The 57,671-nt window shown below is 49.7% G+C and carries 43 protein-coding genes (2 of these 43 running past the window's edge); 27 read left to right on the forward strand and 16 right to left on the reverse strand.

Features of this window, described 5'->3' with window-relative positions; all coding sequences use genetic code 11:
* The 5 genes from HHL17_RS06610 to pheT all read right to left on the reverse strand — a co-directional run.
* Window positions 1-378, reverse strand: partial view of a 3-keto-disaccharide hydrolase gene (locus tag HHL17_RS06610; RefSeq protein ID WP_169223965.1) — the 5' portion only. Its footprint begins 237 nt before the window's first position; 378 of the gene's 615 nt are visible here — the first part of the coding sequence; it begins with the start codon at window positions 376-378; its stop codon lies off the left edge, out of view.
* Window positions 379-507: 129 nt separating this feature from the next.
* Window positions 508-2,073 carry a ribonuclease Y gene (gene rny, locus HHL17_RS06615; RefSeq protein WP_169223966.1) on the reverse strand — a complete coding sequence of 522 codons (1,566 nt, stop codon included), beginning with the start codon at window positions 2,071-2,073 and terminating at the stop codon, window positions 508-510.
* Between the two features lie 170 nt (window positions 2,074-2,243).
* Window positions 2,244-2,537 carry a cell division protein ZapA gene (locus tag HHL17_RS06620; protein ID WP_169223967.1) on the reverse strand — a complete coding sequence of 98 codons (294 nt, stop codon included), beginning with the start codon at window positions 2,535-2,537 and terminating at the stop codon, window positions 2,244-2,246.
* A gap of 19 nt (window positions 2,538-2,556) precedes the next feature.
* Window positions 2,557-2,862, reverse strand: a complete 306-nt coding sequence (locus tag HHL17_RS06625) for a hypothetical protein (RefSeq protein WP_169223968.1) — start codon at window positions 2,860-2,862, stop codon at window positions 2,557-2,559.
* A gap of 107 nt (window positions 2,863-2,969) precedes the next feature.
* A complete protein-coding gene (gene pheT, locus HHL17_RS06630; protein WP_169223969.1) occupies window positions 2,970-5,420 on the reverse strand; it encodes a phenylalanine--tRNA ligase subunit beta in 2,451 nt (816 codons plus the stop codon).
* A 519-nt stretch (window positions 5,421-5,939) separates the two neighbouring features.
* Between pheT and dnaB the strand changes: the two genes are divergently transcribed.
* The 3 genes from dnaB to HHL17_RS06645 all read left to right on the forward strand — a co-directional run bounded on the left by dnaB (window position 5,940) and on the right by HHL17_RS06645 (window position 9,805).
* Window positions 5,940-7,502: a replicative DNA helicase gene (gene dnaB / locus HHL17_RS06635; RefSeq protein ID WP_169223970.1), complete on the forward strand. Its 1,563-nt coding sequence runs from the start codon at window positions 5,940-5,942 to the stop codon at window positions 7,500-7,502.
* A 127-nt stretch (window positions 7,503-7,629) separates the two neighbouring features.
* A complete protein-coding gene (locus tag HHL17_RS06640) occupies window positions 7,630-8,985 on the forward strand; it encodes an MATE family efflux transporter (protein ID WP_169223971.1) in 1,356 nt (451 codons plus the stop codon).
* Window positions 8,986-9,082: 97 nt separating this feature from the next.
* Entirely contained in the window at window positions 9,083-9,805 is a 723-nt protein-coding gene (locus HHL17_RS06645) for an RsmE family RNA methyltransferase (protein WP_169223972.1), read from the forward strand.
* 128 nt (window positions 9,806-9,933) lie between these two features.
* On the opposite strand, the gene HHL17_RS06650 is transcribed toward HHL17_RS06645, so the two are convergent.
* Window positions 9,934-10,701 carry a TerC family protein gene (locus HHL17_RS06650; protein WP_169223973.1) on the reverse strand — a complete coding sequence of 256 codons (768 nt, stop codon included), beginning with the start codon at window positions 10,699-10,701 and terminating at the stop codon, window positions 9,934-9,936.
* A gap of 24 nt (window positions 10,702-10,725) precedes the next feature.
* Window positions 10,726-11,751, reverse strand: coding sequence for a quinone-dependent dihydroorotate dehydrogenase (locus HHL17_RS06655; protein ID WP_169223974.1), 1,026 nt, complete (start codon window positions 11,749-11,751; stop codon window positions 10,726-10,728).
* 179 nt (window positions 11,752-11,930) lie between these two features.
* Here HHL17_RS06655 and HHL17_RS06660 point away from each other — a divergent pair, with 179 nt between their 5' ends.
* From HHL17_RS06660 to HHL17_RS06705, 10 genes are all read left to right on the forward strand, one after another.
* Entirely contained in the window at window positions 11,931-12,449 is a 519-nt protein-coding gene (locus HHL17_RS06660) for an RNA polymerase sigma-70 factor (RefSeq protein WP_169223975.1), read from the forward strand.
* 99 nt (window positions 12,450-12,548) lie between these two features.
* The gene (locus HHL17_RS06665) at window positions 12,549-13,544 is read left to right on the forward strand and encodes a FecR domain-containing protein (RefSeq protein ID WP_169223976.1); all 996 of its coding nucleotides are present in this window, start codon (window positions 12,549-12,551) and stop codon (window positions 13,542-13,544) included.
* 223 nt (window positions 13,545-13,767) lie between these two features.
* A complete protein-coding gene (locus HHL17_RS06670; RefSeq protein WP_169223977.1) occupies window positions 13,768-16,320 on the forward strand; it encodes a TonB-dependent receptor in 2,553 nt (850 codons plus the stop codon).
* Window positions 16,321-16,330: 10 nt separating this feature from the next.
* Window positions 16,331-17,182, forward strand: coding sequence for a DUF4249 domain-containing protein (locus HHL17_RS06675; RefSeq protein WP_169223978.1), 852 nt, complete (start codon window positions 16,331-16,333; stop codon window positions 17,180-17,182).
* Window positions 17,183-17,637: 455 nt separating this feature from the next.
* Window positions 17,638-17,973, forward strand: coding sequence for a DUF6686 family protein (locus tag HHL17_RS06680; RefSeq protein ID WP_317166525.1), 336 nt, complete (start codon window positions 17,638-17,640; stop codon window positions 17,971-17,973).
* A 207-nt stretch (window positions 17,974-18,180) separates the two neighbouring features.
* A complete protein-coding gene (gene glsA / locus HHL17_RS06685) occupies window positions 18,181-19,224 on the forward strand; it encodes a glutaminase A (RefSeq protein WP_206155923.1) in 1,044 nt (347 codons plus the stop codon).
* A gap of 177 nt (window positions 19,225-19,401) precedes the next feature.
* The gene (locus HHL17_RS06690) at window positions 19,402-20,343 is read left to right on the forward strand and encodes a DnaJ C-terminal domain-containing protein (protein ID WP_169223980.1); all 942 of its coding nucleotides are present in this window, start codon (window positions 19,402-19,404) and stop codon (window positions 20,341-20,343) included.
* Window positions 20,336-20,686 carry a damage-inducible protein D gene (locus HHL17_RS06695; RefSeq protein ID WP_169223981.1) on the forward strand — a complete coding sequence of 117 codons (351 nt, stop codon included), beginning with the start codon at window positions 20,336-20,338 and terminating at the stop codon, window positions 20,684-20,686. The genes HHL17_RS06690 and HHL17_RS06695 overlap by 8 nt, the downstream gene beginning before the upstream one ends.
* Window positions 20,683-22,104 (forward strand): DHA2 family efflux MFS transporter permease subunit, encoded by a 1,422-nt coding sequence (locus HHL17_RS06700; RefSeq protein WP_169223982.1) that lies wholly within the window; start codon window positions 20,683-20,685, stop codon window positions 22,102-22,104. Before HHL17_RS06695 ends, HHL17_RS06700 begins: the two co-directional genes overlap by 4 nt.
* Window positions 22,105-22,185: 81 nt before the next feature.
* A complete protein-coding gene (locus HHL17_RS06705) occupies window positions 22,186-23,625 on the forward strand; it encodes an ATP-binding response regulator (protein WP_240975643.1) in 1,440 nt (479 codons plus the stop codon).
* Here HHL17_RS06705 and HHL17_RS06710 read toward each other — a convergent pair.
* A complete protein-coding gene (locus HHL17_RS06710) occupies window positions 23,600-24,436 on the reverse strand; it encodes a CvfB family protein (protein WP_169223984.1) in 837 nt (278 codons plus the stop codon). The two genes, HHL17_RS06705 and HHL17_RS06710, sit on opposite strands and share 26 nt — an antisense overlap.
* A gap of 143 nt (window positions 24,437-24,579) precedes the next feature.
* Here HHL17_RS06710 and HHL17_RS06715 point away from each other — a divergent pair, with 143 nt between their 5' ends.
* A complete protein-coding gene (locus tag HHL17_RS06715; RefSeq protein ID WP_169223985.1) occupies window positions 24,580-25,416 on the forward strand; it encodes a sulfite exporter TauE/SafE family protein in 837 nt (278 codons plus the stop codon).
* A 3-nt stretch (window positions 25,417-25,419) separates the two neighbouring features.
* Entirely contained in the window at window positions 25,420-25,821 is a 402-nt protein-coding gene (locus HHL17_RS06720) for a DUF1634 domain-containing protein (protein ID WP_169223986.1), read from the forward strand.
* A 78-nt stretch (window positions 25,822-25,899) separates the two neighbouring features.
* On the opposite strand, the gene HHL17_RS06725 is transcribed toward HHL17_RS06720, so the two are convergent.
* The 6 genes from HHL17_RS06725 to HHL17_RS06750 form a co-directional block, all read right to left on the reverse strand.
* On the reverse strand, window positions 25,900-27,609 hold the full coding sequence (locus HHL17_RS06725) for a RagB/SusD family nutrient uptake outer membrane protein (RefSeq protein WP_169223987.1): 1,710 nt from the start codon (window positions 27,607-27,609) through the stop codon (window positions 25,900-25,902).
* A gap of 19 nt (window positions 27,610-27,628) precedes the next feature.
* Window positions 27,629-30,733 carry a SusC/RagA family TonB-linked outer membrane protein gene (locus tag HHL17_RS06730; RefSeq protein ID WP_169223988.1) on the reverse strand — a complete coding sequence of 1,035 codons (3,105 nt, stop codon included), beginning with the start codon at window positions 30,731-30,733 and terminating at the stop codon, window positions 27,629-27,631.
* 35 nt (window positions 30,734-30,768) lie between these two features.
* Window positions 30,769-33,729 carry a DUF4955 domain-containing protein gene (locus HHL17_RS06735; protein WP_169223989.1) on the reverse strand — a complete coding sequence of 987 codons (2,961 nt, stop codon included), beginning with the start codon at window positions 33,727-33,729 and terminating at the stop codon, window positions 30,769-30,771.
* Between the two features lie 59 nt (window positions 33,730-33,788).
* Window positions 33,789-35,159, reverse strand: a complete 1,371-nt coding sequence (locus HHL17_RS06740) for an alpha-L-fucosidase (protein ID WP_169223990.1) — start codon at window positions 35,157-35,159, stop codon at window positions 33,789-33,791.
* A 303-nt stretch (window positions 35,160-35,462) separates the two neighbouring features.
* Window positions 35,463-36,482, reverse strand: coding sequence for a nucleotidyl transferase AbiEii/AbiGii toxin family protein (locus HHL17_RS06745; protein WP_169223991.1), 1,020 nt, complete (start codon window positions 36,480-36,482; stop codon window positions 35,463-35,465).
* The gene (locus HHL17_RS06750) at window positions 36,479-37,096 is read right to left on the reverse strand and encodes a DUF6088 family protein (protein WP_169223992.1); all 618 of its coding nucleotides are present in this window, start codon (window positions 37,094-37,096) and stop codon (window positions 36,479-36,481) included. The genes HHL17_RS06745 and HHL17_RS06750 overlap by 4 nt, the downstream gene beginning before the upstream one ends.
* 599 nt (window positions 37,097-37,695) lie before the next feature.
* Here HHL17_RS06750 and HHL17_RS06755 point away from each other — a divergent pair.
* A complete protein-coding gene (locus HHL17_RS06755; RefSeq protein WP_169223993.1) occupies window positions 37,696-40,839 on the forward strand; it encodes a PQQ-dependent sugar dehydrogenase in 3,144 nt (1,047 codons plus the stop codon).
* A gap of 75 nt (window positions 40,840-40,914) precedes the next feature.
* On the opposite strand, the gene HHL17_RS06760 is transcribed toward HHL17_RS06755, so the two are convergent.
* Entirely contained in the window at window positions 40,915-42,438 is a 1,524-nt protein-coding gene (locus HHL17_RS06760) for a malate:quinone oxidoreductase (protein WP_169223994.1), read from the reverse strand.
* A 487-nt stretch (window positions 42,439-42,925) separates the two neighbouring features.
* Here HHL17_RS06760 and HHL17_RS06765 point away from each other — a divergent pair, with 487 nt between their 5' ends.
* Both HHL17_RS06765 and HHL17_RS06770 read left to right on the forward strand, forming a co-directional pair.
* Window positions 42,926-43,762 (forward strand): metallophosphoesterase family protein, encoded by an 837-nt coding sequence (locus tag HHL17_RS06765; RefSeq protein WP_169223995.1) that lies wholly within the window; start codon window positions 42,926-42,928, stop codon window positions 43,760-43,762.
* 34 nt (window positions 43,763-43,796) lie between these two features.
* On the forward strand, window positions 43,797-44,441 hold the full coding sequence (locus HHL17_RS06770) for an SMI1/KNR4 family protein (RefSeq protein WP_169223996.1): 645 nt from the start codon (window positions 43,797-43,799) through the stop codon (window positions 44,439-44,441).
* 42 nt (window positions 44,442-44,483) lie between these two features.
* On the opposite strand, the gene HHL17_RS06775 is transcribed toward HHL17_RS06770, so the two are convergent.
* Window positions 44,484-44,867 carry an SRPBCC domain-containing protein gene (locus tag HHL17_RS06775; protein WP_169223997.1) on the reverse strand — a complete coding sequence of 128 codons (384 nt, stop codon included), beginning with the start codon at window positions 44,865-44,867 and terminating at the stop codon, window positions 44,484-44,486.
* Between the two features lie 287 nt (window positions 44,868-45,154).
* Here HHL17_RS06775 and HHL17_RS06780 point away from each other — a divergent pair, with 287 nt between their 5' ends.
* The 9 genes from HHL17_RS06780 to HHL17_RS06820 all read left to right on the forward strand — a co-directional run.
* Window positions 45,155-45,742 (forward strand): YdeI/OmpD-associated family protein, encoded by a 588-nt coding sequence (locus HHL17_RS06780; RefSeq protein WP_169223998.1) that lies wholly within the window; start codon window positions 45,155-45,157, stop codon window positions 45,740-45,742.
* A 14-nt stretch (window positions 45,743-45,756) separates the two neighbouring features.
* Entirely contained in the window at window positions 45,757-46,707 is a 951-nt protein-coding gene (locus HHL17_RS06785) for a nitrilase family protein (protein WP_169223999.1), read from the forward strand.
* A 54-nt stretch (window positions 46,708-46,761) separates the two neighbouring features.
* Window positions 46,762-47,358 (forward strand): RNA polymerase sigma factor, encoded by a 597-nt coding sequence (locus HHL17_RS06790; RefSeq protein ID WP_169224000.1) that lies wholly within the window; start codon window positions 46,762-46,764, stop codon window positions 47,356-47,358.
* 72 nt (window positions 47,359-47,430) lie between these two features.
* A complete protein-coding gene (locus tag HHL17_RS06795; protein WP_169224001.1) occupies window positions 47,431-48,600 on the forward strand; it encodes a FecR family protein in 1,170 nt (389 codons plus the stop codon).
* Between the two features lie 240 nt (window positions 48,601-48,840).
* Window positions 48,841-52,107: a TonB-dependent receptor gene (locus HHL17_RS06800; RefSeq protein ID WP_169224002.1), complete on the forward strand. Its 3,267-nt coding sequence runs from the start codon at window positions 48,841-48,843 to the stop codon at window positions 52,105-52,107.
* A 23-nt stretch (window positions 52,108-52,130) separates the two neighbouring features.
* Window positions 52,131-53,579 carry a RagB/SusD family nutrient uptake outer membrane protein gene (locus HHL17_RS06805; RefSeq protein ID WP_169224003.1) on the forward strand — a complete coding sequence of 483 codons (1,449 nt, stop codon included), beginning with the start codon at window positions 52,131-52,133 and terminating at the stop codon, window positions 53,577-53,579.
* Window positions 53,580-53,589: 10 nt separating this feature from the next.
* Window positions 53,590-55,575: an FAD-dependent oxidoreductase gene (locus tag HHL17_RS06810; protein ID WP_169224004.1), complete on the forward strand. Its 1,986-nt coding sequence runs from the start codon at window positions 53,590-53,592 to the stop codon at window positions 55,573-55,575.
* Window positions 55,576-55,822: 247 nt separating this feature from the next.
* On the forward strand, window positions 55,823-56,569 hold the full coding sequence (locus HHL17_RS06815) for a DeoR/GlpR family DNA-binding transcription regulator (RefSeq protein ID WP_169224005.1): 747 nt from the start codon (window positions 55,823-55,825) through the stop codon (window positions 56,567-56,569).
* 255 nt (window positions 56,570-56,824) lie between these two features.
* Window positions 56,825-57,671, forward strand: partial view of a SusC/RagA family TonB-linked outer membrane protein gene (locus HHL17_RS06820; protein ID WP_206155926.1) — the 5' end (the start) only. The gene runs 2,270 nt beyond the window's last position; the window shows 847 of its 3,117 coding nt (coding positions 1-847); its start codon is at window positions 56,825-56,827; its stop codon lies off the right edge, out of view.

The raw sequence follows: 57,671 nt of genomic DNA on the forward strand, positions 1-57,671 counted from the left end.
TCCGCGGCCGTAAGACTCATAGATACCGCCGGTATGCATGTTAGGTGGTGCTACTTCAGCCTGCCAGCCGGCGATTTTAGTGCCCTCCAGGGAAGAGTGGAAGAACACGCCGCTGTTGCCATTGGCTTCCTGTTTGAACTGAACCGTCAGCTCAAAGTTTTGATATTTTTTGTCGGTGGCAAGATAACCGTATTCTTTATCCGGGCCGCTTTCGCAGACTAATTCGCCTTTATCCACATACCATTTTTCAGTACCGTGTATTTTCCAGCCATCCAGGTTTTTACCATTGAACAGGGACTGGGCTTTCTGTGCAAAAGCGCTGCTGGTGCCCAGTACAAGGGCGGCACCCAATACAAATTTTAAAAAAGACCGCTTCATATAGATTATTGGATTTTTGAGATGAGTTTTAAACGTGGTTTCGTTGTTCACCGGATAAAAAAAGTCCCCCGGTGTTGGCCGGAGGACTCCAATATAATATCAAAATTCCAGATATCTAAATCAGAATGATTAACGGGCGATGTTTACTGCACGTTTTTCACGGATAACAGTAACCTTGATCTGACCCGGATACTGCATTTCGGTTTGGATTTTATTAGCAATTTCGAAGGACAGGCGGTCAGCATCGTTGTCGGATACTTTATCACTTTCAACGATGATACGCAATTCCCTGCCGGCCTGGATGGCGTAGGCTTTTTCCACACCTTCGTGAGAGAGGGCCAGGTTTTCCAGGTCTTTGATACGTTGCAGGTAGCTCTGCATGATTTCGCGGCGGGCGCCGGGACGGGCGCCACTGATGGCGTCGCAGGCCTGAACGATCGGGGAAATCACATATTGCATTTCCATTTCATCGTGGTGAGCACCGATAGCGTTTACCACAGCGGCATGTTCACCATACTTTTCAGCCAGTTTGGCGCCGAGGAGGGCGTGGCTCAGTTCAGTTTCTTCGTCCGGTACTTTACCGATATCGTGCAGCAGGCCGGCGCGTTTGGCGAGTTTGGGGTTGAGGCCCAGTTCCGCAGCCATGACCGCACACAGGTTAGCTGTTTCTTTAGAGTGCATCAGCAGGTTCTGACCATAGGAAGAGCGGAAACGCATTTTACCTACCAGTCGCACCAGTTCTTTATGCAGGCCATGGATACCCAGTTCTATCACGGTTCTTTCACCGATGTCCATTACCTGTTCTTCCAGTTGTTTCTTGGTTTTTTCTACCACTTCTTCGATACGGGCAGGGTGGATACGGCCATCCTGTACCAGGCGTTGGAGGGACAGGCGGGCGATTTCACGGCGCAGTGGGTCGAAGGAAGACAGTACGATAGCCTCAGGGGTGTCGTCCACGATGAGGTCAACGCCTGTAGCCGCTTCAATAGCGCGGATATTACGTCCTTCACGGCCGATGATCTGGCCTTTGATTTCGTCGCTTTCCAGGGTGAACACGGTGATGGTGTTCTCGATGGTCTGCTCGGCAGCAGTACGCTGGATGGACTGAATGATGATTTTCTTCGCTTCCTTGTTGGCTTTCAGCTTGGCGTCTTCGATGATTTCCTGAATATGGGACAGCGCCTGGGAACGGGCTTCCTCTTTCAGGCTTTCCACCAGCTGATGTTTGGCTTCTTCAGCAGTGAGGCCGGCTACTTTTTCAAGGCGGCGGATATGCTCTTCCTGGTGTTTTTCGAGCTCGGTACGCTTAATGGTGACCAGTTCCATCTGGCGGTTCAGCGTTTCTTTGATCGCTTCGTTCTCATTAATGTGTTTCTGGAGCTGTTCGTTTTTCTGATTAACGGACTGCTCTTTCTGTTTGATGCGGTTTTCTGATTCCGCTATTTTCTGGTTGCGCTGCATGACCTCTTTCTCATGCTCACTTTTCAATTGCAGGAATTTCTCTTTTGCTTCGAGTAACCTGTCTTTTTTCAGATTTTCAGCGCTAACCTGTGCATCGGCGACGATTTTTTTAGCCTGTTGTTCAGCTTCATCAATTTTTTGCTGTGTGTTTTTGGCAAATATCACCTTACCTAGCACTATTCCTAAGACCAATGCCACTACTGCAGCTATTGTCGTATAAAGTGTAACATCCATATGAATTATTTATACTTGATTTATGTAGTATCCTCATACCCAAGTCACTGCTAAAACGCGACAGGGGCGAGAACTGACCCGCGAAAATACAAAAAAATAGCAGTAAAGCGTGTTTAATACGTGATAATTAACGAATTAGCTAAGTCGTTGTTTAGCAACGGGTAAAGTGATCAACCCAATGCCTGGTTGATGATTTCTTCCAGCTTTTCCAGTTTTTCCTGCAGAAAGGGGGCAGTAACGGCCTGTGCCTTGCCGCCGCTGGTGCCCGGGTGGGTAGCGTACATAATGAGGGCCATAGCAATATAGTCCTGCTGGTCTTTACCAGCATAGGAAGTCTTAAAATCAACGATTTTCTCATTCACTTCTTTCATAATACGGCGTACCTCTTCCTCCTCTTCCGGCCGTATTTTGATCCGGTAAGAGCGGTCAGATACCACAATATTGATGGGAATGAGTTGTTCCATATGTTGAAATTATTTTATATCAGCCGTTTAATAAGGCGATACACCGGTCAATCTCTTTGATATACTCATTGATTTTGTTCCGGATCTCTTTTTTAAAGGCTGCGTCTTCTGTTGCTGTGGCGCCTCCCTGGGCGGTGGCTGCAATCTTCGACAGATGCAGTTTGTCTTCCATTGCCTGTATGGTCAGCTGTTGTTGTTGCAGTGCCTGTTGTTGTTGGTTGACCTCTTCTTTTAGCGATGCATTCTCCGACTGCACCTGGTGAAGTCTTTTCACCAGCAGTTGTAGCTTTTCTTCTACCCGTTGAATGTATTGCTCTAATACCATTTTAAACAATTGATACTATTTTCGATTTTTTGATTTACGGATTTTGGAATTTAAACGAATGTGATCAATCCCTCAAATTCGTAAATCAAAAAATCGAAAATCGAAAATTATCTCCGTATTTCAGCTTGTAACTGTGTTTCGAAAGTCTTTACCAGCTTGTCCATTACCCCGTCGATTTCCTTGTCAGTCAGGGTTTTTTGGGTGTCCAGGAAGGTAAAGCTTACTGCGTACGATTTTTTATTGGCTCCCAGCTTCTCGCTTTCAAATACGTCGAAAAGGTTGATGTCCTGCAGCAGTGGTGATTTCACTGCACGGGCAGCAGCCTCTACGGCCGCAAATCGCACCTGTTTATCAAGCACCAGCGCCAGGTCCCTTCTCACGGCAGGGAAGCGGGGGATTTCTCTGTAAAAGTTATCACTTTTTTGCAACAGTCCGAGTATTTTATCCCAATTAAAAGTGGCAAACCATACCGGCTGTTTGATATCGAACTGCTTCAGTTTCTGTGTAGTAACGCCTCCGAGGGTCACTACCACCTGATTTTTGACCTTTATTTCCCAGGCAGGCAGCAGACCAGCTTCGGTGCTTTCAACCCATTGGAACTGCTGGTAGCCCAGTTGTTTCAGGACGTTTACCACAAACCCTTTCAGGTCGTAGAAATCCACCGGAGTGGATTTATGCATCCAGGTCTCTGCGGTACGTTTACCGGTCAGGTATAATACGAGATGATTGTTCTCGGCATACCCTTTCTCCAGTACTTTATAGGTTTTCCCGAATTCAAAGAAGAAAAGGTCTTCATTCTTACGGTTCAGGTTGTGTGAAATGCTTTCCAGTCCTGTTTCCAGCATGGATGGGCGCATGACGTCCAGTTCCACGGTGAGGCTGTTCATCATTTTCACGGTATGTTCCAGTACCTCCGGCGTATAGTATTTGCTGTTGGTGATGGAGTTGGTGAAAATTTCATTGAAACCGTTGCCAGCCAGGTAGTTCGCCACTTTCTCGCGGATACCTTCTTCATCCGGCTGGGAAGCCATGGATGGGGCAATGGTGATGTGGGACGGTATAACGATATTATCCAGCCCGTCTATCCGCATAATTTCCTCTACCAGGTCGGCCGGCAGGCTGATGTCTGGTTTACTGAAAGGTACGGCTACACGCAGTTTCTCCGGGGTTTGCGCCATTACATCGATGGTTTCGGAGATGATCTCGAAGCCCAGGCTGCTCAGGATGTTTTTGATTTTTTGCGGTGCGTACTGGCTGCCGCTGAGTTTGTGGATATAAGCATAGGTGGTTTCCACCTGTGTTTTCACTTTGGGAGACGGATATATGTCGATAATTTCTGATGCTGCTTTACCGCCGGCCAGTTCACAGATCAATGCTGCCGCGCGTTGCAGCACAAATACGGCGTTGGAGATATCCACGCCTTTCTCAAAGCGGGTGGCTGCATCGGTACGGAGGCCATGCCGGAAAGAAGTGGTACGGATACCACCGGGCGCAAAAATGGCGCTCTCAAGAAAGACGTTCTGCGTGCTGTTGCTCACACCGGAATGCAGTCCGCCGAAAACACCGGCAATACACATGCCTTCACCTGCGCCGTTACAGATCATCAGATCAGTGGCGTCCAGTTTCCTTTCTTTTTCATCAAGGGTAACGAAAACAGTGTCCTGCGGCAGGTTTTTCACCACGACTGCATTGCCTTTGATCGCTGCTGCATCGAAAGCGTGCAATGGTTGACCGGTTTCATGCAGTACGAAGTTGGTGATGTCCACAATATTATTAATGGGACGTACACCAATGGCCTGCAGATGGTTTTTCAGCCACTCCGGGGAGGGCGCCACGGTAACGCCAGTGATGCTGATGCCGGCATAACGCGGGCACGCATCGGTATTCTCGATGGTGACACTGATCGGAAGAGGTGCCGCTGCGGCTGGCAGGGCTTTTATTTCCGGCAGCTGTACCTGGTATTTGCTGGTATGTTCCAGGTTATTGAGGAAAGCGCACACGTCTTTTGCCACACCGATATGGCTCATGGCGTCCATACGGTTGGGGGTGAGGCCTATTTCGTAAATCCAGTCCTGTACCGGCTTGAATATGTCGGCAGCTGGTGTGCCGGGCTGCAGGGAGGCATCGAGCACCATGATACCGGCGTGGCTGTTGCCCAGGCCAATTTCATCTTCAGCACAGATCATTCCCTGGCTTTCTTCACCACGGATTTTTGCTTTTTTCATGGTCAGGGGCTCGCCATCCAGCGGATAGATGGTAGTGCCGATGGGGGCTACTACTACTTTCTGGCCCACAGCTACGTTGGGAGCGCCGCAAACGATGTGCAGGGGCTCACCATTACCGGTGTTTACTGTCGTCAGTTTCAGTTTGTCAGCATTGGGATGCTTTTCGGCTGTCAGCACTTCACCAATCACCAAGCCGGCCAGACTGCCCTTTACCGCCTCGAACTTTTCAAGGCTCTCAACTTCCAGGCCTATTCTTGTCAGGATGGTGGACAGTTCCTCCGGTGTAGGTTTGACCGGCAAATACTCACAAAGCCAGTTGTATGAAATCGTCATTTGTCTGCTTGGTTTATAAAGAAGCGTAAAGTTAAAGAATTACAAATTACGAATTGCGAATTACCGATTTAGCCGGAGGTTGCCGGGAAAATTATTCTAAAGAAGGGATGAACAGCGGTTTCCCGGCAGCTGTTTTCCTGTATAACCCTGCCTGGCCAACGTTCTGGCGACTTAAAAGCGGTGTTTCCTGTCAATGTGAACATCTTTTTTACACAATGTGTGTGAATAATCAGACCTTTGCATGTGGTTTTTCCGGTTTTTGGTGGATAACTGGTGTTGTCCAGTGGATAACCCGCTCGCAAATGGTGGAAAACCTGTGCGCGAGGTTTAATAAATTTAGTCGTCAAATAAAAAAGGTTAATTAAAAAAATGCCTTTACCTTAGTTTGTACGGCTCGAGAAAATTTACAATTTCTTAAAGCGGCAAATGTTGCCGGGATACAGGAATAATGCAAATAAATACCGGAAAGGCCCATTGACTGTAACCTTTTATTAACTTTTTTTAATACTCTGACCATAAATGGATCTCAATCTTAAGAAGGACCGCAATGTTCGCAGAAAGCCGGCCATTGAGGTATCGTCCTTGGTGTATGGCAAGATACCACCACAGGCTAAAGAATTGGAAGAAGCTGTTTTGGGAGCCATCATGCTGGAAAAGGGTGCTTTTGATATTGTTGTAGAGATATTGAAAGGCGAGTGTTTTTATGTGGAAGCACACCAGCTGATATTTTCCGCCATGACCCGTCTGGCGTCGAAATCGATGCCGGTAGACATTCTCACCGTAACAGAAGAGCTGAAGTCTATGGGCTCTTTGGAAGCGGTAGGCGGACCTTTTACCGTGATGAAACTCACCAATGCGGTGGTGTCTTCGGCCAACATTGAAGCACACGCCCGTATCATCCTGCAGAAATTTATTCAGCGGGAACTGATCCGCATTTCCGGAGAGATCCTTACCGAGTCTTATGAAGACACGGCAGACGTGTTTGACCTGCTCGACAGCGCTGAATCAAAGCTCTTCGAGATCACCAATAATCACCTGCGTAAAAACTACGACTCCATCGACCGCGTTCTGGTAAACACCATGAAACGTATCGAGGACCTGCGTAATAAAGGCGATGATATCACAGGCGTTCCTTCCGGCTTCCCGTCACTTGACAAGGTGACCTACGGCTGGCAGTCTACAGACCTTATCATCATCGCGGCCCGTCCTTCCGTAGGTAAGACGGCCTTCGCCCTTAACCTGGCCCGTAACGCCGCCCTTCACCCCCGCTTCCCGAAAGGGGCAGCGGTATTTTCTTTGGAGATGTCCTCCGGCCAGATCGTACAACGTATCCTCTCGGCGGAATCGGAAATCAAACTGGAGAAAATATCCCGTGGTAAACTGGAGGAATATGAGATGAAGAAGCTGATGACCCACGGTATCGAACGCCTGGCGAAAGCTCCCATCTTTATTGATGATACTCCGGCACTCAACATCTTTGAGCTAAGGGCCAAATGCCGGCGATTGGTGCACAACCATGGCGTAGGCGTGATCATCATCGACTACCTGCAGCTGATGAGCGGCAGCGGTGATGGGCGAGGCTCCAACCGTGAACAGGAGATCAGTAAAATCTCCCGTGACCTGAAAGGTCTCGCGAAGGAGTTACAGGTACCGGTAATCGCCCTCTCCCAGTTGAGCCGTGATGTGGAAAAACGTAAAGACGGTAATAAAATGCCGCAGTTGAGTGACCTCCGTGAATCCGGTGCGATCGAACAGGATGCCGACATGGTAATGTTCCTGTACCGCCCCGAATACTATGAGATCAATGCCAACGAAATGGGTGAGTCCAATAAAGGTGAAACCCACGTCCGTATCGCGAAACACCGTAATGGTCAGCTGGATACCATCAAATTAAGGGCAGTACTGGAATTCCAGCGCTTTGAAGATGATGGCAGCCTGGAAAACCCCGGAGGCGGAAGCCCCTTCGCAGGCATCTCCCGTCCACAAGGCGGCGGCAACGATGAGGCGAAGCTGTACATACAGAAGGGCTCCAAGATGAATGATATGAACTTTGACGAAGGTTTTGAAGATGCACCGTTTTAGCACCTATAACGATATTTGCTTAAAGGCCGGCATCACCAGATCGCCGGCCTTTTTGTTGGTACCGGATAAATTTATCACTATCGGAAAAATTCACCCTGCATAAGTCTTACATTAATCAGACGAATCAATGAAACAGCTTTATTTAAAATACAGGCATTATTACAAGGACAATTTCCATTTAGCCTATCCTGTTGTTATTTCCCAGCTGGGGCACACGCTGGTGGCCCTGTCAGATAGTATCATCATCGGTCATACCGGGAAAGTGCCCCTGGCGGCGGTATCGCTGGGCAATAGCCTGTTCAGTATTTTTATGGTGACAGGTATCGGCATGTCCTATGGCCTTACACCACTGATTGCACAGGAGAACGGCCGTGGCAACAAAAAAGCGATCGGCCACCTGTTGAGCCACAGCCTCATCATCAATATGGTGGTGGGTTTCCTGTTGTCTACTGTTATTTATTTCGGCAGCAGCCATCTTGAATTACTGAAACAGGAAGCTGATGTGGCAACACAGGCCCGCCCCTTCCTCCGCTACCTGGGCTTTTCCTTTATCCCGCTGATGCTGTTCCTGTCCTTTAAGCAGTTCGCAGAAGGACTGGGCTTTACCCGTCAGGCCATGAACATCAGTATTATCGGTAACGTCATCAATATCATCATTGGTATCACCCTGGTATACGGTCTTTTTGGTATGCCCCGTATGGGCGTGGTGGGCGTGGGTATCGCCACTTTCACCGACCGTCTGATCATGGGCATTACCATGGCTTTTTATGTGTTGAAGTCACCCCGCTTTAAGCCCTACCTGCAATCTTTTGGCTTCCGCCACCTGGAATGGGCATCAGTCAAAAAAATCCTGGGCATCGGTACACCGGTGGCCCTGCAATATATTTTTGAGATCAGCGCCTTCAGTGGTGCTGCCGTGATCGTAGGCTGGATGGGCGCTGCTGAACTGGCGGCCCACCAGATTGCCCTCAGCCTGGCTGCCATGACCTACATGATGGCCAGTGGTATTTCCGCTGCGGCTGGTATCAAGAGCGGCAATAACTTCGGGAAGAAGGATTACCACTCCCTGCGCCATTCCGCTATCGCCAGCTACCATATGGTGCTGGTGCTCATGGGTACCACCGCGCTGATGTTTATGTTGTTTAAAAACCTGTTGCCGGCCATGTATATCAATGATCCACAGGTGATACACATCGCTGCCGGGTTGTTGGTGATTGCCGCTTTCTTCCAGTTGTTTGACGGTACACAGGTGGTGGGACTGGGTATTCTCCGTGGCCTTGGTGATGTGAGGATGCCTACGTTCATTACATTGTTGGCTTACTGGGGTATTGGTATCCCATTGGGTTATGTGCTGGGTATCAAAATGGGCTACGGCGTAGAAGGCGTATGGTGGGCGTTGTTACTGGGCCTGCTGACAGCTTCTGTATTGCTGTTTTTCCGTTTCCATATCAAAAGCCGCAAGCTGGTCGATTCAAAAATGTAGTCATTTTGTTATTTGATCATTTGAAGTGTGCCCTGCATATTTTAAATGATCAAATAGCCCAATAGTCAAATACCCAAATGGTTTTATCTTTGCGCCCATGGATAAGCCTATCTTTTACGCGCCGGATATTGCAGCAGATGCAGCAGCCTATACAATGAATGAAGACACTTCCAAGTATTGTATACAGGTGCTCCGGCATGAAAACGGTGATGAAGTATTGCTTGCGGACGGCCGTGGACACCGGTTTCATGCAGTGATCACGGATGATAACCGTAAACGTTGCGGCGTACGGATCACTGGATGTGATACGTTGCCAGCGCCGTCACCGGCACTTCGTATAGCCATTTCATTTACTAAGAACGCATCCCGGATTGAATGGTTCCTGGAAAAAGCGGCCGAAATAGGTATCCGGACTATCATTCCGCTGGTAAGCCACCGTACAGAGAAAGAGAAGATCAAAGCAGAGCGGCTGCAGAACATACTGGTGTCAGCTATGTTGCAGTCACAACAGTTTTATCTGCCGGAGTTACTGGAACCGCAACCGTTTGATAAAGTGGTGAATACCAACACTGATCCGCAGCAACTGATTGCTCACTGTTTACCCGGAGAGAAAAGAGAGATGATACATCACTTTCAACCCGGAAAGGATACTATTATTTTGATCGGGCCGGAAGGCGATTTTACTCCTGAAGAGATACAACTGGCGCTGGACAAAGGGTTTGAGCCGGTATCGCTGGGGAAGAACAGGTTGCGGACGGAGACTGCCGGGATGGTTGCCGTAACTGTGATGAACATGATTAACACTGATTCTCCTGATTAGCGGAGATCATATTCTGATATAAAATGAGATAGCCCGGAATCTATTTCCGGGCTATCTCATTTTATACAGTAATTATTTATAATAACATGATCTCCGCTAATCAGGAGAATCAGTGTTAATCATGGCCATCATAGTTTGGGTTCTTTTAGTTCCACCGGCTTGCCGTGGCCTTTCCGCACGCGCATATTCAGCATTTCCACTCCAAAGGAGAAGGCCATGGCAAAGTAGACATAGTTCTTCAGGTGAAGGTCATGTGCTTTCTGAGCGTCCCAGCCTTCTACAATAAGGATGGCGCCTACCATGACGAGGAAGGAAAGGGCCAGCATTTTGAGGGTGGGATGTTTGTGGATAAAGTCACTGATGCGGGGCGCAAACAGGAACATGACGATCATGGCAATCACCACGGCGATGATCATGATGGGCACTTGTTTGGCCAGTCCTACCGCGGTGATGATACTGTCGAAGGAGAACACCGTATCGATGACGATGATCTGGCCTACTACGTTGATCATGGAGACAGCGGGCTTGTTGCCGTTTACGGTTTGACCGGCAGTTTCTTCCTCGCCTTCCAGTTTGTGGTGGATTTCGAGGGTGGTTTTGATGAGCAGGAAAAGGCCACCACCGAGCATGATGAGGTCGCGCAGGCTGAAACCGTGGCTGCCGATGTGGAACAGCGGGTTCACGGCCCTTACGATGTAGCCGATGCAAAGGAGGAGGATAATGCGTACAGCGATGCCGGTGAACATCCAGATGCGGCGGGCCGCAGGGCGTTTCTCTGGTGGCAGGCGGTTCATGACAATGGAAACGAAGATCACATTGTCGATGCCCAGTACCACTTCCATGAGTACCAGCGTCAAAAGGCTGATGATCGATTCAGCCGTCAGAAATTGTTCCATATAGGTTGTAATTGAGATGCTGCCTTATTTACGCAGGCCTGCACATATCTTCTTCACGATGGTAGGGCCTTCGTAGATGAAGCCGGTGTATACCTGTACCAGGGAGGCGCCGGCATCCAGTTTTTCCTGTGCATCGGCCGCGGTGAAAATACCGCCGGCGGCGATGATAGGAATTTTGCCCTGGCTATGCTGATGTATATATTTAATAACGGCGGTAGCTTTTTCCTTTACCGGAAGCCCGCTAAGCCCGCCTGCACCTATTTCCGCGATGGTGGCCGCCGGAGTGGCCAGTCCTTCCCGGCTGATGGTGGTATTGGTAGCCACAATGCCTGCCAGTTTGGTTTCCTGTACAATCTCGATAATATCGTCCAGCTGTTCGTTGGTCAGGTCCGGTGCTATCTTTAACAGGATTGGTTTAGGTTTCAGCTTTTGGGCGTTGAGCAGTTGCAGGTGATGCAGCAGCTGTTTCAGCGGTTCTTTCTCCTGTAATGCCCGCAGGTTGGGGGTATTGGGAGAGCTGACATTTACCACGAAGTAGTCGGCCACGTCATAGAGTGCATGGAAACATTTTTCGTAGTCGCTTACGGCTTCTTCGTTGGGGGTATTTTTATTTTTACCGATGTTGCCACCGACAATAATATTTGATTTTTTGTGGCGCAATCTTTTTGCGGCAGCGGCAGCGCCTTCATTATTAAAGCCCATGCGGTTGATCAGGGCCTGGTCTGCCGGGAGTCGGAAAAGACGGGGCTGGTCGTTGCCTGGTTGTGCCAATGGGGTCACCGTACCGATTTCCACAAAGCCGAATCCAAGGCAGGCCAGTTCATCGATGTATTTGGCATCTTTATCGAATCCGGCGGCTAGTCCTACCGGATTGGAAAAACGAAGGCCAAACAGTTCCCTTTCCAGTCCTTTCGTTTTAACATCACAAAAGGCCCGCAGTACATTTTTGCCAAAAGGGAGCGCATAAATTGTTTTCATTCCACGCATCACAGTGTGGTGGATCTTTTCCGGCTGAGCGCGGAAGAGCAGTTTTTTGATTAGTTGATACATTGCGGGGTCAAAGATAACTATGATTTACATGATTTCTACTGATTCACCTGATACACGTAGTATTATATCTTCCGAAAATCTTTTTTAAAAAATATAACAAAAAATTGGCATAATTCATATTCACTCATCAGGAGAATCAGTAGAAATCATGTAAATCATAGTTATATTTGTGCCTCATCATGTTGGAACTCCAGTCATTCGAATCATTGTTCCGGGAAAATCATGCGCAATGCGTCGCCTTTGCCACACACTACATGGGGGATTCCCATGCGGCGGAGGAAGTCGTACAGCAAGTGTTTTTAAGGCTCTGGGAAAAGCGGGATAGCATCACTATTACCGGGCCGGTAAAAGCGTACTTGTTTTCCGCCATCCGGAATACGGCGATCAGCCAGTGGCGCAAGGAAACAGTGAGAGCGGACAGGGAAACGCATTACAGCACTATACGGGACACTGCCACAGAGGCCACTGACCAGGCCCGTGAACTGGAGCGGTTGTACCAGCAGGCGTTGGACAGGCTGCCGGAAAGATGCCGGGAGGTATTTGTCCTGAGCCGTCAGCAACAGATGAAATATGCCGAAATTGCGGCTACTCTTGATATTTCGGTAAAGACAGTCGAGAACCATATGGGTAAGGCCCTTCGTATCCTGCACCAGGAGTTGAAGGAATACCTGCCTTTGTTAACTGGATTTTTATTTTAAAAATTATAGGGGACGCATAGGGGAAACATAATTTTCCATGCGTCTACTTTTATGGACATCCGCGATAGCGGGACATGATAAAAAAACGTACAACTGCGCATGACATCAACCTATTTTGATGAGGCTCTGTATACCTTGCTTTGCAAGTATCTGCTGAATGAAGCAGATACAGAAGAGCGTGCCTGGGTAGAAGCCTGGTTGCAGGAAGATACCGGTAATGCCAAACTATTGGCTTCGTTGGGTAAAGTACTGCAAACTGCTGCCGATCAGGCGGTAACAGTGCCAGTGAAGACAGACCAGTCCTGGCAGCAGTTGTATGCGAAAATGAATGTGACGCCTGCGGAGGCGCCATCTGTGAAGGAACCGGAACCAGTAACGCCAGTGCGTAAATCGGGTTATATTTATACCCTGCTGAAAGTGGCAGCGGTATTATTAATAGCCCTGGGCGCCGGATGGTGGTTCCTGACCAGTAAAAAACCAGTCACCGTTTTCGCGGGGCCTGCCACAGCTCAGCTGCCTGACGGCAGCAGTGTTCAGCTGATGGGGGATTCCAGACTGGAACTGGCCAAAGACTATAATAACAGCAACCGGACTGTCAGTCTGCAGGGTGTGGCCACCTTCGATGTGGCCGGTAGTGCAGGCCAGCCGTTTGTAGTATTGCTGGGGCATACAGAAGTAAAGGTACTGGGTACCCGCTTTACGATACACTATGTGCCCGGCCAAAAAGCAGTTTCTGTACATGTGGCCAGTGGTAAAGTAATGGTGATTGATCATGACAACGCAGACAGCGTGGTGCTTACACAAGGCATGCTGCTGCGGAATGACAGTCTCCGTCCGGCTTTCCGCGTCGCCACACATGTTGCTGATATAGAGAAAAAATCGCTTGCTTTTCATGATACCCCGCTGGAGGAAGTACTGCAAACCATCACGGAAGTGTATGACGTAAAAGTGGAACTGGAAAATACTTCCTTGTTGAAACTGACCGTCAGCACCAACTTTAATGGTGAAAGTATCGAAGATGTGATGAATGCATTGGCTATGACGCTCAATGCTTCGTGGGAGAAAACAGGTGACAGACATTATAAATTGAAGTAGGCACCACCTATGGTTTTTAGCGAACTTGCCGGGAGACTTTCTGTAGCGGCTCTCCCTGTGGGTTCGCTATTCAGCATTGTTAGTGGTGTTCTCCAATATCCCGATAACAAAGTCATTCATTAAAATTATGTCGTTAGCCGGCAAACTGCTGACGGGGATCATATGTTTGTTTTTATGTTTCCCGTTAAAAGTTTCAGGGTGGGATTGGCAAACAAGAGTCACAGTGGTAGTAAAGGACCAGCCTCTGAGGGTGGTGTGTGAAATATTGGAGAAAGGATACGGCATCCATTTTTCATATAGCAGGGAACTTGTAGACTTGTCCCGTAAAGTTACGGTCACAGCATATCAACAGCGGCTCAAAAGCCTGCTGGAGGAACTCTTTGCGCCTGATGATATCCGTTTTACCCGTGTTGGTGACCAGCTGGTATTGCAACAGGTGAAACGTACCACCCGCACCATCAGCGGATATGTACAGGATGCCGTCAGCGGCGAAAAACTACCTGGTGCCACCATCTATGCCCCCATACTCAAACAAGGCACTACCACCAATCAATATGGTTTTTTCAGCTTAACTACCGTAAAAGACACCAACAGCCTGATTATATCTTATGTGGGCTACGAGCCGGCATTACTGCCGGTAGATGGACAGGCCAACAGGATATTGCTGGTGCCGCTGCAACCATTGGCCAGTTTACAGGAAGTGGTGGTAAGCGGTACCGATAAAACCAGGATACAGGACCAGACCCAGATGAGCAAGGTACACCTGCCACTGGCAGCGGTACAGTCTATGCCTAAGTTGCTCGGAGAAGCAGACGTGATGCGTACCCTGCAATCTATGCCCGGTGTGGGAGGTGGTATGGATGGCGCCGGCGGCCTGCATGTAAGAGGCGGCAGCCCCGACCAAAACCTCATCCTCATGGATGGTACGCCGGTATTCAATTTCTCGCATTTCTTCGGGGTGTATTCCCTGCTCAACGCGGAAGTGGTGAAGTCGGCAGATCTTTATAAAGGCGCTTTCCCTGCCCGTTTCGGCGGACGACTGTCATCCGTAGTGGATATTTCACTGAAAGATGGAGATATGCGCCATTATCATGGAGACGTAGCTATCGGGATGATCTCTGCCAAGTTCAATGTGGAAGGACCGATCGTAAAAGACAAGACATCTTTTATCGTTTCTGCCCGCCGCTCTTATCCCGACCTGTTATATAATGCTACGCTAAAGACTGACGGGGAGCTTGGAAGGGGAGGTGCCTTTTATGCTTATTTCTATGATGTGAACGCCAAAATCAATCATATTTTTTCACCGAAAGACAGGATTTATCTCAGCCTGTATAAGGGAGAAGACAACCTGCTGATCAAATCGGTGCCGGACAGCATTGTTCCGGACGCCAGCGGGCGTGCCGCAGAGAGCAGCCGTTTTCAGCTGGGATGGGGCAATACCATCGGTGGACTGCGCTGGAACCATATTTACAATACCCGTCTTTTTTCCAACGTCAGCCTTAATTATTCCCAGTATGCTTTCCGGACGGAATATGAATTTAAATATAAGATGCCTGCCACCGGACAGGCCTCTGATCTGTACGGGAAATATTTTTCGCGGATGAAGAACATCGGGCTGAAAGCAGATTTTGATTTCCGCCCAAGACCCAGTCACGCGGTCCGTTTCGGGGGGGCTGTCATTGCTCATTATTTCAGACCTGGCCTGATGAACCTTTCTGACAAAGGTTCTACCCCAGTGATACCATTGGATACCGCTAAAAACTGGTTGAATATACGGGGAACCGAAATGTTGTTATACCTGGAAGACGACTGGCGCCTGAGAGAGAACCTGTATGCCAATCTGGGTGTACATGCATCCGGATTTGTGGTGGAAGGCCGTTTTTATCAGTCCCTGCAGCCAAGGTTGGGATTGCGGTATATGTTGCCGCGCAACTGGGCGGTGAAGGCCTCCTATACGCATATGAACCAGTATATTCACCTGTTGTCCAGCGCTGGAACCTCCCTGCCAACGGATATCTGGGTACCCTCTACCCAACGGGTGGCGCCCATGCTTTCACGCCAGGTGGCAGCAGGGATTGCAAAAACCAGTACCAACAATGCATTTGAATTCACGCTGGAAGGATATTACAAGACCATGTATAACATGATCGAGTATTCGAATAATAGTGCAATGATCACGCAGCCACTGGAACGGTGGGATGAGAACGTGGTGATCGGGAAGGGCTGGAGTTATGGTGGAGAGGCGATGATAAAAAAACAAAAAGGTACCACCACCGGATGGATTGGTTACACCCTGGCATGGAGCACACGGCAATTCCCGGAGATTAACAATGGCCGCATTTTCCCTTACAAATATGATCACCGGCATGACGTGGAAATAGTGCTGACACAACAAATCGGCAAACACTGGGAGGCGTCGGCTTCCTGGCACTATACCACCGGTGCACCGCTTACCCTGCCGGTAGCCAGCTACCATGGCGTAGGCACTGCGTCTCCCTGGGACCCGGGCAGCGGTGTGGATGTAGGTATTGACCGGTACGACGGCCGCTACAACTACCGGGCAGCTGATGTACACCGGTTGGACATGGGGATCACTTACTCCAAACAGAAAAAACGCTGGCGCAAAAGCTGGAACCTGAGCGTATATAACGTGTATAATCAGAAGAATCCGTTCCTGTATTACATGAAACGGGATGAAGATGAAAAACAGCGTTACCTGTCGAAGGTAACGGTGATGCCTATTCTTCCCAGCATTACCTATTCGATCAAGTTTTAAAACACAGTGTATGAGATCTTTTTTCGTATATGGTATACTGTTATTGACATTGTTGAGCGCCTGTGAAGAGCGGGTGAATATCCAGCTGAAATATGAAGGCGACAAGATTGTGGTCAACAGTCTGCTGCAGCCGGACAGTGTGGCCTATGTCCGCATTACACGCAGTGTGCCGGCCAATGTGTACGACGAAAGCGGTTTCGCGGAAATTGGCAATGCGCAGGTTACCCTGTTGCAGAATGGCATAGCCCTGAGTGCACTGCAACAACAAACCATTAAAGGGCGAACCTACTTCGTGTCCAAAGAAAAAATAGCTAACGGTAACAACTATACGATAAATGTGACGGCAGCCGGACTGACGCCCGTCACTGCACAGGACACCCTGCCGCCGGCCCCGGTGGTGTCTGACGGCGCGGCGCGGCGTGGTAGTACTCGGATCGTCTTTACATTAAAAGATCGTCCCGGTGCGGCGGACTACTACAAGGTACGTGTATTGGCATATGGCCCCGGTAATCAGCCGGACACGGTACGCAACTTCCGGCTGGACCCTGCCTTCAACAATAACCTGATTGATGTGATCGCCAATACGCACTATTCCAGCCTGATCATGGATGATACACGCTTTGACGGCAAGACGGTCAACTTCGTGCTGGAAACAGAAAATCCTATTAATGCCACCCGCCTGATGGTAGAAATCAGTTCGCTCACCTGCAGTGGCTTTAAATATTTCCGGACAGTAGATGTGCAGATCCGGAATGGCGGCGTCCTGATCACAGAACCGTTCACGGTATATACCAATGTGCATAACGGTTATGGCATTGTTGCCGGTATTAATTCCCAAAGGCTGGTGTTCAGCACGGAATAAAATTTACCCATTGGAATACTGACTGATGTTATGTTGCAGCGGAAAGAAATATAGGTTGCACTACGAACTATTTTATCTCCGGACCATTATAATTTTTCCTGATCCGATAAAAGCATTGTCTTTTTATGACGTAGGTTTGCTCAACAATAGTTGATATTGTTGCACCCTATGAAACCCCTGCGCCCGCTGTGTTTACAGCGGGCGCTTTTTTTGCAGGATGCTAAAAGAATGTTAAGGAAACTTTCCTTTTTGCGTAAATCGTTTTCCTGATCCGTCAATACCAGTTGTGTGCTCCGGTGTATTTTTGATGTAACAAGATGCTTCGGCGTATTTGCTATATACATAATAAAGAAAGGTGTCCGTTGTTTGTAACCTCATTTCAGTAAAGAGTGATGAATAAGTCCTGACAGCGGCCGGTTCTCCGGTCGCTGGAGGCACTAACCGCAAAATAGCTTATGTGTAATTATCAGACTTTATATCATAGCAGCCATGGATATGTAATCCGCTGCCCCCATTGCAAAGGCATTCAGATGGCCTTTGGTACCAGCGTTGTTAACCTGGCCCTGGAAGAGTTTCTTTGTTTCGCTGATATGGTGGTCCGTTTATCCGATAACAGTGACCCGCTTTACCAGGAAAATGAGAAAAGTATTTGTCTGCCTTTACCCGCAGATCATGTGATGATGCTGTTAACACCAGCAGAAGTAAATACCCTGGCCAGTATGGTGATGGAGGTGCAGGCATTGCTGGAGGCTTATGCCATCCTGGATGGGGCTTCTCATTCCCAGGGCTGAAGCCCTGGGCTACGTTGTTGTTCAGTTCCTCTATAAAGAAGGGCTAATTCATTACGCAGAGCGATTTCATTTCCCCCAATTCTTATCGGTTATCTCCCAAAAATAACGGCCCTGATTGAACTTTATTCGCTTTGGGGTGTTCTGGTAGCTGCGCAGATCAGCCATCGGGGCTGATACAGGTACACTGCAAACCCAAAATCCTTTATCATGCCATTACATGAAATCCTGAGACATTCCATCACAAGAAGATCACTGTTTTTGCTGGGGGGCATGTTGTTGTACTGGGACCATAGCGATGCACAGAAAAGCGCGTTGCCGGCAGAGAAGCGTATCCGAGAAGTGATGCAGCAGGCCTATAACCAGTTTAAGAGCAGCAGTGGTGGCGCCAATGCCAGTTACATTCCTTACCTGGCGAATGTAGATCCTGAATTATATGGCATTGCAATTTGTACTGCCGATGGGAAAGTACTGGAATTGGGAGATACGAAATATGAGTTCGGGATAGAATCCATTTCCAAAGTGTTTGTGCTGGCGCTGGCCATGCAGCAGCGGGGCGCCAAAGCCGTGGAAGACAGTATCGGTGTCAATGCTACCGGTATGCCTTTTAACTCGGTGATGGCGGTGGAGCTGGACCCGCAGCGTGCGGTGAATCCGCTCGTGAATGCAGGGGCTATGGCTACCAACAGTTTTATCCGGGCACCTAACAGTGCCGCCAAATGGACCATGATAGACGATATGATGGCGAAGTTTGCAGGACGGCGACTATCGGTCATTCAGCAGTTGTATGCCTCTGAAACCGCTACCAATCTGCATAACAGGGCCATTGCGTGGCTGCTGTATTCCTATGGCCGTTTTTATGATGATGTCAGCGAATCGGTAGACTTGTACACCCGTGCGTGTTCTTATGGTTCCAGTACCCGTGATCTGGCTATCATGGCTGGTACGCTGGCCAACAGCGGTGTTAATCCGGTCAGCCGGGAAAAAGTGATCGATGCGGTGTTGTGCCCGCGGATACTGGCCACTATGCTTACAGAGGGTTTGTATGATAATACCGGTTCATGGGTATATCATACCGGCCTGCCCGCCAAGAGCGGCGTAGGCGGCGGGATGATCGTGGTGGCGCCGGGTAGGATGGCTATTGCGGTGTTTGCCCCGCCGCTGGACAAATCGGGAAATAGTGTGAAGGCGCAGAAGACGCTGCAATATATTATCGATGAACTTAAACTGAATTTGCTGGCGCCGCAGGGGTGAAACCATGAGAATATCGTAGTGCCGTTACCGTGGCTGGCGCATCGGCAGGTACAGCGCCGGTTTACCGTCGGCGTAAAAGATAACACTCCCTTTTAAAATGTCGCTTTTTTTCCGGTATATTTCTTGTGGCCATTTTAAACTCCTGAACAAGTTTCAATCATCACATGTTGTATACTTATGGACGTAAAAGATTACTACAAGATACTAGGCGTAGAGAAGGCAGCAACGGCGGAACAGATCAAAAAGGCGTACCGGAAACTGGCGGTGAAATACCATCCCGACAAGAACCAGGGAGATAAAGCCGCAGAAGACAAATTCAAGGAAATAAACGAAGCATACGAAGTCTTGAGTGACGCGGAAAAGCGCAAAAAATACGATCAGTTTGGGGAAAACTACCAGTATTACGAGCAGCACGGCGGCCGTCCGGAAGATTTCGACTGGTCGCAGTATGGCGGCGGTGGCAGACAAGGCGGTTACACCTATTCCGGCAATATGGAAGACATGTTTGGCGGAGGGGGTGGTTTTTCCGATTTTTTTGAGCAGCTGTTCGGCAGCCAGTTTTCCAGTGGAGGCCGGCGGCAGCAACAAGGCCCGGGCCGCGGCCGCGATGTGCAGGCCACCATGGAAGTATCGCTGGAAGATGCCTACAATGGCGCTACCAGGCAGGTGGAGGTGAATGGCAGTCGGCTGAACATCAAAATGAAGCCGGGACTGCATGAAGGACAGGTAATCCGCCTCAAAGGAAAGGGCTCACCAGGGCGACAGGGCGGTCAACCGGGAGACCTGCTGATCACTATCCAGCTCAGCGCACATCCGCAATACGAACTGAAAGGACAGGATATTCATACTGAAGTGCCGTTGCCCCTGTATACGGCTATTCTGGGCGGTAAGCTGACCGTGCCCACCCCTGCCACTACCCTGAGCATGAATATCCCCGCAGGCACAGACAGCGGCAAGGTATTCCGGTTAAAAGGCAAGGGCATGCCGGCATACGACCATAAAGGCGCTGCCGGCGATCTGTACATTAAAGCGGTCGTACATATTCCTAAAAACCTTTCAGAAAAGGAAAAAGAACTGTTTCAGCAACTTTCACAACTAAATGAGAATGGTCATGCTTAAACTTTTTGATTACCTGGAAGAAGTGATTGCCACAGAGAGAATTTCACAGCTGCGAAACCCGCCCCTGCTATACACGGCCAGCGAAATCATGCAGGAGCTGGGATATAAGGATCCTGCCATGATACAGGAACCACTGGACAGGGCCATGCACGCCTGTGCGTCCCTGCAGATACCTGTCAACTATAATTTTCATAAGATATATTGCTTTAAAGACGGTGGAGAAATGGAAACAGACTGGCAATTGTCAGAACTGGCCACCTATCTGCTGATGATCAACTGCAACCCGCTCAATCCGCTGGTGGCTAAAGCTCAGCTTATCTTTATGATGAAAGACCGCGTATGAGAGACGTCAACAGGACCGGTATTCTGATTGTGATCATCATGGGTACCACCATGGCGGGGATAGATTCAAGTATTGTTAATATATCCCTGCCCGTTATGAGTAAACAATTCAATTGTACGCTCAGCGAAATTGAATGGGTGATCACCGTTTACATGCTGAGTTTTTCCGTGCTCATGCCCCTTACCAACTGGCTGAAGAACCGTATCGGTTTTTTTAATCTCTATATCGGCGCTATTTCCCTGTTTACTGTAGGTTCCTTGTTATGTGCTTTGTCCACCACGCTCCCGGCTTTACTGGTAGGCCGTGTGGTGCAGGCCTTGGGTGGTGGCGCCATGGCGCCCACTTCTATGGCTATTATCTCCTATGTGTTCCCTGCCAGGGTGCGGGGAGCTATTTTGGGCTGGTGGGGACTGGGCAACATGGTAGGACCGGCTATCGGGCCTACATTGGGTGGCGTCCTGACAGAACAGTTCGGATGGCCTTCGATCTTCTATATCAACCTGCCTATAGGTGTCCTCACCGTGATGTTGTCTTTCAAATACCTGAATGTGTTACGTAGTCAGCCTAAATTAAAACTCCCTTTCGACCTGATGGGCTTCACCACCCTGACTATTTTCCTGGTGTGTTTGCAGTACGGAGTGGCCCGTGCAGAGGTGAGGGGTATCAGTTCTCCCGAAATCCTGGTCACACTGGGAATAGCCTTGGCAGCACTGATCGTTTTTGTGCTGCTGGACCGTCGTCATCAGGCGCCTATTATTGATCTGCAGCTGTTTAAAAACTATTCTTTCGTTAGTTGTATACTGGTCACTATTTCCCGTGCTGCTGCTTTGTTTGGTGGTTTGTTCCTCATGCCTTTTCTGTTGCAGGAGCAGATGGGATTTTCAGAAGGCGTATCGGGGCTGCTGATATTGCCTAACTCCGCCTTTATGGCCGCGTTGATGCCTTTCGCAGGCAAATGGTCTGATAAGCATGGTTCCCGCGAAATATCCATGCTGGGGATTATGCTGCTGGCGGTTTCCATGTACCTGTTTTCTGTGCTGGACCGTGGCAGTGACATCTGGTCTGTTATTATTGCCATGACAGTAAGAGGGCTTGGCATGGGCCTGCTGCTGGCGCCGCTGAATGCTGCCACGCTTAGTTCGGTCCGGCCTGCTGAAGTAACCATGGCCTCTTCCGTCAGCACATTGATGCAACAGGTCGGTGGTGCTATAGGTATTGCGGTGCTTGCTATTATAACACAAACCACCTACAACAATTATGTATTGACCGGCGCTACTTCCATGCGCGCGCACCACCTGGCATTGCGCCAGGGGTTTAATATCTCCCTGATCATCCTCCTGGTAACCCTGATACCTGCCTGGTTTCTCCCCCGCAGGAATATAGTGCTGAAAGATGTTGATACTCATATTGATACCTGACGTATATTGGCACATATTTATTAAGGAAAATAATGGAACTATACCATTCCTATGGTTATAAACAGCAAGAAGCACATTTTGATGGTCGATGATGACGAGGATGATTTTTTCCTGGTGAATGCATTGCTACAGGATATTTCGCCCGACGAATATGTTTTGCAGTGGGTATCTTCTTACAGCGAAGCATTGGGTATTATCGAAACCCGGTCACATGATCTGTACCTGGTGGACTATCGTTTGGGTAGCCATACCGGTATTGATGTGTTGCATCATTTCCGCAACCTGGGTTATAAAGCCCCGGTCATTCTTTTTACCGGTAAGGGAGATTACCATATCGATAAAGAAGCGATGCAGGCCGGCGCCGCGGACTATCTCGTGAAAAGCGAGATTACCGCAGTGGGACTGGAACGCGCTATCCGTTATACACTGGATAAATTTACGCATCTCAAAGCCATTGAGAAAAGCGAAAAACGCTATTTCAGCATTTTTGAAAAATCGAATGATGCCATTCTGCTGGCTGATTGCGAGCATCGTATTGTAGCCGCCAATCCGGCTGCCATCCGGTTGTTGCGTTATGAGGAAGCATCGTTGTACAATAGTTACCTTGGTTCGCTGTTTGCCAATGAGAGCCAGATCAAAACGTTTATAGACCTGTTGTGCAGTGATGATGGTGTTGTGCGGCAGGAGTATGTGTTCCGCACGAGCCAGGGGCAACAGCTGGATGTGGTGGTGAATGCATCGCTGCTCGATGAGAAAAAGCAGCTGTACCTCTGCATTATCCAGGATGTTACGGAGCGTAAAAGAAAGGAACAGGAAAAGCAGCAACAGGAGAAATTTGCCATCACCGGGAGAATAGCCCGCCTGATTGCCCACGAGGTGCGTAATCCGCTGACGAACATTCTGCTGGCCGTATCTGAATTAAAAACGTCTGAGTTGCCCGAAACGGCTGACTCCCAGCTGTACCTCGATATCATGGAGCGCAACTGTCACCGCATCAATCAGCTGGTAACGGAGTTGTTGGAATCTACCCGGATGTCGGAGCTGAATATGCTGCCGCAGGGCCTCAATGTGCTGATAGAAAAAACCATACATCTGGCGGCGGACCGGCTGCAGCTGAATGATATCAGGGTGATCAAAAAATTACGGGAGCCCGACCTGCAGGTGATGGCTGATGAGGATAAGCTGATCATTGCCCTTTTGAACATCATCATCAATGGTGTAGAGGCCATGAAAGCGGGAGATGGTACACTGGAGGTAGAAACCTGGCATGAGTCTGACCGGGTGTTTGTTCGTATAAGCGATACCGGTAGTGGCATTCCTCCGGAAAACCTGGCCAAGATGTTTGAACCGTTTTTCACCAGCAAAACCAAAGGTACAGGCCTTGGGCTGACGGCTACCCAGAATATCATCCTTAATCATAAAGGAACAATACATGTGGACAGCCGTCCGGGTGAAGGCACGCAGTTTCTGATCAGTTTCCCGATAGTGAATGCTGCTATTGATCGGGATCTGCTTCTTTAATGCCGGTTTGTGTGAATATTATTTTCCGTTGTTTATACAACGTTCCGATCGTCATTTTGAACGTTTTTTTGCTCATGCCGAAGAACTCCTGTATTTCTTCAGGGGTGGATTTATCATGATAGGGTAGATAACCGTTGTTTTCCTGTAGCAGGCGGAGTATTTTTTCCCCTTCGTCTTCCACGCGTTTATAGCCAGCCTGGCCGAGCACCACGTCAATTTTGTCTTCCCGGATGCCGCGGATAAAGCCTTTGAGCTTATCGCCAACTTCCACGCTGCGGAACAGTTCGTTGTGATGGAGGATGCCGGTGTGCTGGTTGTTGATGATCACCACGTAGCCGATATCGGTACGGCGGTATACCACCAGGTTGACCGGGTCCATTTCCTTTACCGTGAGGTTTTCGTTGCTGAGGAAGCGGTCTATTTTTTCGGTCGCGGCGCAGCGGCCGGTCAGTTCATCGATATATATTCTCACGAGGTATTCCTGTCCGGGCACCATGCGGGTCAGTTGCTGGGACTGTGGCACGAAGAGGTCTTTCATGAGGCCCCAGTCGAGGAAAGCGCCTTGTTTGGTAACGCTGACCGCTTTCAGGTTCACGATATCGCCAGCGATGCCATAGGGCTTCTGCGTAGTGGCGATCAGCCTGTTTTCAGAATCGTGGTACAGGAACACTTCCAGTTCATCGCCTATTTTGGTGCCTTCAGGCACAAACCGTGATGGCAGCAGTATTTCCTGGTCCACACCTTCCAGGTATACGCCGAAATCAGCTTCTTTTTTAACCCTTAACAGGTTATACTCGCCCACCTTTATCATATTGAGAAATTAAGTATATGGCTGCAAGTTACTTATAGATTACGGATTGTGGGAATCATATTCTGCTTACTTTTGCATCATTGGCCGTGAAGGGCTGTTTTTTTATTGCCTGTAATTGTCGATCTAAACCAACCAACCATCTTATGACGATTTTATTATTTACATTGATCCTGCTTGCCGGGGCCTTTCTGGCGGGGCTATTGGGGTCACTTACCGGGCTGGGAGGCGGTGTGGTCATTATCCCGCTACTGACGCTTGGTTTCCACGTTGACATCCGCTATGCGATTGGTACCGCCCTGATCGCGTCTATTGCCACCTCTTCCGGTTCTGCTTCCGCTTATGTAAAAGAAGGGATTACCAACATCCGGCTGGGCATGTTCCTGGAAATTGCTACTACCACAGGAGCTGTAGTAGGGGCATTGATAGCGGTGTTTATCCCTACCAATGTTGTGGCCATTATCTTTGGCTGCGTGCTGATTTTTTCGGCGTTGATGTCTTTCCGTAAAAAAGCGGAGGCTATTTCCGATGATGATGTCAGTAAACTGGCGCGTGACCTGAAGCTGAACGGGACTTACCCTTCCGGCGGTGAGATGATTTCCTACAAGGTACGCCATGTGCCGGGCGGTTATTTTATGATGACGTTTGCCGGTGTGATGTCGGGATTGCTGGGTATTGGCTCCGGCGCACTGAAAGTGCTGGCGATGGACAATATCATGCGTATCCCGTTTAAGGTGTCCACCACTACCTCCAACTTCATGATCGGGGTAACGGCAGCTGCCAGTGCGGTGGTATACCTGCAACGCGGGTATGTCAGTCCCGGCCTGTGTATGCCGGTAGTACTGGGTGTACTGCTGGGCGCCTTCGGTGGCTCCCGGTTGCTGGTAAGAGTCAACACCAAATGGTTACGTATAGTCTTTGGCGTAGTGATCACCTTTTTGGCGCTTCAGATGATTTACAATGGTATCAACGGAAAACTGTAGCAGATGAAGCGTTTATTCTCAAAACATTTCTGGGCTGATAAAGATGTCCAGCAACTGATCGGTAAACAGCTCCGGGTGGGCGTTATTACTTCCAGCATTATCGTGTTTCTAGGAGGTATGGTATATCTGTACCGCCATGGGCATGAAGCACCCGACTACGGCACTTTTGCCGGTGTACGGCAAGGGTTGGACAACCTGCCGGGCATATTACAGGGCATTATGGAAGGCAAGGGCATGAATGTGATCCAGCTGGGCATTGTGCTGCTGATTGCCACACCTATTATCCGTATTGCGCTTTCTGTTTTTGCTTTTTTACTGGAGAAGGATTATCTCTATGTGGTCATTACCCTGATTGTATTGGGAGTGATCACCTTCAGTATGGTAGGTGGACTGGAGCGATTGTAAAAAGACTTCTTTTCGTATAATGGAAAGGGTTAGTGCACGGCACTAACCCTTTTTTTGTGAATACAACATTGATAACGGTTACCAGCCGGTATTTTGCGGATAAGGCGTACCGGTGGTAGTGGCATCTATCTGGTCCTGCGGAATGGGGCGCAGCCAGTGTTTGGGGGCTTTGAAATTGATCCTGGCGTTGTCGTCGCAGTGTTTCAGTAACCGGGTTTGCAGGGTACCGGTCCTTACGAGGTCCAGCCAGCGTACGTTTTCACCGGCCAGTTCACGGGAGCGTTCATCGAGGATAAAATCGATGTTAAGGTCTGCTGCGGTGATATCCATTTTCGTTTTATCACCGGTAGGGTAAGCGGCTCGTTCCCTCACTGCGTTCACATATTGTACGGCTTCGGCGGCACGGCCGCTCTGTATCAGCGCTTCGGCGGCTACCAGATAGGTTTCCGCGAGGCGGTAAGCGATAAGGGGGCGGATGGAAGGTGCGTTCATGTCGGAGCGTTTGGTGTCCACATATTTGGATAAAGCCGGCGACATCTTGATGGAATATTTGTTGGACGGTATCAGCGTGTAGGGTGAAGCGGCTATCTGTGCATCTGTGAATTTACCCTGTGGCATGTAGATACAGGTATCGCCCAGTTTCATTTTGGGCTTGCCGGGGGCGGCGCCTGCCGGAGCACCTGTTGGTAGTGGGTTGGGCCATACCGGAATGCTGCTGGCATTGTTACAGAACCATACTGTCTGGAAACTTTTGTTAAAGCGTGTATCATTTTTCCTGTCTGCAAAAACAGTATCTGTCAACCATTTGGTAGGTACGGTACGAATGTAAGGACGGCCATCTTTGATGTTACGGGCCATACCGTCAATTTTTTCGTATTGCGGTACAAAAAGATGTACCAGCATATTATCCGGCGTACGGTTGTCCTGATTGGGAGATCCGTTGTAAGCCAGGCTGGCAGTATGTTGTACGGTCCATAGTACTTCTGCGTTAGCTTCGTTGCCTTCCGCGAATACGCTGCCGAAATCGGGCAGCAGGCTCAATCCCAGTGCCGGCGCGGTGGTGAGCACCTCAACAGCAGTAGCCGCAGCGTCCTGGTAGTCGGTAGGTTTGGCGGCCTTGCTGCCCGCGCGTGTCAGGTAAACTTTGGCCAGCACATGTTTGGCGGCGGCAGCATTAGCACGACCGGCATCAATCCCTTTAGGGCCGGGGGCCAGATCAGGGATGGCTTCTTTCAGGTCGGTAACAATAGCGTCGTATACTTTAGTCAGCGGGTCTCTGTTGGCGGAAGTCACCGGACCGGAGATGAAGGAAGTGGTGAGGGTCACATCTCCCCAAAGCTGTACGAGCACAAAGTAATAGTTGGCCCGCAGGAACTTCGCTTCTGCAATGGCTTTTTTACGGATATCGTCTGAAATACCGGTCGCCTCGGGAGCAAACTGGATCACCGCATTACAGGTGTTGATATACGTGTAGATATTATTCCATTGTGATTTGAACTTGCCGTCGCTGGGCAACAGGCCCGGATCATAGGTCATGAAGTTCTGGTTACCGTCATTCCCTCTTTTGAATTCATCGGTACCGGGCGTGGTCATGGAGAAATAATCTTCACAGCCCCATACAGTGCGGGTACCTGCGTAAGAGGCGTCCAGTGCGGCGTTCACACCCTGAGACGTTTTATAGAAATCCGGTACCAGTACGGCCCGGGGTGTTTCATTCAACATTTTGCTGCAACCTCCCAACAGAGAAGCGGCGGTGAATATACCGGCAGCGAACCATATCTTTTTCATCACACTCAATTTTGAAGGTTTATAAAGTAAGGTTTATACCGAAGAGCATAGACCAGGTGGCCGGGGTGTCTGCGTTGATATTGCCGGCAGATTCCGGATCTACGCCGTGGTACTTGTTGCGGTATTCGGAGAAGAAAATGAACGGGTCCTGCGCGGTTACGTATACCCGCAGGGACCGCGCTTTCAGCTTCTGGACAAAAGAGCCGGGCACGTTGTAACCCAGGCTCAGCGTTCTGATTTTCAGGTAGCTGCCGTCGAAATACCCCAGTGTGGAGTTGTATTGGGTTTGTGTTCTGGACTGATTGGGTTTCGGGAAATACGTCTCGCTGTTGTACGGTGTCCAGTAAGGCACATTCAGGTTGTTGTAGTTGCCCTGGAAGGTATTGGCAAAACCGCCGCCATACAGCTTGCTGTTCAGTGTGCTGCCAATGCGGGCATACATCACCACGGTGAGGTCGAAACCTTTATAGCTGAAGCGGTTGGTCATACCACCTTCCCATTTGGGCTGCGGTGAGCCTACGATGGTCCTGTCGGCATCACTGAAAGTGCTGTCGTTGTTAACATCTTTCACACGGATAGTACCGATAACGGAAGAGTTGCCGGTTACTTTCTGGCCATACCGCAGCGCGAGGAGTGAATCTGGTTTGGTGTTCTGCCAGATGCCGATACGCTGATAGTCGTAGATAGCGCCGATAGGCTGACCAACAAACCAGCCATTGGAGATGTCTTGTTGGATGCCGTTGTATAATTCTGTGATTTTACCCCTGTTGATGAAGAAATTGAGATCTGATGTCCAGGTGAAGTCACCGGCGCCTTTGCCTTGTATATTCACTGTAGCGAGATGTATATCGATACCCCTGTTTTGTGTTTTACCTACGTTCACTAGTACATCGCCGGGGATGCCTGAAGTACCGGGCAGATGGAGCGGCAGCAACAGGTTGCTGGTTTGTGCGGAATATACTTCTGCACTACCGGTAATACGGTTATTGAACAATCCGAAGTCTACCGCGAAGTTGGCCGTGGTGGTGTATTCCCATTGTAACGCTGCATTGGGAGCGGTATTGATAAATACGCCAGTAACGTTGGTAGAGCCGTAGTTGTAGTTGATACCTTTCAGCGCACCAAGTGTCTGATAGGGATTGATGGCGGTGTTACCTGTACGGCCATAGCTGGCACGAAGTTTCAGGTTGCTGAACACGCGTGATTCACGCATGAAATCTTCATTGCTGACGATCCAGCCTACCGCGGCAGAAGGGAATCCTTTGAACTTATTGCCGGGGGCGAGACGGGAGCTGCCGTCGCTGCGTGCCGTGAGAGTGAGCAGGTAGCGGTCTTTGAAGCTGTAGTTGAGACGTCCCATGTAGGAAACGATGTCCCACTTGCTTTCAGAGCCACTGCCGGCGAGGTTGAGGCCATAGGTGGAGTTGAAGTATTGCAGGTCGTCAGACAGCAATGCGTTGTTGTTATAACTATTGGACTGCCCGCGGGATTCCTGCAAGCTATACAGGCCGGTGAAGTTCACGTGATGTTTACCGAACTGTTTATCATATGTCAGCAGGTTTTCGAGTGTGTAGTTCACATCGGAGCCGTATTTGTTTTCGCTGGTATTGAGGCTGCCGAGGTTATTGGTGGTTTTGCTGCCATAGAAATTGCCGTAGTTATCACTTTTGATTTCCGCGCCGCCATTGAAGCGGTATTTCAGTCCGGGCAGGATGTTCACATCCAGGTAGGCGGTGGTAAAGGTCCCATTACGTTTTCTTTTTTCCACGGTAGCGCCGGGGAGGAAATCGGCCAACGGGTTCCAGATTTGTTTCTGGCTGCCGGCGAGGAAGTCATTGATCACAGCGCCGGTGCTGTCGTATGCTGGCGCCATAGGGCTGGCTCTCAGGGCCTGACCCATTGGGTTTACGCCTTCGCCGGTGGTGGTGGAGAAGTTGTTGAGCGAGCTGACGCCTATTTTGAAGATGTTATTGATCTGATGGTCTACGCTTACTTTCACGGTAAAGCGTTCAAAAGCCTGGCCCGGATACACGCCTGTTTCCTTATAGTAGCCGGCGGAAGCGGCGAACTGTGTTTTTTCGTTACCACCGGAAATACCTACCTGGTGGTTGGTCATGATGCCTGTTTTATAGATGAGGTCCTGCCAGTCGGTGCTGTTGCCTTTGGCGAGTTGTCTTCTTTCCTCTGCGTCGAAGCCATCGATCAGTATTTGTGGATCATCGGGGCCGCTGTATTTCAGCGGAGGGTCCTGTGTACCGTTCCAATAGGCCCATTTTTTCAGATCGGCATATTGTTGGGCATTCATGAGATCGTATTTGCCGGAGGGTTTTACGAAGCCGGCGTAGCCGCTGTAGGTCACGACAGCTTTGCCGCTGCGACCGCGTTTTGTGGTGACGAGGATAACGCCATTGGCGCCACGGGAGCCATAGATCGCGGTAGAGGAAGCATCTTTCAGCACATCTACCGAAGTGATATCATCCGGGTTCAGGTCGTTGATATCACCGTTGTACGGGATACCATCCACCACAAACAGCGGGGAGTTGCCTGCTTTCAGCGAGCGGGTACCGCGAATAAGGATGGTGGGTTTAGCACCGGGTTTGCTGTTACCGCCGCTCTTCTGGATATCGATGCCGGCGCCTTGTCCTTTGAGTATGGAGGTCAGGTTGGCGGCGGGTATGTCGCGGAGTGACTGTGCGTTGATGGAGGTGATGGAGCCGGTTACGTCGGAGCGTTTTTGTGTACCATAACCTACCACCACCACTTCATTCAGTTCTCCTTTATCTACCGCCAGGGAGATGCTGACGTTGTTCATATCAGTATTTTCCACTTTTAGTTCACGGGAGATGAAGCCGGTGTAGGTAATTTTTATGAAAACGTTTGCAGGCACCTCTAGCTGAAAAGTACCATCGACTTTAGTGGTGACGCCGCGGGTGGTGCCTTTTACCACGATGTTGGCGCCGGGCAGCGGTTCGCCGGTTTGAGAGATCACGCGGCCTTTTACGCTGACGGTCTTGTTTTGTGCATATAACGGTAACGTATATACGCATGAAAACAACAACCAGCATGCCATGAGTGAAAGCAGGCGCAGGGCATGGGCCTGCCATCCTGAGATCTGGAATTTCATAACGCTTAGTTTTTGTTGATAAAATGGATTATAGGTCAGTTGGTAATGTCCTTGCCATAAAGTCTTAATGCCAGTTGCGCTTCAAAAAGGGATGCAGGTGCAACTGACTGTCCTGGCAGTTCATTGATGCCTGCATTGTCTACAATTACTTTGGAATCGGACTGAAAGCCTTCCAGGATAGGTGCTGCGATGGTATAGTTCCGGCGGCGTTCCATGTCCCAGAAATTGTAATGTTGGTCTTTGGCGGAGCTGTGGCGGAAGTTCCAAAGCACCAGTTGTTTGCCGTGATGCGGGTGACCGGGTTCCGGTCCGCCGAGGTTGTAAAACACGCCGCCGCGAATATCATCAAACAGTGTGGCATAGGGCTGTCCGGAGTGGCTATCGAAATTCTGGTCGGTGCCCAGCGCGCATTGTGTGATCACGGTGCCGGCGGCGCTGTAGCCGGTACCCGGGCCATGATGCTGTGCGCCGTTGAAATAACATTGTTTGATCAGTACACCGTAGCCGGTGCGTGCATGTACAGAGGCGTGTCCTTTTTTCCCGATGAACGTTACATTCTGAACGGTTACCTGGTAACCGGCGCGGATGTTGATACCTTCGTTCCAGTCCTGGAATACGCAGTCGCGTACCCAGCTGTTTTTCACGTATTCCATACCTACAGCTTCCCAGGCGTAGTCGTGGATCTCATTTTTGTGATGTACAAAATCTTCCGGATAACTTTTCCAGTTGCTGGAAAAGCGGATACTGGTGATACCACATTCTTCGAGGCTGTTGTAGTTCACCAGTTCAAACGGTTTGCCGCCAATAAGGTGGATATCCAGGTGCAGTGGGTTTTTGAAAGTGATGGTATTGCCGTTTATTTTTTCGATGGTATGTATTTCCTGGACCTGCATGCCGCCGTCGTTGCCGAGGAGGCGTGTCCATTGGGATTTGAGCGGTAGCGGGTCGAAATACCATTTCGTATAGGCTTCACTGCGATGTTTAATGATAACGTCTTGCCCGGGCCGGAGCTGTGAGGCATCGGCTACTTGTACCGTGAAGGTTTCGCGGGAAGCATTGGCGGTGATGGTGGTCAGCCGTTGCTGATGGTTCTCTGCCGGATGGAAAAGGAACTGCCGGTCGTTGATTCTTTTTTTATCCTGATAGATTTCTGTGCCGCCTTCCTGGCTGCCGCTGCCTTGCAGGATGATGTTGCTGCTGGTGATCAGGATTTGTTTTTTGTTGTCTTCATCCGCCGCCAGCAGGAATTTGCCTTTGGGGAAAAAGACGATACCACCGCCGGGATTGGCTGCTGCCGCATCTACAGCGCGTTGTATGGCATCGTCATCATACTGGTCGTCATTAGGGACAGCACCAAATTGGGTCACATCAAACTTCTTCTTACCGGTCAACTCTGGTAAGGGTCTCTCTGAAAAATAATAGCCGGCATAGGAAAAGTCGGGTAAGGTCGGTACCGTATTGTTTTTCCGGGCCGCCACAAATTCTTTCCATAGTGGTGCGATGGGAGGGGCGGCAGCAACAGTACCATCTACCGTAATATTCCGGGCAGTGCCTTCCAGTTGCAGCAACTGGCCGGTTCCGGGATGTTTGATCGCTTTCAGTTCCACCGCTTTGGAGTCCGCGATGCGCACCAGCGGTTCTTTGCCGGTATTGCCGGGGAGTGCCCAGTTGATGAGCTGTACCTGGTCAATATCGCTGGCAATCACCGCTGGCCGCGCTTCGGACTGATCGCAGGTATAGGTGATATCATGGAAACGAATATTTTTAGCGTGACGGATATACAGTGCATAGGCAGGTATCTGTTTACCGAACATTTTTATTTCGGGATAATCACGTTCCCTTTCTTCCAGTTTTACCTGCGCATCTGCAGCGGTGCCTTCGCCGGGAACGTTGATGTGGATATTATCGAGCGTGATGCCGTCAATATAATGGCCGGGAATGCCGCTGATGAGCATGCCGGTCCAGGTGCCATGTTTGACGGTCACGTTTTTGATACTGATATTGCTGATGCTGCCGACTTCCTGTTGGGCGTCGCCTTCGCGGAAAGTTTTCAGCCGGGAGCCAAGGCGGATGATGATGGGCATATTCACCTTGTCCATTTTCACATCGCTGATGCTGATGTTGCGAAGGTGTGAGCCATCCACGGAAAACAGTTTGATACCGCCTTCGCGGGCAAAAGCCACATCGATATGGCTGACCTGTATGTTTTCGAAGTTGCCGGCCGATTCCGTACCGAATTTAATGGCGCCTTCGCCGGTGTTGATTTTGATATTGCTGACAGTGACATCGCGGCAGGGATAGGGACTGGTAGTTTTAAAGCAGATAGCATCGTCGCCGCTGTCGATATCACAATCGCGGATCACCACTTTTTCACAGCAGTCAATATCGATACCATCATTATTGCCCAGTCCACGGCTTTTGATGGTGACTTTCTCCGTTAATATATTGGTACAATGGAAGAAGTGCATGGTCCAGGCAGTAGGGCCCTGGAGGTGAATATCCGACACGTTGACCTGTTTACAGCGGACAAAACGCACCAGGAAAGGCCGTCTTTCGTGGCCACCGGAAGCTCTTACCAGCTTGCCCTGCCCATCAATGGTACCTTTGCCCGTGATGCCGGTATTGGTGACATCTACCGCGCCAATGAGAGCATAACCCATTTGTTGACCGAGACCGTCTTTAAAGCCATCCACGATTTGATAATCTTTGATATCGGGGCTGCCGAGCAGGGTGGCATTTTCTTCCACGAGGAGCAGCACCTTGTTTTTGAGCAGCAGGGTACCGGTAAGCCAGGTACCAGCGGGCACGCGTACCTTACCACCGCCTTTAGCGGCGCAGGCATCGATGGCCTGTTGAATGGCTGCGGTATTCAATGTTTTGCCATCGCCCACGGCGCCGTAGCGCGTGATATCGACAACAGTTTTTTTATCCATGGCAATGCCCATGGAGGATATCAACAGCCAACAGATAAGCTGCAGTGACAGTAAGTTTTTCATAACGCTGTGGAAATAGAGAGACAGGTGACAACCAATTCTCATCAGTTGCCACCTGTTTTTTATAAAGTTCCGGTTGTTTCTACTTTGATGACAGTAGCGATAGCATCGGGAGCCTGAGTGGGTACATTGATGATGAGTCCTTCATCTGTGGTGGTGGCATTGAGTTTTTTACCACCGGCAAGCAGCCGGGTGCTGTTGACTTTATTTTTCAGGCCGGGCACTACCAGTTTACCATCAGTGGGCCAGTTGAATACGTGGAGATAGAGCGTGGTGTTGCCGTCTTTTACTTTTTTAGTGCAGCGTCCCCAGGGCAATGCGCCGAAGGGGCTGCCATTGGTCGCGTAGATGGCTTCTCCGTTGACTTTCATCCACTGGCCGATGCCTTTCAGTCCATCGATGCTGGCTTGCGGAAATTGGCCCAGTGCGTCCGGACCAACGTTCAGGAGATAGTTACCGTTTTTAGAGGAGATGTCTATCAGGTTTCTGATCAGTGTTTCCGTGCTTTTCCATTTATTGTCATAGCTTTTATATCCCCAGGTACCGTTCATGGTCATGCAGGTTTCCCAGTCGCGGCCATCCAGTTCAGCCTGTGTGGGGATTTTCTGTTCCGGTGTTTTATAGTCGCCCGGGAAGTTGGGTCTTTTGAGCCTGTCGTTGGTGATGATATTGGGTTGGAGAGACAATACCGCTTGTAATTTTTTCGCGTATTCGTCTGTCATGTTCGTTGGTGTGTCCCACCATAATACTGCCACGTCACCGTAGTTGGAGAGCAGCTCTTTCACCTGTGGCACCGCTACCTTATCTATATATTCGCCCATGGTAGCGCTGGTTTGTGCCGGGTCCCAGTGGCCGGTGTTAGCTTGCGTATAGGCGTCAATTTTAGCAGAGTCGGGGTTGGCCCAGCCTTCAGCTGTTGCTTTGCGGGCTGCGGCGCCGCCGGGGTTGTTCCAGTCCTGCGCCTGGGAATAATAGAAGCCCAGTTTAAGGCCATATTTTTTACAGGCAGCAGCCAGCGGCTGGAGCACATCTTTACCATAGGGAGTAGCGTCAGCGATGTTCCATTTGCTGGCGGCCGATTTGAACATAGCGAAGCCGTCGTGATGTTTCGCCGTGATAACGATATATTTCATGCCTGCATCTTTTGCAGCTTTCACCCAGGCGTCCGCATCATATTTTACGGGGTTGAAGGATTTAGCCACCTGTTGATAGTCGGCCACTGAGATTTTGCCGCGGTTCATGATCCATTCGCCGCCGCGGCCTACCTGATGTCCTTGCCAGTTGCCGGCCAACTGGGCATATACGCCCCAGTGGATGAACATACCGAAACGGGCTTCGCGCCACCATTTCATATGCTCATCGTGAGCTGTTTGTGCGAAGATTGATTGCGCAGCGCAGCAGAACGCAAGCAAAGAGAGCAATAGTTTTTTCATTACGTGTTGTTAGTTGTTATAGGTGGTGAAAATATCGATTTTGGTGAATGGCCTGGTGTGTATGAATGACTGCTGTGCAAATGATTTCTAAGTATCCCTGCTGACTTTTCTTTATTTTATTGCAATCGTTTGCATTTCTTTGGCAAAAAAGAAGCGCGAAGCGCTTTATCTTTTTATAGTGTTTCTTTTACACTTAAATTTTGATGTTCTAAAGATCGGAAATAATTCACCCTGCCAGTAAGCTGATTTTCACTTTTTGTCATGTTTTTTTCGCAATGTGGAGCGGGCTGGAAAAGAATAGGGTCATGAAGTAGTTTTGAACTTTTCTAATATTGTTGCGAGCCCATCAAGTACAGCGGAAAAATCCGGTGTTTGTCCATATAACATATGGTCTGTCATATACAGATAGTCATTCTTGTATGCATCGCGCAGATGCAAAGGCGGGATGAATGAAATATTTTCTCTGTTGAGGGAAGTGTAGTTGCCCATGTGTCTCAGTCGGCTGTAATGTTTCCGGTGTCTCTGAATAGTTGAATATAGTTCATTATCAGCAAGCGCTTCATCAACGACACCAGCATGATCCATTTTAATCATGTCGTAAAAATGCCGGGACATCCTTTCTGTCCTGATCTTCCTGATATCTGGTTTTATGAATTCTTCGTTTAGCAGAAATGCTTTTTCAAGAAATGTTTTCCTGGGAACGACTACAGGTATATAGAAAGGTACTTCCGAATAGATGGGGTTGGGGAAATGTTCATGCATCAGAGAAATCACCGGTTTCTGTGTAAACGGCTCCAGCAAAGAGCGGGAGCTAACTTCTATCTGAACTATGGATTTCAGATATGCTACAGGTGATAATACGGAATCAAATGTTATAAATAGCCGTTGAGGGTCTTTATCGGGTCTTTGTGGATCAATCGTTTCTTCAACGATGGTATATAATGCTGGTGAAACTCCCAGTGTAGAAAATTCTTCGGTTAATGATTGTTTTAGCAGGGAGCTCGTGAACTCACATCCACTTCGTCTTAATCTTTCCAAATCTCCTTTGGTGGGTTCGTGTTTATACTCCATGCCAAAGGATACCGGGTCTACAGCAAGATCGATATCTTCTGAAAAACGCTGTATCAGTTTCCAGGCTTTGCTAAGTGAGGTACCTCCTTTAAATATAAGATAGCTGGCGTAGCGGGATTGAAAGAGTGCTTTCAGCGTTAATGTTACCCACCAGTCTTTTTCGATAGCATTGGCAGACATACCGCTGCTCAGAGAGGCCTGCTGTAGTGAGGTTTTTCGTTGTTCTCTTGTCAGAGAAAGCCATCCGGTCATTTTTTCATCGTAGTAAAAGGCTTGAATAAGTTAACAATGAAGTCGTTGACTTTTGCCGGAGCCAATGACAGGTCGTGTTTTAATTTTCGGGGGTCTTCCTGCTCCAGAAGACTTTTGATTTTATGCTTAGTGGTATCGTCGATTTGGTGTAGTGCTGTTTCTTCCAATGCCAGGATTACCAGCGAACTGATTTTTCCTATTCGGGACAGACGTTTCCGGGAAGTTGCTTTCATCCTGACTTCCAGTTTCCCGATTTTTAGTTTTCGGGGGGAACCATCTGTCAGATATACCAGCTTGGTAGGCACTTGTGTGGTCAGTCCGAGTGTGTTCATCGCATTGGCACCAGATGGAACGATGTGTATCTTTTCCTTTCTGGCGATCATGTTAACCACATCTTCCGCTCCGGGTCTTAATTCTCCCAGTATGCTGTCTATTTTGGGGGTATGATAGATGCCATGCGCCAGCCGCCTGATAGTGCCATTGCGAGCCATCCGAAACAGCGCTTGTTTAATGGCTGTTTCGGTACCAATACCACGAAAATCTGTGGGGAAAATAAGCGCCCCTGGTTTTTTCCTGGCTATCTGGTCAGCGATCTGTGTATGGACCTTTTTCATTACAACGAATGTACTAAAAAACGAAGAATATACACTGAAATTTGTAACTAAAATTTGTAAAAAGGTTACATTTTATCAATTTAATAATTTGATTATCAAATTAATATGATAATTGTTGATTTTATAATATAAGTTTTCCTTAAAGCATTGTTTTTCAATGCTCATCAGCGTATCAACGTGCTTGTTTAATAGCATCCCGGGTGCCCATGCCACAGAAGTATGTGTGTGAAAATATGTGCCCCTATCTTAAAAAACTATTTTGAAATCTGCAATCGTTTGCATAATTTAGGACTACAGCCAGGATCTGAAACGCCAAAATTCACTTTGGAAACCATAGACCATTTGTAGCCTCGTACCTGAAAAAATCCCGGAAACTACCCTGTAGCCAAGTGTTGTTGAAAACCCGTTTCCACCGTACCCTTTTATTGATTGTTAAAAAACACCACTTTATGACATCCTCTTAATGCCATTTTCAACATGAGCAGGACTACGCCCGCCTGTTCCAGGAAATTATGCTGATGTGTATAACTGTTACGGATATACGCTAATGGGCGGCCTATGCATTTATCACCCTCATTATCCACCTTTAAAGTTTTTTGATGATGAAAAAAAGATACGCGATACTTCTGTTATTGCTGTTATCCGTTACGACTGTCCTGTCGCAATCCCTGCCGACCAATTTTCAGCGGGTGCAGGTGGTGAACGGCATCAGCAGCCCCACCTCCATGGCTTTCCTGCCTGACGGCCGCATATTGGTCTGCCAGGAAACAGGCCAGTTGCGTGTGGTGAAAAACGGCGCTTTGCTGTCAACACCGGCGATATCACTGTCGGTCAACAGCAGCGGGGAACGTGGCCTTATCGGCGTGGCGGTAGATCCAGGCTTCGCCAGCAACCATTACATCTATCTCTATTACACGAATACATCGGGACCGCACAACCGCGTCAGCCGCTTCACCATGACCGGCGACGTGGCGGGGTCTGAAACAGCTATCCTGGACCTGCCCACCCTTAGCGCCATCTACCACAACGGCGGCGGCCTGTCTTTCGGCAACGATGGTAAACTATACGTTTCTGTCGGAGATAATAAAGTCGGCAATAACGCCAGCAATCTCGACAGCTACATGGGCAAATTACTGCGCATCAATACCGACGGTTCCGTGCCGGCGGGCAACCCGTTCAGCGGTGGTGCGCAACGCAGCCGCGTATGGGCGTACGGGTTACGCAACCCCTTCACCAACTCGATAGATCCTGTTACAGGTAAAATCTTCATCAACGACGTCGGTGAATCTACCTGGGAAGAAATCAACGACGCCACCACCGGCGGCCGCAACTTCGGATGGCCCACACAGGAAGGTAACTGTACCAGCGGTTGCTCAGGCTTCACCAACCCTGTTTACCGCTACAGCACCAACCGCGACGGCTCCCCGCCAGACGGCCAGGGATGCGCCATCAACGGCGGCACCTTCTTCAACGGTGCTATCAGTAACTATCCCGCTACCTACAACGGAAAATACTTTTTCCTTGACTACTGCGGCGGCTGGATCAACTATCTCAACCCCGCTTCTCCCTCCCGCACTGCTTTCGCTACCGGCCTCGGTGGCGGTATGGTGTACCTGAAACAGGGGCCTGATGGGAACCTGTACTACCTGAGCCGCGATAACAGCGCGCTGTATAAGATTGTGTACACCGGCACACAGGCGCCGGTGATCTCTACGCAGCCGCAGCCGGTAACGGTGCCCCAGGGACAGACAGCCGTATTCAGCGTGACAGCCGTGGCCAATCCGGCGCCGACTTATCAATGGCGCAAAAACGGCAGCAATATCAGCGGCGCTACTACGGCAACTTACGCTATCGCTAACGCGCAACCGGCAGACACCGGGCTGTACAGCGTAGTGATCTCCAACAGCGCCGGCAGCGTTACCAGCAACAATGCAAAACTGACGGTAACGGCGCCTAACACCTTACCGGTAGCTACTATCACTGCACCACTGAACAACGCGAAATTCCGTGCGGGCGACACCGTTAGTTTCGCCGGTACCGGCACTGATGCGGAAGATGGTACCCTGCCTGCCAGCGCCTTCCACTGGTGGGTGGACTTTCATCATGCTAACCACGTACATCCCGGTCCACAAACGCCGGATAGCGTGAAAAACGGCAAATTCGTCATCTCTGCTGAAGGCCATACTGAAACAGACATCTGGTACCGTATACTCCTCTCCGTTAAAGACAGCCGCGGCGAACTGGACACCACCTATGTGGAGCTATTCCCCGTGACGTCCAACCTCTCCCTGCAAACGCAACCGGCAGGCTTGCAAATCAAGCTGAATGATATTCCGTTTACCACGCCGTATAGTACCCCTGCTTTATCGGGCATGGTGCGGCCTATGGAAGCCCCGTCTCCACAGGTGCTCAATGGCGTCACCTATATCTTTGACCATTGGGCACACGGAGGCAACCGGGTGCAGAACATTAAGATCACGGATAATGACACGACCTATACAGCTGTGTTCAAAGCCGCGCCGGCTGCCACCTTGCTGACACCGGTGCAAGACGCCTATGTGCGCGATGGTACCAACGCCAACACCACCTGGGGCACTTCCGATTCCACCTTCCTCATCACCAAGGTGTCGCCGGCAGGACAGCTCAACAACGCGCGGGAAACCTATCTCACTTTCGACCTCACCAATACGGCCAGCAGTGTATCTGCCGTGGTATTGCGGTTGTATGGACGTGTAGACGGGACCGTAGCCATGAGTGTACCGGTGGGCGTGTATCCGCTGAGCAATACCACCTGGTCTGAAAAAACAATCACCTGGACGAATAAACCGGTATCCGGCAGTACGTTGCTGGCATCTACCGTGCTGACAAACGACAGTGCGCGGTACTACACCTGGGACGTGACCAGCTACGTACAGAGCGAGCTGGCAGCAGGCAGGAAAAAAATAGCCTTCGTCATGAAGAGCCAGCAAGCCCACGACCCGCGTATCTTCCTTAATTCCAAAGAGGCCGCAGCCAATCCGCCGCAGCTCTCCGTGATCGGTGACAGTGCCGGCCCCGGCCCTGTTTGTATCCCGGCACAAGCCAGTGCAGATGATGGTAACGTGGCAGCTAATGCCATCGACAATGATCTGAATACCCGCTGGTCGGCCTCCGGTGAACAGTCCATTCAGTTCTGCCTTGGCAGCAGTACCACTACCGTAAATGGCGTAGACATTGCCTTCTACAAAGGCGATACCCGCCGCGCTTCGTTCGATATACAGGTCAGCACCGACGGTGCCACCTGGACCAACGCCGCTACCGGTCTGCAAAGCAGCGGGACATCCACGGCCTTCGAGTCCTTTACATTCGCGGCAGTAACGGCCAGGCACGTACGAATTCTCGGTCATGGCAACAATGTGAACGCGTGGAACAGTTATGCGGAAGTGAAAATCAAAACAGGCACTGCCCTGGCAGCTAAAGAAACCGGTCTGGCGGTGATGAACACCTATCCCAACCCGGCCAGTTCTGTGGTGACAGTAACATTCAGGCTGCCGTCAGACGGACGTACCACACTGGGCGTATATGATCTTGGCGGTAAACTTGTGCAGATGCCGGTGAACGGCCAGCTACAGGAAGGCACACATACCAGGACCCTCTCCGTAACAGGATTGCCGGCTGGTATGTATTTCCTCAAACTGGTACACAACGGAAAAGTGATCGTGAAACGTGTAGTGGTAGGAATGGGTCAAACAGATAACAGATAAATACATAACGCTTAGAAAGAACAAAGCCCCTGCGTTTCCGCGGGGGCTTTTGTATATAAAACCGGTTAATCTTTATCAGTCCTGGCCTACAGCCTGCATGGCTTTCAGTTCCAGTACTTCAGTGGTCCAGGAGCGCAGCTCTTCACACAGTTGTGGATTGTTGAGCAGGGACTGGCCATAAGAAGGGATCATTTTTTTCAGTTTCAGCTGCCATGCTTCTGTTTCCACGTAGTCTTTGAAGCAACGTTTCAACAGGTTGAGCATAATGGACACTGCGGTGGATGCTCCCGGGGAAGCGCCAAGCAGGGCGGCGATAGAGCCGTCGGCTGCACTGACAACTTCAGTACCGAATTCGAGGATACCGCCATGTTCAGGATCTTTTTTGATCACCTGTACACGCTGACCGGCAATTTCCAGTTTCCAGTCTTCCATGCGGGCTTCTGGATAGTACTCGCGGAGCGCTTCCAGCCTGTCTTCCGGTTTCTGGCGTACCTGCGCGATGAGGTATTTCGTCAGCGGAATATTATCGAGGCCGGCAGATACCATCGGGTGGATGTTATCTAAACTGATAGATTTAGGTAAATCCAGGAAGGAGCCGTTTTTCAGGAATTTAGTGGAGAATCCTGCGTAAGGTCCGAACAGCAGGGCTCTTTCACCATCGATCATGCGGGTGTCGAGGTGAGGCACTGACATCGGAGGCGCGCCTACAGAGGCTTTGCCGTATACTTTCGCCTGATGTTGGGCAATGATTTCAGGGTTGGTGCAACGCAGCCACTGGCCACTTACAGGAAAACCGCCGAAGCCTTTACCTTCAGGGATATCAGATTTTTCGAGGAGGGGGAGGGAACCGCCGCCGGCACCGATGAAAACGAAGTCCGTTTTGATGACATTTTTTTCGCGGGTCTCACGGTTTTTTACCTTGATCTGCCAGCTGCCATCATCGGCTTTTTTCATGTCACGTACATCATGATTAAAATGTATCGTAACACCATCGAGTTGTTCGAGGTGGTTGAACAGTGCACGGCTCAGGGCGCCGAAATTCACGTCAGTGCCCATTTCCATATGGGTAGCTGCCACTTTCTGATTGGGGTCACGACCGTCCATCACCAGCGGCATCCATGCCTGCAGTTGTTCTTTATCTTCGGAGTATTCCATCTTTTTAAACAGATGGCATTGTTGCAAAGCTTTGTAGCGCTTCTTCAGGTAGTCCACGTTCTCTTCTCCCCAAACAAAACTCATGTGAGGGATACTCTGGATAAACGCTTGTGGGTTGGAAATAATGTTGTTTTCTACCAGATAAGCCCAGAACTGCCGTGATACTTCAAATTGCTCGGCAATATTCACGGCCTTTTTAATTTCCACTGAGCCATCCTGCTTCTGCGGCGTGTAGTTCAGCTCACAAAAAGCGGAGTGACCGGTACCTGCATTGTTCCACGCATCGGAACTTTCTGCAGCTGCCATATCCAGTCGCTCATAAATTTCGATGGTCAATTCTGGTTGCAGCTCTTTGAGGAGTGTACCCAGGGTGGCGCTCATGATTCCTGCGCCGATTAAAACCACATCCGGACCTGTTTCAGACGTACGCTTGCTTCTAAACATAACCCCATTTTTATTCGAGGTGCAAAGTTACAATCAAAACATTTAGCGAGGGTAAGAAAATGAAGGATTCAGGGTAATATTAACAATCTGATTACAATTCTTTCTGAATAAATTGAAAGTTGTGAGACGATAATACAAAATATCTATTTGCGATCGATGGATGTTTTGTGAATAATATATTGACAATCAAATATTTGTAATATAATGTATGGTGAAATATCATATATGATTATGGCTTTTGGGTGATTGGTATTATCTTGAGTGAGCCTGATATTTTTTTAACAGACAAGGCTATGCGCAATGACGAATTGCGAATGACGAATGATGAAAGAGGACTGCATCATATTTCAGGTAATTATCGGGCGGAAAATACCTGTATTTTATAATTATCTAGTTATACGACGTGGGCATCCTCCGTAATTTGATTTTTCTGTTAATATATAAACTGTAGCCATCGATTCCATCCGGGAAAAACTAATTTTAACACATGATGAACAGACGCGAATTCTTCCGCGGCGTATCTGCCGCCATCGTTATCCAGGCTTGTGGTAAGATCGTTACCGCTGCCACCAGCAAGGATTTTAAAAACAAGACCGTATTCCGTTTCGCTATCGGTTCCGACTGGCACTATGGTGAACCGAAAACAACATGGGAACAAAACTACCATGACCTGGAAAAAGCTTTCCGCACGTATGAAAAAGACAATCCCTGCTCTTTCTTTGTGCTCAACGGCGATGTGATCCACAATGATCCATCCTTCATGGCGCCCGCTGCCACCATGTTTAAACAAATCCACCCTAAGGTGTATGCCACCCGCGGTAACCACGACCAGGTGACACCAGAAGCATGGCAACAGGCATGGGGCTTCCCGCTCAACCATGATGTGGTGTTCGGCGACAACGTGATCCTGCTCGGCGATACCGCAGATATCAAAGGAAATTACCTGAGCCCGGATGTGGCCTGGTTCCGTGAAAAACTGGAACAGCATAAGAAAGCAGCCAACATCTTCATCTTCATACATATCACCCCGGTGAAGTGGACCAAACATGGCATTGATGCGCCGGAGTTCCAGGAACTGATCAAACAATATCCCAATGTACGGGCTGTATTTAACGGTCACGACCATCAGGAAGACAGCGTGAAAATGCTGGATGAAAAAATACCTTTCCTGTGGGATGGCCACGTAGGCGGCAGCTGGGGCGTAGAATACCATGGCTTCCGGGTGGTGGAACTCAAACAGGACGGCAGCGTGCTGTCATTTGTGATGAACCCTTATCAGAAACAGGGAGAACAGTCTTTTAAGCGTACAGTGGTGCGCAAATAAGCTGTATCTTTCCGTGCCAAAACGATAGAGAAAAATGACGATACTGGAAACAATAGAGCAAGAGCATCAATTTGAATATCCTGCGCTGTATAAACAACTTGACAGAGATGGTATGTTGTCCTGGGGTAAACTGGGGCCGGGATGGTACGCCAACGAGTTCCCCCGCGTAAAGGACAATCCTCCTTTTTTACTGTTTGCCAACGATTTTGAAATCATTAATCAGGAAGATATTTCGGGAGAAGTAGCGGAAGGAATGCTGTTTGCCGATAAAAGTCACCGTTTTGTGCCTTTGGGATACACCGGCGCCGGCGACTGGTACGCTTTCTATTACAACCTGAAAGATGGTGATAATGTGCCCATCGTATTGGTCTATCACGATTCCAACGAAGCCGTGGTAATGGCTAAAAACCTGCAGGACTTTATATTTGCGCGGTTGCTGGAAACGTTGATTGAAGAAGACCCTGAGTATCCAGGGCTGATTACAGAGGGGGACCTGGCAACCAATGCGGGCAATTTCCTCCGTACACACGGGCGTTACCTTTCACCGCGTCAGCAGGAGATTGCCGCCGGCATATACGCGAAAGGCGTTATCACGGAAGATGAGTTGCGTGACATCCTGGAAGCAGAGATCAATTTTGACTGGCTGGACAGCAGCTTCCCTTATCAGACAAATGATTAAAATAACGGATCGCCGGCTTTGCGAACGCAGGCCGGCGATTGACTACTCCTTATAAAAATCTATCAGGGAGCCGAAATAAGCCTCCTGCCAGCCGGCGGTAATGTCTTCAAAGGCTTCGTCCGGAATGTTGGTATGTCTCAACTCCACATCGGTGCCTTTTTTACTGGGATGCAGAATGATCGTCACAATGGAGGGCGCTTCTTCATCTTCCCCAAAATACCATTGCTGCACAATCTTTTTCCCTGGCTCAAATTCCAGGTTCTTACCCACGATGCTTTCTTCCCACAGGGCAAATTCCGACCCCGGTTCGGTGGACATCTCCGCTACCTCGCCTGTCCACAGTTGAATGGTGGCCGGATTGGTCAGCGCCGCGTAGACTTCTTCCGGTTCTGCCGGAATGCTAAAATATTTCTTGAAATCTTTCATATCAGTTTTCTGCTTACCCAAAACTAGCCCATTTTTGTATTTCGGCATTTTATTATTTGGCCATTGGGATTTACGGATTTGTGGATTTATTGGATTTTTTTATCTGGTTATTGTGCGGTTGAGCAGACAAATTTGGTGGTCCGTCAGATTGGAGGGCTTTATTTAAGATAACTTTAGCAGTTTTATTTGAAATTATTGGGTAACTTTTTGGACAAATTTTTGCGATACGTTGTCATCAAATCCCCGAAATTCGTCATTCAAAAATCTGTAAATCCAATAATACCCAAATGACAAAATATCCAAATGAACCTGTGTTTTTTGAGACAGGAGCAGCCTTCCGTAAATGGCTGGATAAAAATCATCATAAGGCAGAAGAGCTGCTGGTGGGATATTACAAGACCAGTTCCGGAAAGAAAAGCATGTCTTGGTCGGAATCGGTAGATGAAGCGATTTGCTATGGTTGGATAGATGGTGTTCGTAAATCCATCGATGGAGAAAGTTACACGATCCGCTTTACGCCCCGCAAGCCTAAAAGCATCTGGAGCGCCATCAATATCAAGAAGGTGGAAGATCTTACGCGGGAAGGCCGGATGATGCCGGCGGGCCTTGCCGCTTTCAGTAAACGGGAATTGAAGCGTTCCGCCATTTATACCTACGAGCTAGAAGAATCGGCGCAGCTCTCTGAGGAATTTGAACAACAATTCCGCGCCAACGAAAAAGCCTGGGCTTTTTATCAGAAAATGGCGGCTGGCTACCGCAAGTTGACCGCCCATTGGGTGATGACGGCCAAACAAGCCGCCACCCGGGAGAATAGACTGGCTGAGCTGATACGGGACAGCGCCGCCGGCACAAAAGTGAAGAAATATAACTATTAAGAATATACGAAACCATGGAAAAATTAAAAGTAGCAACCGCGCAATTTGAGAACAAAAGTGGAGACAAAGCTTATAACCTCCAACAGATAAATGATATGGCTGCACAGGCGGCCGCTGATGGCGCACAGGCCATCGCTTTTCATGAGTGCTCCGTAACCGGCTACACTTTTGCCCGCCACCTCTCCAAAGAGCAGATGCTGGACCTGGCTGAGTTCATCCCGGACGGCCCCAGTATTCAGCGCCTCACCGCTATTGCCCGCGAACATAATATCGCTATCCTGGCAGGCCTCTTTGAAAAAGATGCGGAGGACAAACTGTACAAAGCCTATGTATGCGTAGATAAAAACGGGCTGGTAGCCAAATACCGCAAGCTGCATCCGTTTATCAATCCACACCTCACGCCTGGTGATGAATATGTGGTGTTTGACCTGCTGGGCTGGAAGTGCGGCATCCTGATCTGCTACGATAACAACGTGATCGAAAATGTAAGAGCTACCGCTTTACTCGGAGCCGATATCATCTTTATGCCGCATGTGACTATGTGTACGCCTTCTTCCCGCCCCGGCGCCGGATTTGTAGACCCTGCCCTGTGGCAGAACCGCGAAGCAGATCCCACCTCCCTGCGACTGGAATTTGACAGCCTCAAAGGCCGCGGATGGCTCATGAAATGGTTACCCGCCCGCGCGTACGACAACGGCGTATACGTGGTGTTCTCCAATCCTATCGGTATGGACGACGATCAGCTGAAAAACGGCTGCTCCATGATACTGGACCCCTTCGGTGATATTCTGGCAGAATGCCGCAAACTGGGCAACGATTTCGCAATCGCCACCCTGACACCCGAAAAACTGCAACAGGCAGGCGGTTACCGTTACCGGAAAGCGCGTCGCCCCGATCTGTACCGCGATGTTATTGGTCAGCAACATACCTCTGAACAAAAGGTAGTATGGCTGGACAATAAATAAGTTTTATTATTTTTAAAACTCCGGGCAGAACAGAGGCAACCGGGCTTGCCAACGATGCATTCAATTCCATATAATGACACCGAACTACTGAAACGTTTGGCCAGCGGGGACGCGGTAGCATACCGCGAACTGTTCGTGCGTCATTGGGATGCCGTGTATTCGTCCGCCCTGCTGCTCTCCCGTTCCCCGGATATTGCAGAAGATATTGCCCAGGAGGTATTTGTGACCCTCTGGGAAAAACGTGCGCAGCTGGCACAAGTAGAGAAGCTGGATGCCTACTTCTTTATCATGGCCCGTAACCTGCTCTACAGCCGGCTGCGCAAATTAGCCTCCCAGGATGCCTACCGGCAATACCTGCTGGACTACCAGCACGAAACCTCCCACTCGGGCACAGAAGTCCGGGCGGAGTTCAGGGAACTGGAAAGCGCCATCCATGCCGCCATCCACCGCCTGCCTCCCCAGCAACAGAAAGCCTTCCGCATGAGCCGCTTTGAAGGCATGGGGCATGAAGAAATAGCCCACGCCATGGGTCTGTCCCGCATCACCATTAAAAGTTATATTGTACAGGCGCTCGCCACCCTCCGTAAGCTACTGGCGCACTATCCCGGCTTATTCCTCCTCACTATAGCCACGCTCGCTCACCCCTGCTAAAAATATTTTTCCGGCAACACCTCCCTCTGCTCCGTTGATGCGTCTTTACCGTAACAACGTCGCATACCGGTTATGGAACCAACACCTTTATCAACCCTGATAACACGATATCTCCACGAAGAGCTGAGCGAAGAAGAAACCGCACAGCTCTGGGAAACCCTGCGGGAAGGCCATGGGCAGGAAGCATGGAACGAAGCCCTGCTGGCTCTGTTGCAGGATAAAGACAAACACGGTCACGCCAACACGGAACGGATGGAGCAAATCTATGCGTCCATCCGCCCTGTAGACACGCCGGTTGTGTCTCTCGCCCGCCGTCGATGGATGTACCCGGCCGCAGCAGCCGTGATACTGGCCGTGGTCCTTGTAACGGCAGCCTTCTGGCGGTCGCGCGGGCCGCAACCGCCGCTGGCGGACCATCCTGCGGCGCCGGTACACGAGGTGATGCCCGGAGGCAATAAAGCCATGCTCACACTGGCAGACGGCAGCACCATCACGCTCGACAGCGCCGGCAACGGCGCCCTCGCGCAACAAGGCAATGTGCAGGTGGTGCAGGTCAATAACGGTCAACTGGCCTACCAGGCCAGCGGCAGCCACGCAGCCGGGGCTGTACAGTACAATACACTGGCCATCCCCCGTGGCGGACAGTTCCGCGTGACCCTGCCGGACGGTACCAACGTCTGGATCAATGCCGCTTCCACCCTGCGTTACCCAACAGCTTTCTCTGGTACAGACAGGACCGTGGAGCTTACAGGTGAAGCCTACTTTGAAGTGGCAAAAATGCCGGAAAAACCTTTCCACGTAAAAGTCCGCAATATGGACGTCCAGGTGCTGGGAACACACTTTAACGTAATGGCCTATACGGAGGAGACATCCGTTCAGACCACCCTGCTGGAAGGTGCGGTAAAAGTACACACCGCCGGCGCGGAGACAGCCCTGCGGCCCGGACAGCAGCTGCGGATGGAGCAAACGGGCCAGCTCTCCGTTGTCAATCATGCAGACCTTGATGAAATCATCGCCTGGAAGAACGGCTACTTCCAGTTCAACCATGAAAAACTACCCGGCGTTATGCGGCAGATAGCCCGCTGGTACGATGTGGATATTGCCTATGAAGGCAACATCCCCGACCGGGAATTCGGCGGTAAAATTTCCCGTAACAGCAGCATAGAAGAAGTCCTGAGAATACTCGAGTTAAGCAAGATCCATTTCAGAATAGAAAAAAAGAAGATCATCGTCATACCATGAAAACAACCGTTATGAAAAATGATTAATTAACACAGCAGGGGCCCAAAAAAAACCGGAAGTGTTCCAGCACTCCCGGCGGTCGTTTGGGTAACCCATGAAAATCGTTCCACGACTCTCGCTTCCTGGTTTTAAACCGGGACAGGGCTTTTATTACCCAAACAATTCAAAAGTATGCAATTTAGTTCTATTTGCAGGCGACCGGCTTATCAACCACGGTGTATCGCCAAAATGCTACTGGCCATGAAATTATCAGCCATCATCTTACTGTGTGCCTGTTTACAGGTCAGCGCAAAGGGATACTCCCAAAGCGTTTCCCTGTCTGAAAAGAATGTGCCACTCGAAAAAGTTTTCCGTGCTATCGAAAAACAAACGGGCTATGTCTTTTTCTTCGATCATCGCCTGCTCGATAACACCCGGCGTGTAACCGTAGAAGTGACATCGGTGCCGCTGGAAAAAGTGCTGGAGCTTTGCCTCGGGCAGCAGTCCCTTACCTGGAGCATCGTTGGGCAAAATATCGTGATAGAACCGTCAGAGAACGGAAAGAATGCTCCGCCGGCGACACCGCCGCAGGAACAGCCGGTCACCGGCCGTGTGACCGCCGCCACGGGAGAGCCGCTGCCCGGCGCCACAGTGGTGGTCAAAGGCAGCAAAACCGGCACACAGACGGACGCCGATGGTTTCTTTAAATTAACAGCTCCCCGTACGGCCGTTCTCGTTATCTCTTATATCGGTTATAAACCACAGGAAGTAGCGGCCGCCAGCAAACAGCCGCTGCAAATACGCCTGGAAGCGGAGGTGAACAAAGCCAACGAAGTAGTGGTGATTGGTTATGGTACCGCTAAAAAAAGCGATCTTACCGGCTCCGTATCACAAATAAAATCCGCTGACATCACCGCCCAGCCCAATACCAACGTGATGCAGGCGCTGACCGGCCGCGCTCCGGGCGTACGCGTGATGCAGAACAACGGCGCCCCGGGAGGCGCCATCAGTGTGCGCATCCGCGGTATCAATTCTATCATGGGCGGCAACGACCCGCTATACGTGATCGACGGATTTCCCTACAACGGCAACCCTACCTTTTTGCAACCTGCCGATATCGCCTCCATGGAAATTCTCAAAGATGCCTCTTCCACGGCTATCTACGGCTCCCGCGGCGCAAATGGTATCGTGATCATCACCACCAAAACCGGCAGGAAAAAAGAAGCGACCAACGTGGAGGTAAATGCAGGGTATACTATTCAGTCCGTTTCGAAAAAGATGAAACTGATGAATGCCCAACAATATGCCATGCTGTATAATGAACAGGCAGCGAACGACGGACAGGCAGCCTATTTCACCAAAGCGCAAATAGATTCATTCGGATTGGACCCAGGTACCGACTGGCAATCCCTCGTGATGCACAAGGCGCCTATCTATAATACCAGCGCTACCGTCAGCGGTGGAACAGACCGGACACGCTTTTCCCTTTCCGGTGGCATGTTCCTGCAGGATGGCATTGTACGTAACAGTAACTACAAACGCTACTCCATCCGTGGCAGTGTGGAACATGATATCAGTAAAATATTCAGCATCTCCTATAATGCCACGTTAACGCGAATGGATACACGTAGCCAGAATTCCAGTCTCGGTAACCGCGGCAGCGACCTGATCTCTGCCATGCTGATGGCGCCACCCACGCTCACGCCTTATCTGCCTGACGGCAGTTACCGCCGCCTCACCACGGCCTATCCTTTTATTTCCAACGCTATCATCAACCCGATGGTGCCTGTCAATGAGATATCCGATCGCCTGAAAGGGGACCGCGTGTTTTCCAACGCGGCACTAACCATCAAGCCATGGAAAGACTTGTCCATACGGATTTCCGGCGGTATCGATAACCTGAATGACAGGGCCGACTATTATGCTGACATTGAACCCTCTACCAATTCCGTAGGTGCTGCGACCGTGAAAACGACACAGTCCACCAGCCTGCTCAACGAGAACGTGTTGAACTACAACAAGAAGTTAGGTATCCATGGCATCAATGTAACAGCCGGTTTCACCTACCAGGATTATGTGCGCACCACCATGGACGGTTCCGGTATCGGGTTTCTCAGTGATGTTACTAAAACCGGTTCACTCGGAAGTGCCGGCACGCCTGGTATTCCAGCCAGCAGCTATGAAAAATGGGTATTGCTTTCTTACCTCGCAAGGGTGAATTATACGTTACTGGACAAATATCTTTTTACCGTGAGTGTGCGCCGGGATGGTTCTTCCCGCTATTCCCCGGGCAACAAATGGAGCAACTTTCCTTCCGCCGCCATCGCATGGAGAGCGGGTGATGAGCCTTTCCTGAAAGGTTCCCGTGTAGTATCTGACCTCAAAGTGAGGGCCAGTTACGGCGCCACCGGCAGCACCGCAGTAAGCCCCTATCAGACCATGAACCAGCTGCGGCCCGCCAATACCATCTTCGGTGATGCGCTGTACACCGCCTTTGCTCCCGGTACCGTGTTGCCCGGCAACCTTAAATGGGAAACCACCTACCAGGCCGACTTTGGTGTGGACGCTGCCCTTTTTAATGACAGGGTGCGTGTTACCGCCGACTTCTATCATAAGCGCACCAAAAACCTGCTGAATACCGTGCAGCTGCCTGCTTCCATGGGATACCGCACTACCCTGCAAAATGTGGGAGAGATGGAAAACAAAGGCATGGAATTCTCCGTTGATGTGGATGTGATGAAACAAGCCGTCACCTGGAATGTAAATGCCAATATCTCTTTTAACCGCAATAAAATCGTGAAGTTGTATAACGGGCAGGACATCTTCGGTAATACACTTTATACCGGCTCCCTGAATGATTACGTGAACCTGCTGCGCGAAGGACAACCGTTTGGCATCTTCTACGGTTACGTAGAAACAGGCTACACCACACAAGGCAATCTACAATATGCTGATCTCAACAAAGACGGAAAAATCAGCGCAGATGATAAAACCTACATCGGTAATCCGAATCCTGATTTTACCTACGGTCTGAATTCAGTGACCAGTTACAAAGGGTTTGAACTGTCCATCTTCATACAAGGCTCTAAAGGCAATGATATTTTTAACCTCAACAAAGCGGCCACGCTGGATTTGGGAATGGGCCTGAACCTGCCTGCCGACGTGGCGTATGATCACTGGACACCGGAAAAAACACAGGCGAAATATCCGAAGATCACCCGCACGCTGGCTGGCAATATGTCTACCCGTTTTGTGGAAGACGGTTCCTATCTGCGGTTTAAAAACATACAACTGGCATATAACATCCCCCTGGAAAAAATGCATGTGAAATGGTTTAAAAAAGCACAGGTATATGTAAGCGGACAAAACCTGATCACTATCACGCGTTATTCGTGGTATGATCCGGAGGTGAACGCGTTTGGCTCGCTGCTGGCGCCCGGCGCCATGAGCTCCGTTAACCAGGGGATTGATTATGCTACCTATCCCACCAACAAATCGGTAACGTTTGGTATCAGATGTGGTTTTTGATTTTCCAACATTCAATCTTTTTTATGAAATATAGTATCCTCGCCATATTGTCTGTGTTGCTGTTTACTTCCTGTGAGAAATTGCTGGAAGAAAAACCACAGTCCATTGCAGCTGAACAGTTTTATAATAATGCCGCCGAAGTACAGGCCGGCCTGAATGCCATTTATACGCCCATCCGCGCAGGGGCTATCATGGGAGCGTTGTACCAGATACAGCAGGAAATCTACACGGAGTATATGTATGGCCGTGGCAGCCACGCACCCCTGAATGATTATGCCGGGCTGGACAACACTAACATCACCCGGGTGGCCGATATGTGGGCTGCTTTTTATGAAGCGGTCCGCAATGCCAATATTGTGATTCAGAAAACGCCTGTCGGTAAAAATATCAGCGATGCCGATAAAAGTAAATTCCTGGGAGAAGCCCGGTTCATGCGTGGTTTGCTGTACTTCTACCTGGTGCGCAACTGGGCCGGGGTACCTATTCGTAAGGAAAACAACATGGATTCCCTGAATGTGCCAAGAAGCAGTAAGGAAGCGGTATATCAGCTGATCATCGAGGATCTTTTGTTTGCTGAAGCTAATCTGCCGGACGCAGCGCGGTTGGTGGGCGCACCATCCAAATGGGCAGCCAAGACAGTACTGACGGATGTGTATATGAACGGGAACGATTATCAGAAGGCACGTGACAAAGCGCTGGAGGTGATACAGTCCGGTAAATTTTCCCTCGTGAATGTGACCGTATCAGCCGACTTTGATAAACTGTTTGGGCCGGATATTATCACCACGCCGGAGGAAATTTTTTACCTGAAATTCTCGCGCCAGCCTAACGGTCAGGGTTTTCAATATCCTATTTATGCACATTATCCGGGCGCCGGCTATTATCCTCCCGGCGGCTATTACACCCTGTACAGCGATGCGGTAAACAATACTTTTGTACGGAACTGGGACAAAAACGATCTGCGGTACGATTATAACTGGTACGTACAAACGTTTGGTCTGGGCGCCAGCACTATTCTCAACAAAAAATTCAGTGACCGTACTACCACCACCGCAGCGGGAAATGATTATCCGATGTACCGCTATGCGGATTTGTTATTATTTTACGCAGAATGCGACAGTCGTGTTAACAACGGCCCCACTACAGACGCGTTGGAGAAACTGAATATGATACACCGCCGGGCATACGGTAAGAACCCGCTGATAGCTGATGCCACGGTCGATTTTAAAATGTCCGGTTATGGCAACTTACAGGCTTTCGTTGATCAGATCGTGAAAGAGCGTGCCTATGAGGATTGCAGCGAAGGCAAACACTGGTTGGACCTGAAGCGGCTGGGCATCGCAAAAGATGTGATTAAAGCGATGAAAGGTATTACAATGGCCGATAAACATCTGCTGTGGCCGATTCCTACAATTGAATACAACTACAATAAAGCAATTGATCCAATAAAAGACCAGAATCCCGGGTATTAAAATGACAACTATGATCAGACAAATTAAATTGTGGTTGCTGGCCATCTGTTGCCTGTTGACCATACCGGCTGCCTTACAGGCCGGGGCGCCTAAAGAAGTGGATATTTGTGTGTACGGCGGCACCTCCGCCGGTATTATGGCGGCCTATACGGCCAAAAAGCTGCACAAATCCGTATTGCTGATAGAACCGGGAAAACACCTCGGCGGACTGACCACCGGTGGCCTCGGCTACACGGACATCGGCAATAAATATGCGATCACCGGGCTGGCCCGCGATTTTTACCGCCGCATCGGTACGCATTACGGGAAGTTTGAGCAGTGGATTTTTGAGCCGCATGTAGCTTCTCAGACATTTGACGGCTATCTGCAAAATGCGAAGGTGGAAATTTGGTATGACCACCGGTTGAGCAGCGTACGCAAAGAAAACGGCTACATCCGCGAAATCACCGTGGAAGGAGCTTCCCCGGTGGTGGTAAAGGCCCGCATGTTTATTGACTGTTCTTACGAAGGGGATCTGATGGCCAAAGCGGGTGTTTCGTATACCGTTGGCCGTGAGGCCAACAGCCTGTATCATGAAACTTACAACGGGGTGCAGTTGCGCGAGAAGCACCAGTTTCCCGACGGAGTAGATCCTTACAAAACACCCGGCAAACCGGAAAGCGGGCTGTTGTGGGGTATTAGCCCGGCATCGCTGGATGCGCAGGGTAGCGGCGATAAGAGCGTGCAGGCGTTCAATTTCCGCATCTGCCTTACGAACCGTCCGGATAATATGATTCCGATCACGCAGCCGGAGGGCTACAATGCTTCCCGTTATGAACTGTTGCTCCGCGTATTGGAAAAAGTGCCGGCAAAAAACCTGTGGGGCTTTCTGAAGTTTGACCTGATGCCTAACGGCAAGACAGATATCAACAACAATGGTGCATTTTCCACTGACATGATCGGGATGAATTTCGATTATCCGGAGGCAGATGAAGCCAGGCGAAAGGAGATTATCCGTCAGCATGAACAGTATAATAAAGGATTGTTGTATTTCATTGGCCATGACCCGCGGATCCCAGAGCATTTGCGTCGGGAGATGTTGCAGTGGGGATATCCCAAAGATGAATATGTGAATAACGGTCATTGGTCGCCGCAGCTGTATGTGCGTGAAGTGCGCCGTATGGTAGGCGAATATGTTATGACACAGGCGAATTGCCAGGGTCGTGCTACGGTGACCGATGGCGTGGGGATGGCGGCATATACCATGGATTCGCATAACTGTCAGCGGTTGGTCGTGAATGGTATGGTGAAGAATGAAGGAGATGTGCAGATTGGCGGCTTTGGTCCGTATCCTATTTCTTACCGGGCGTTGGTGCCTAAAACCGGCGAATGTGCCAACCTGTTGGTGCCCGTTTGTTTATCTGCCTCCCATATTGCTTATGGTTCTATCCGGATGGAGCCGGTGTTTATGGTGCTGGCGCAATCTGCCGCTACAGCAGCGGTGGTAGCTATCGACAGTAAGGTGCCGGTGCAGCAGGTGGCGGTCCAGCAGGTGCAGCAGATGCTGGCAGCTAATCCGCTGGCCGACAACAGTACGCCGGAAATACTGGTGGATAATGACGATGCGGCCCATGTGACGCTGAAGGGCGACTGGAAGAAAGATGGGAAAGGTAGTTATGGGCCGTCCCTGTACCTGGATGACAGCAAGGGAAGTGTGCCGAAATCTGCACGTTTTACTCCCGAGATACAGCAAGAACGGGAATACCATATTTACAGCTATCTGCCCAAGCTGGCCAACCAGGCGACGGTTACCCATGTGCGGGTTTTTGACGGAAAGGAACTGAAGCAGGTGAAGATAGAAGCAAATGCCATTAAGGTGGAGGGACAGACTTCCGGTGAATGGGTGTCGTTGGGGAGTTTCCGTTTGCCGAAAGGGAAGAAGGCGTATGTAGAGATCAGTAATGAGCAGGCGGATGGCCCGGTGGTGGCCGATGCGCTGTTGTTTATCGCCCGTTGATCATTTAGGTATTTTGATATTTTGTTATTTTATTATTGCGTTTAGGAAGATGACCGTCTGGCTTTGCCAGGCGGTCTTTTTTTGAATAAAGTCATCAGCAACCGGTGGTCATCGCCCTCAAAAAATATTTTTTTTAGAAAATATTATGCGACAGATCTGCGTTTTATGCAGAAATCTGCATGAAATTGCATTTTTATATTTGTTTGAATGCGTTTTTTTGCCGAATTTAAAGTAGAATAAACTTCCGATGCTAAAAAAGGAACGTCAGGCATATATCTTACACCAGGTCAACCTACATAACAAGGTATTGTCGTCGCATCTGAGCGAACAGATGGGGGTGTCGGAGGATACGATCCGCCGGGACCTGGCGGAGCTGGCTAAAGAAGGGAAGATGCTGAAAGTACACGGTGGCGGGTTGTCCAACTCATTTCACCAGGGTGCGGTAGCACAGGACGTATATGCCATAGAAGAGAAACGCATCATCGCCATGAAGGCTGTGGAACTGATACGTGACGGCATGTTTGTATTGACAACCGGCGGCACCACTATTCTGCAGCTGGCGCGGATGTTACCGCCCGAATTGCGGGCCACTTTTGTTACGGTAAGTTTACCGGCAGCCTCTGAATATGCCAATCATCCGAATATAGAAGTGATCGTTATCGGTGACAAGTTATCCAAGAATTCGAAAATCACGGTTGGTGGAGAAGCAATCGCCAAAATCAAGGATATCCGGGCGGACCTGTGTTTCATCGGGGTCAATGCCATTGATGTTCAGGCGGGCCTTACAGACAATGACTGGGAGGTGGTGCAGGTAAAAAAGACGATGGTCGCCACTGCCAAAAAAGTAGTAGCCATGTGTATATCCGAAAAGGTGAATACCGCAGAGCATCTGAAAGTATGTAACGTTGAAGATATTGATATATTGATCACCGAGTTGCAGCCAAAATCGAAGAAGTTGCAGCCATACAGTAGTAAAGGAATTAAGATTTTATAACAATCATTTTTATTATTTAACACGTTTATCAACAAATAGCCCTCCCGGGCTGTTTTACAGGACAACCGACGTTTGAAAAAGCGTTGTGAAAAACGAATTTCGGGAATGGCTGGTGAGGCAGTATGACACCATTCCGGCCACTATTTTCAGAAGGCACAAAAAAGAGGATTTAATAAGGCAATCAACCATTCAACAGTTGTTTTACGACTGTTTTAAGGGCTACGAACAACAGTAACCAACATTTAAAAATCACTTATGATCACGCGTGTATTTATGCGATTGACAGGGAGTGGCCGTGCGCTGCTTTTACTGTTGATGACCTGCCTGGCTGCCACCGTCAGCGCGCAGGTGAAAATATCCGGTAAGGTAACAGACGAAGCCGGAACTCCCTTACCTGGAATTACCGTTACGCTCAAAAACACCAAACTAGGCGCCAATACTACGGTTGACGGGCTTTATAGCTTCGTGGCCAACGTACCGGCAGGCAACTATGTACTGGCTGTTACCGGTGTGGGTTTTACCACGCAGGAAATACCGGTCACCATTGGTACTTCCAATATTACCCGGGATGTGAAGATGGGTGTTTCCGTATCCAAGCTGGATGAAATTGTGGTAACTGGTACCTCTCAGGGTACCACCCGCCGCCAGTTAGGTAGTTACATCAGTTCCGTAAAGGCAGAAGACCTTAATAAAGGCGCCACCGGCAACGTGCTGGCCGCTTTGCAAGGTAAAACGGCTGGTGCGCAGATCACACAGAACTCCGGTGATCCTTCCGGCGGTATCTCTGTAAAACTCAGAGGAACCAGTACCATCAATGGTTCTACCGAGCCACTGTACATCGTGGATGGTGTCATCGTAGACAACTCTACCACCCGCGTTACCAACGCAGATCCTAACTATGCCGGCGCCAACTTTGTTGGTACCGTTGGCCAGAACCGTATGGCAGATATCAACCCGGATGACATAGAGCGTGTGGAAGTGCTGAACGGCGCCGCCGCCGCCGCTATCTACGGTTCCCGTGCCAATTCGGGGGTAGTGCAGATCTTCACCAAAAGAGGCAGCTCAGGTGCTCCGGTGATTAACTTCTCCACCGGCATCTCCA

The sequence above is a fragment of the Chitinophaga fulva genome, from assembly GCF_012927205.1.
Taxonomy (GTDB): domain Bacteria; phylum Bacteroidota; class Bacteroidia; order Chitinophagales; family Chitinophagaceae; genus Chitinophaga; species Chitinophaga fulva.

Bases quoted from the DNA above. Each gene is read 5' to 3' on its own strand.
- rny (WP_169223966.1), bottom strand. From the start codon at position 2,073: ATGGATGTTACACTTTATACGACAATAGCTGCAGTAGTGGCATTGGTC.
- HHL17_RS06620 (WP_169223967.1), bottom strand. From the start codon at position 2,537: ATGGAACAACTCATTCCCATCAATATTGTGGTATCTGACCGCTCTTAC.
- HHL17_RS06625 (WP_169223968.1), bottom strand. From the start codon at position 2,862: ATGGTATTAGAGCAATACATTCAACGGGTAGAAGAAAAGCTACAACTG.
- pheT (WP_169223969.1), bottom strand. From the start codon at position 5,420: ATGACGATTTCATACAACTGGCTTTGTGAGTATTTGCCGGTCAAACCT.
- dnaB (WP_169223970.1), top strand. From the start codon at position 5,940: ATGGATCTCAATCTTAAGAAGGACCGCAATGTTCGCAGAAAGCCGGCC.
- HHL17_RS06640 (WP_169223971.1), top strand. From the start codon at position 7,630: ATGAAACAGCTTTATTTAAAATACAGGCATTATTACAAGGACAATTTC.
- HHL17_RS06645 (WP_169223972.1), top strand. From the start codon at position 9,083: ATGGATAAGCCTATCTTTTACGCGCCGGATATTGCAGCAGATGCAGCA.
- HHL17_RS06650 (WP_169223973.1), bottom strand. From the start codon at position 10,701: ATGGAACAATTTCTGACGGCTGAATCGATCATCAGCCTTTTGACGCTG.
- HHL17_RS06655 (WP_169223974.1), bottom strand. From the start codon at position 11,751: ATGTATCAACTAATCAAAAAACTGCTCTTCCGCGCTCAGCCGGAAAAG.
- HHL17_RS06660 (WP_169223975.1), top strand. From the start codon at position 11,931: ATGTTGGAACTCCAGTCATTCGAATCATTGTTCCGGGAAAATCATGCG.
- HHL17_RS06665 (WP_169223976.1), top strand. From the start codon at position 12,549: ATGACATCAACCTATTTTGATGAGGCTCTGTATACCTTGCTTTGCAAG.
- HHL17_RS06675 (WP_169223978.1), top strand. From the start codon at position 16,331: ATGAGATCTTTTTTCGTATATGGTATACTGTTATTGACATTGTTGAGC.
- HHL17_RS06680 (WP_317166525.1), top strand. From the start codon at position 17,638: ATGTGTAATTATCAGACTTTATATCATAGCAGCCATGGATATGTAATC.
- glsA (WP_206155923.1), top strand. From the start codon at position 18,181: ATGCCATTACATGAAATCCTGAGACATTCCATCACAAGAAGATCACTG.
- HHL17_RS06690 (WP_169223980.1), top strand. From the start codon at position 19,402: ATGGACGTAAAAGATTACTACAAGATACTAGGCGTAGAGAAGGCAGCA.
- HHL17_RS06695 (WP_169223981.1), top strand. From the start codon at position 20,336: ATGCTTAAACTTTTTGATTACCTGGAAGAAGTGATTGCCACAGAGAGA.
- HHL17_RS06700 (WP_169223982.1), top strand. From the start codon at position 20,683: ATGAGAGACGTCAACAGGACCGGTATTCTGATTGTGATCATCATGGGT.
- HHL17_RS06705 (WP_240975643.1), top strand. From the start codon at position 22,186: ATGGTCGATGATGACGAGGATGATTTTTTCCTGGTGAATGCATTGCTA.
- HHL17_RS06710 (WP_169223984.1), bottom strand. From the start codon at position 24,436: ATGATAAAGGTGGGCGAGTATAACCTGTTAAGGGTTAAAAAAGAAGCT.
- HHL17_RS06715 (WP_169223985.1), top strand. From the start codon at position 24,580: ATGACGATTTTATTATTTACATTGATCCTGCTTGCCGGGGCCTTTCTG.
- HHL17_RS06720 (WP_169223986.1), top strand. From the start codon at position 25,420: ATGAAGCGTTTATTCTCAAAACATTTCTGGGCTGATAAAGATGTCCAG.
- HHL17_RS06725 (WP_169223987.1), bottom strand. From the start codon at position 27,609: ATGAAAAAGATATGGTTCGCTGCCGGTATATTCACCGCCGCTTCTCTG.
- HHL17_RS06730 (WP_169223988.1), bottom strand. From the start codon at position 30,733: ATGAAATTCCAGATCTCAGGATGGCAGGCCCATGCCCTGCGCCTGCTT.
- HHL17_RS06735 (WP_169223989.1), bottom strand. From the start codon at position 33,729: ATGAAAAACTTACTGTCACTGCAGCTTATCTGTTGGCTGTTGATATCC.
- HHL17_RS06740 (WP_169223990.1), bottom strand. From the start codon at position 35,159: ATGAAAAAACTATTGCTCTCTTTGCTTGCGTTCTGCTGCGCTGCGCAA.
- HHL17_RS06745 (WP_169223991.1), bottom strand. From the start codon at position 36,482: ATGACCGGATGGCTTTCTCTGACAAGAGAACAACGAAAAACCTCACTA.
- HHL17_RS06750 (WP_169223992.1), bottom strand. From the start codon at position 37,096: ATGAAAAAGGTCCATACACAGATCGCTGACCAGATAGCCAGGAAAAAA.
- HHL17_RS06755 (WP_169223993.1), top strand. From the start codon at position 37,696: ATGATGAAAAAAAGATACGCGATACTTCTGTTATTGCTGTTATCCGTT.
- HHL17_RS06760 (WP_169223994.1), bottom strand. From the start codon at position 42,438: ATGTTTAGAAGCAAGCGTACGTCTGAAACAGGTCCGGATGTGGTTTTA.
- HHL17_RS06765 (WP_169223995.1), top strand. From the start codon at position 42,926: ATGATGAACAGACGCGAATTCTTCCGCGGCGTATCTGCCGCCATCGTT.
- HHL17_RS06770 (WP_169223996.1), top strand. From the start codon at position 43,797: ATGACGATACTGGAAACAATAGAGCAAGAGCATCAATTTGAATATCCT.
- HHL17_RS06775 (WP_169223997.1), bottom strand. From the start codon at position 44,867: ATGAAAGATTTCAAGAAATATTTTAGCATTCCGGCAGAACCGGAAGAA.
- HHL17_RS06780 (WP_169223998.1), top strand. From the start codon at position 45,155: ATGACAAAATATCCAAATGAACCTGTGTTTTTTGAGACAGGAGCAGCC.
- HHL17_RS06785 (WP_169223999.1), top strand. From the start codon at position 45,757: ATGGAAAAATTAAAAGTAGCAACCGCGCAATTTGAGAACAAAAGTGGA.
- HHL17_RS06790 (WP_169224000.1), top strand. From the start codon at position 46,762: ATGCATTCAATTCCATATAATGACACCGAACTACTGAAACGTTTGGCC.
- HHL17_RS06795 (WP_169224001.1), top strand. From the start codon at position 47,431: ATGGAACCAACACCTTTATCAACCCTGATAACACGATATCTCCACGAA.
- HHL17_RS06800 (WP_169224002.1), top strand. From the start codon at position 48,841: ATGAAATTATCAGCCATCATCTTACTGTGTGCCTGTTTACAGGTCAGC.
- HHL17_RS06805 (WP_169224003.1), top strand. From the start codon at position 52,131: ATGAAATATAGTATCCTCGCCATATTGTCTGTGTTGCTGTTTACTTCC.
- HHL17_RS06810 (WP_169224004.1), top strand. From the start codon at position 53,590: ATGATCAGACAAATTAAATTGTGGTTGCTGGCCATCTGTTGCCTGTTG.
- HHL17_RS06815 (WP_169224005.1), top strand. From the start codon at position 55,823: ATGCTAAAAAAGGAACGTCAGGCATATATCTTACACCAGGTCAACCTA.